The 57,671-nt window shown below is 59.5% G+C and carries 46 protein-coding genes (2 of these 46 cut by a window edge); 26 read left to right on the top strand and 20 right to left on the bottom strand.

Annotation, left to right across the window (positions count from 1 at the left end; all coding sequences use genetic code 11):
* From NG895_RS05030 to NG895_RS05010, 5 genes are all read left to right on the top strand, one after another.
* Window positions 1–871, top strand: the 3' portion of a protein-coding gene (locus NG895_RS05030) for a DUF1559 family PulG-like putative transporter (protein ID WP_252851365.1). 182 nt of this gene lie to the left of the window's left edge; the window shows 871 of its 1,053 coding nt (coding positions 183–1,053); the start codon falls outside the window, past its left edge; it ends in the stop codon at window positions 869–871.
* Between the two features lie 68 nt (window positions 872–939).
* Window positions 940–2,049, top strand: a complete 1,110-nt coding sequence (locus NG895_RS05025) for a LamG domain-containing protein (protein WP_252851364.1) — start codon at window positions 940–942, stop codon at window positions 2,047–2,049.
* 62 nt (window positions 2,050–2,111) lie between these two features.
* The gene (locus tag NG895_RS30530; protein ID WP_252851363.1) at window positions 2,112–3,986 is read left to right on the top strand and encodes a PEP-CTERM sorting domain-containing protein; all 1,875 of its coding nucleotides are present in this window, start codon (window positions 2,112–2,114) and stop codon (window positions 3,984–3,986) included.
* A 475-nt stretch (window positions 3,987–4,461) separates the two neighbouring features.
* Complete coding sequence (locus tag NG895_RS05015) at window positions 4,462–5,052, top strand: thioredoxin family protein (protein ID WP_252851362.1); 591 nt, start codon at window positions 4,462–4,464, stop codon at window positions 5,050–5,052.
* Window positions 5,053–5,149: 97 nt separating this feature from the next.
* Complete coding sequence (locus NG895_RS05010) at window positions 5,150–5,497, top strand: ArsR/SmtB family transcription factor (RefSeq protein WP_252851361.1); 348 nt, start codon at window positions 5,150–5,152, stop codon at window positions 5,495–5,497.
* A 42-nt stretch (window positions 5,498–5,539) separates the two neighbouring features.
* Here the strand turns inward: NG895_RS05010 and NG895_RS05005 are convergent, their stop codons facing one another.
* Window positions 5,540–6,040: a CBS domain-containing protein gene (locus NG895_RS05005; RefSeq protein WP_252851360.1), complete on the bottom strand. Its 501-nt coding sequence runs from the start codon at window positions 6,038–6,040 to the stop codon at window positions 5,540–5,542.
* Between the two features lie 2 nt (window positions 6,041–6,042).
* Complete coding sequence (locus NG895_RS05000) at window positions 6,043–6,510, bottom strand: CBS domain-containing protein (protein WP_252851359.1); 468 nt, start codon at window positions 6,508–6,510, stop codon at window positions 6,043–6,045.
* Between the two features lie 426 nt (window positions 6,511–6,936).
* On the opposite strand from NG895_RS05000, the gene bktB reads away from it, so the two are divergent.
* The 13 genes from bktB to NG895_RS04935 all read left to right on the top strand — a co-directional run bounded on the left by bktB (window position 6,937) and on the right by NG895_RS04935 (window position 21,360).
* Window positions 6,937–8,118 (top strand): beta-ketothiolase BktB, encoded by a 1,182-nt coding sequence (bktB, locus tag NG895_RS04995; protein WP_252851358.1) that lies wholly within the window; start codon window positions 6,937–6,939, stop codon window positions 8,116–8,118.
* Between the two features lie 113 nt (window positions 8,119–8,231).
* A complete protein-coding gene (locus NG895_RS04990) occupies window positions 8,232–8,975 on the top strand; it encodes a 3-oxoacyl-ACP reductase family protein (RefSeq protein ID WP_252851357.1) in 744 nt (247 codons plus the stop codon).
* A 30-nt stretch (window positions 8,976–9,005) separates the two neighbouring features.
* On the top strand, window positions 9,006–9,365 hold the full coding sequence (locus tag NG895_RS04985) for a hypothetical protein (RefSeq protein ID WP_252851356.1): 360 nt from the start codon (window positions 9,006–9,008) through the stop codon (window positions 9,363–9,365).
* Between the two features lie 20 nt (window positions 9,366–9,385).
* Window positions 9,386–10,492 (top strand): alpha/beta fold hydrolase, encoded by a 1,107-nt coding sequence (locus tag NG895_RS04980; RefSeq protein ID WP_252851355.1) that lies wholly within the window; start codon window positions 9,386–9,388, stop codon window positions 10,490–10,492.
* Between the two features lie 39 nt (window positions 10,493–10,531).
* Window positions 10,532–12,031, top strand: coding sequence for an AarF/UbiB family protein (locus tag NG895_RS04975; RefSeq protein WP_252851353.1), 1,500 nt, complete (start codon window positions 10,532–10,534; stop codon window positions 12,029–12,031).
* A 9-nt stretch (window positions 12,032–12,040) separates the two neighbouring features.
* Complete coding sequence (mce, locus tag NG895_RS04970) at window positions 12,041–12,451, top strand: methylmalonyl-CoA epimerase (protein ID WP_252851351.1); 411 nt, start codon at window positions 12,041–12,043, stop codon at window positions 12,449–12,451.
* A complete protein-coding gene (locus NG895_RS04965; protein ID WP_252851350.1) occupies window positions 12,448–14,583 on the top strand; it encodes a methylmalonyl-CoA mutase family protein in 2,136 nt (711 codons plus the stop codon). Before mce ends, NG895_RS04965 begins: the two co-directional genes overlap by 4 nt.
* Window positions 14,580–16,763 (top strand): methylmalonyl-CoA mutase, encoded by a 2,184-nt coding sequence (gene scpA, locus NG895_RS04960; protein WP_252851349.1) that lies wholly within the window; start codon window positions 14,580–14,582, stop codon window positions 16,761–16,763. Before NG895_RS04965 ends, scpA begins: the two co-directional genes overlap by 4 nt.
* Before the next feature lie 34 nt (window positions 16,764–16,797).
* Window positions 16,798–17,808 carry a methylmalonyl Co-A mutase-associated GTPase MeaB gene (meaB, locus tag NG895_RS04955; protein ID WP_252851348.1) on the top strand — a complete coding sequence of 337 codons (1,011 nt, stop codon included), beginning with the start codon at window positions 16,798–16,800 and terminating at the stop codon, window positions 17,806–17,808.
* 112 nt (window positions 17,809–17,920) lie between these two features.
* The gene (locus tag NG895_RS04950) at window positions 17,921–19,474 is read left to right on the top strand and encodes an acyl-CoA carboxylase subunit beta (protein WP_252851347.1); all 1,554 of its coding nucleotides are present in this window, start codon (window positions 17,921–17,923) and stop codon (window positions 19,472–19,474) included.
* Window positions 19,471–19,848, top strand: a complete 378-nt coding sequence (locus NG895_RS04945; RefSeq protein WP_252851346.1) for an OadG family transporter subunit — start codon at window positions 19,471–19,473, stop codon at window positions 19,846–19,848. Before NG895_RS04950 ends, NG895_RS04945 begins: the two co-directional genes overlap by 4 nt.
* On the top strand, window positions 19,845–20,225 hold the full coding sequence (locus NG895_RS04940; RefSeq protein ID WP_252851345.1) for an acyl-CoA carboxylase biotin carboxyl carrier protein subunit: 381 nt from the start codon (window positions 19,845–19,847) through the stop codon (window positions 20,223–20,225). The genes NG895_RS04945 and NG895_RS04940 overlap by 4 nt, the downstream gene beginning before the upstream one ends.
* A gap of 7 nt (window positions 20,226–20,232) precedes the next feature.
* Window positions 20,233–21,360: a sodium ion-translocating decarboxylase subunit beta gene (locus NG895_RS04935; RefSeq protein ID WP_252851344.1), complete on the top strand. Its 1,128-nt coding sequence runs from the start codon at window positions 20,233–20,235 to the stop codon at window positions 21,358–21,360.
* A 9-nt stretch (window positions 21,361–21,369) separates the two neighbouring features.
* Here NG895_RS04935 and NG895_RS04930 read toward each other — a convergent pair whose 3' ends face one another.
* The 8 genes from NG895_RS04930 to NG895_RS04895 all read right to left on the bottom strand — a co-directional run bounded on the left by NG895_RS04930 (window position 21,370) and on the right by NG895_RS04895 (window position 32,696).
* Complete coding sequence (locus tag NG895_RS04930) at window positions 21,370–22,131, bottom strand: enoyl-CoA hydratase-related protein (protein WP_252851343.1); 762 nt, start codon at window positions 22,129–22,131, stop codon at window positions 21,370–21,372.
* Between the two features lie 22 nt (window positions 22,132–22,153).
* Window positions 22,154–24,145 carry an acetyl-CoA carboxylase biotin carboxylase subunit gene (locus NG895_RS04925; protein ID WP_252851342.1) on the bottom strand — a complete coding sequence of 664 codons (1,992 nt, stop codon included), beginning with the start codon at window positions 24,143–24,145 and terminating at the stop codon, window positions 22,154–22,156.
* Window positions 24,146–24,148: 3 nt separating this feature from the next.
* The gene (locus tag NG895_RS04920) at window positions 24,149–25,681 is read right to left on the bottom strand and encodes an acyl-CoA carboxylase subunit beta (RefSeq protein ID WP_252851341.1); all 1,533 of its coding nucleotides are present in this window, start codon (window positions 25,679–25,681) and stop codon (window positions 24,149–24,151) included.
* Window positions 25,682–25,754: 73 nt separating this feature from the next.
* Window positions 25,755–26,858: an alpha/beta fold hydrolase gene (locus NG895_RS04915; protein ID WP_252851340.1), complete on the bottom strand. Its 1,104-nt coding sequence runs from the start codon at window positions 26,856–26,858 to the stop codon at window positions 25,755–25,757.
* A complete protein-coding gene (locus NG895_RS04910; protein WP_252851339.1) occupies window positions 26,855–27,298 on the bottom strand; it encodes a hypothetical protein in 444 nt (147 codons plus the stop codon). Before NG895_RS04910 ends, NG895_RS04915 begins: the two co-directional genes overlap by 4 nt.
* A gap of 186 nt (window positions 27,299–27,484) precedes the next feature.
* The gene (locus NG895_RS04905; RefSeq protein ID WP_252851338.1) at window positions 27,485–28,504 is read right to left on the bottom strand and encodes a dihydroorotate dehydrogenase-like protein; all 1,020 of its coding nucleotides are present in this window, start codon (window positions 28,502–28,504) and stop codon (window positions 27,485–27,487) included.
* Window positions 28,505–28,506: 2 nt separating this feature from the next.
* Complete coding sequence (gene nifJ, locus NG895_RS04900; protein WP_252851337.1) at window positions 28,507–32,088, bottom strand: pyruvate:ferredoxin (flavodoxin) oxidoreductase; 3,582 nt, start codon at window positions 32,086–32,088, stop codon at window positions 28,507–28,509.
* Between the two features lie 176 nt (window positions 32,089–32,264).
* A complete protein-coding gene (locus tag NG895_RS04895) occupies window positions 32,265–32,696 on the bottom strand; it encodes a hypothetical protein (protein ID WP_252851336.1) in 432 nt (143 codons plus the stop codon).
* 219 nt (window positions 32,697–32,915) lie between these two features.
* Between NG895_RS04895 and NG895_RS04890 the strand changes: the two genes are divergently transcribed.
* The gene (locus NG895_RS04890; protein WP_252851335.1) at window positions 32,916–33,416 is read left to right on the top strand and encodes a polyhydroxyalkanoate synthesis regulator DNA-binding domain-containing protein; all 501 of its coding nucleotides are present in this window, start codon (window positions 32,916–32,918) and stop codon (window positions 33,414–33,416) included.
* A 28-nt stretch (window positions 33,417–33,444) separates the two neighbouring features.
* Here NG895_RS04890 and NG895_RS04885 read toward each other — a convergent pair whose 3' ends face one another.
* From NG895_RS04885 to NG895_RS04875, 3 genes are all read right to left on the bottom strand, one after another.
* The gene (locus NG895_RS04885; RefSeq protein ID WP_252851334.1) at window positions 33,445–34,674 is read right to left on the bottom strand and encodes an SDR family NAD(P)-dependent oxidoreductase; all 1,230 of its coding nucleotides are present in this window, start codon (window positions 34,672–34,674) and stop codon (window positions 33,445–33,447) included.
* Window positions 34,675–34,936: 262 nt separating this feature from the next.
* Window positions 34,937–36,367 (bottom strand): NADPH-dependent glutamate synthase, encoded by a 1,431-nt coding sequence (gene gltA / locus NG895_RS04880; RefSeq protein WP_252851333.1) that lies wholly within the window; start codon window positions 36,365–36,367, stop codon window positions 34,937–34,939.
* 36 nt (window positions 36,368–36,403) lie between these two features.
* On the bottom strand, window positions 36,404–37,312 hold the full coding sequence (locus NG895_RS04875; protein WP_252851332.1) for a sulfide/dihydroorotate dehydrogenase-like FAD/NAD-binding protein: 909 nt from the start codon (window positions 37,310–37,312) through the stop codon (window positions 36,404–36,406).
* Between the two features lie 416 nt (window positions 37,313–37,728).
* Between NG895_RS04875 and NG895_RS04870 the strand changes: the two genes are divergently transcribed.
* Window positions 37,729–38,322, top strand: a complete 594-nt coding sequence (locus tag NG895_RS04870; RefSeq protein ID WP_252851331.1) for a DUF4291 domain-containing protein — start codon at window positions 37,729–37,731, stop codon at window positions 38,320–38,322.
* Between the two features lie 26 nt (window positions 38,323–38,348).
* Here the strand turns inward: NG895_RS04870 and NG895_RS04865 are convergent, their stop codons facing one another.
* From NG895_RS04865 to NG895_RS04855, 3 genes are all read right to left on the bottom strand, one after another.
* Window positions 38,349–39,881, bottom strand: coding sequence for a dermokine domain-containing protein (locus tag NG895_RS04865; RefSeq protein WP_252851330.1), 1,533 nt, complete (start codon window positions 39,879–39,881; stop codon window positions 38,349–38,351).
* 30 nt (window positions 39,882–39,911) lie between these two features.
* Window positions 39,912–40,841, bottom strand: a complete 930-nt coding sequence (locus tag NG895_RS04860) for a YybH family protein (protein ID WP_252851329.1) — start codon at window positions 40,839–40,841, stop codon at window positions 39,912–39,914.
* A 309-nt stretch (window positions 40,842–41,150) separates the two neighbouring features.
* The gene (locus NG895_RS04855) at window positions 41,151–41,291 is read right to left on the bottom strand and encodes a DUF952 domain-containing protein (protein WP_252851328.1); all 141 of its coding nucleotides are present in this window, start codon (window positions 41,289–41,291) and stop codon (window positions 41,151–41,153) included.
* Between the two features lie 217 nt (window positions 41,292–41,508).
* Between NG895_RS04855 and NG895_RS04850 the strand changes: the two genes are divergently transcribed.
* On the top strand, window positions 41,509–42,756 hold the full coding sequence (locus NG895_RS04850) for a DcaP family trimeric outer membrane transporter (RefSeq protein ID WP_252851327.1): 1,248 nt from the start codon (window positions 41,509–41,511) through the stop codon (window positions 42,754–42,756).
* 15 nt (window positions 42,757–42,771) lie between these two features.
* On the opposite strand, the gene NG895_RS04845 is transcribed toward NG895_RS04850, so the two are convergent.
* The 3 genes from NG895_RS04845 to NG895_RS04835 all read right to left on the bottom strand — a co-directional run bounded on the left by NG895_RS04845 (window position 42,772) and on the right by NG895_RS04835 (window position 49,591).
* The gene (locus NG895_RS04845) at window positions 42,772–45,102 is read right to left on the bottom strand and encodes an arylsulfatase (protein WP_252851325.1); all 2,331 of its coding nucleotides are present in this window, start codon (window positions 45,100–45,102) and stop codon (window positions 42,772–42,774) included.
* Window positions 45,103–45,195: 93 nt separating this feature from the next.
* Window positions 45,196–47,553, bottom strand: a complete 2,358-nt coding sequence (locus NG895_RS04840) for an arylsulfatase (protein ID WP_252851324.1) — start codon at window positions 47,551–47,553, stop codon at window positions 45,196–45,198.
* A 289-nt stretch (window positions 47,554–47,842) separates the two neighbouring features.
* On the bottom strand, window positions 47,843–49,591 hold the full coding sequence (locus NG895_RS04835; protein ID WP_252851323.1) for an arylsulfatase: 1,749 nt from the start codon (window positions 49,589–49,591) through the stop codon (window positions 47,843–47,845).
* 204 nt (window positions 49,592–49,795) lie between these two features.
* Between NG895_RS04835 and NG895_RS04830 the strand changes: the two genes are divergently transcribed.
* From NG895_RS04830 to NG895_RS04820, 3 genes are all read left to right on the top strand, one after another.
* Complete coding sequence (locus NG895_RS04830) at window positions 49,796–51,940, top strand: GH92 family glycosyl hydrolase (RefSeq protein ID WP_252851322.1); 2,145 nt, start codon at window positions 49,796–49,798, stop codon at window positions 51,938–51,940.
* 147 nt (window positions 51,941–52,087) lie between these two features.
* The gene (locus NG895_RS04825; protein ID WP_252851321.1) at window positions 52,088–53,593 is read left to right on the top strand and encodes a PEP-CTERM sorting domain-containing protein; all 1,506 of its coding nucleotides are present in this window, start codon (window positions 52,088–52,090) and stop codon (window positions 53,591–53,593) included.
* A gap of 117 nt (window positions 53,594–53,710) precedes the next feature.
* On the top strand, window positions 53,711–54,358 hold the full coding sequence (locus tag NG895_RS04820; RefSeq protein WP_252851320.1) for an ECF-type sigma factor: 648 nt from the start codon (window positions 53,711–53,713) through the stop codon (window positions 54,356–54,358).
* Here NG895_RS04820 and NG895_RS04815 read toward each other — a convergent pair.
* Window positions 54,306–55,370 carry a hypothetical protein gene (locus NG895_RS04815; RefSeq protein ID WP_252851319.1) on the bottom strand — a complete coding sequence of 355 codons (1,065 nt, stop codon included), beginning with the start codon at window positions 55,368–55,370 and terminating at the stop codon, window positions 54,306–54,308. The two genes, NG895_RS04820 and NG895_RS04815, sit on opposite strands and share 53 nt — an antisense overlap.
* Window positions 55,371–55,593: 223 nt before the next feature.
* On the opposite strand from NG895_RS04815, the gene NG895_RS04810 reads away from it, so the two are divergent.
* Window positions 55,594–57,159, top strand: coding sequence for a hypothetical protein (locus tag NG895_RS04810; RefSeq protein ID WP_252851318.1), 1,566 nt, complete (start codon window positions 55,594–55,596; stop codon window positions 57,157–57,159).
* Window positions 57,156–57,671, top strand: the 5' portion of a protein-coding gene (locus NG895_RS04805) for a DUF1559 domain-containing protein (protein ID WP_252851317.1). Its footprint extends 399 nt past the window's final position; 516 of the gene's 915 nt are visible here — the first part of the coding sequence; it begins with the start codon at window positions 57,156–57,158; its stop codon lies beyond the right edge, outside the window. Before NG895_RS04810 ends, NG895_RS04805 begins: the two co-directional genes overlap by 4 nt.

Below are 57,671 nucleotides of genomic sequence, written 5' to 3'. Positions count from 1 at the left end.
CAACCATGAGAGCACCGCGGGCGAGTGGCCATCATCAGGATGGCCAGGTCGATGGAGCGCCGACCCGGATCGAGGTACCGGCGCGAAGCAGCCAGGTTCCTGGTTGTACGCCACATTGCCGTACGTGGAGCAGCAGGCGCTCCATGATATGGGAGCAGGTTTGTCCGGTAGTGCCCGCCGGGAAGCACTGCTCGAGCGAGATGCGACGCCGATATCCATCGCCAACTGTCCGTCGCGGCGAAAGGGTGGTCCGTATCCCGCTTCGGTAGGCGACGTGCTGACGGGCGATGGAACCGGCAATGTGTTTGGTTACTCCAACGAACAGGCAACCCGATGCGACTATGCGGCCAATGTAGGGGACATGACCGACTTCGATAGCGATTGCCGGGAGATTATCCCCGCCAACTATATTCGCGATCAATTTCCTGCAGGTTTCCCCCCTTCGCTTAAGCAGTTCAGCGGCGTTTCGTTCTGTGGCAAGGCCATCAAGAACCGCTCGGTGACCGATGGACTATCGAACACCATCGCGTTGGGAGAAAAGTGGATGCCGATCGAAGCGTACGAATCGGGAGAATGGCACGCGGACGATTGGTCGATGTACATCGGTTTTCAAGACGACATGGTGCGTTCGACGTACTACGACGCAGAGAACGTTACCCATACACCACGTCACGACGGCGACAACGGGGGGCTGGCGTCCGACATCCAATGGGAACTGTTCGGCAGCGCCCATCCCGGTGTTTGCCTGTTCTCGATGTGCGATGGTTCAGTGGATGGAGTTTCTTTCGACATCGATGCCGAGACCTTCCGACAGATGGGTGCTCGCAACGACGGCGGCACGACAAAGGAAGCACGAGGCCGCCGTCCCTAACGGCCGAGCGGTGTCGCTTCATCGGTTCTTAAATCAGTGATTTCACCACCAACGAGGAGTTAGCGGAGATGCTACGTTCATTGACGATGTCGGGACTAGCGATGTGCGTAATGGCTTGCACGTCGGCTCGAGCCCAGAACATGGTACACCTGTGGGACTTCGAGCAGTCGCTCGGAAGAACCAACTCGTTCACGGACAGCTCCGGGAACGGCCACACGGGTACCGGCAGCGCCGTAATCGTGGAAGATGGCAAGTTCGGCTACGGCGTGGAGCTACTGCCCGGCGACGAGGTCTTTGCTGGGGATGGCATCGACTATGTCGACTCGACTCCCGGCGACACATTGCTCCCCATCCATGCGGATGACAACTGGTCGATCAATGTTTGGGTCAAGCTGGAAGAGAGCATTCCCTCGCTCAACTACCTGGCTGGTTTCGGCATTCGCGGCGACGGCGCAGACTCTGCGGAAACCTACTTTGCCAGTCGCGCCGTGATGAACATCAGCGAAGGCTTTCGCCTGTGGGGATCGCACATCGATGCGCGGTCGAACACGCCGTTCGCCGACGATGGCATCTGGCACATGTACACGGCCACTTACGATGACGAAAGCACCGCCATCAAGGTGTTTGTCGATGGAGAAGAGAAGGGCGAGTTCCTGCTCAGCAGCAACGAAGATAAAGACTGGGTCGACGCGGCTGCCGAGGTCCACCTGGGTAATCCGGCCCCCGCTTGGGGAGGTGGTGGATTCAACACCGGAGGCAACGAGGAGACCGAAGGTAAGCTCGACGAGTTCTCCATTTGGGATGACGCGCTGAGCATCGAGCAGATCAACGCCCTCTACGATTTCAACGATGTGACGGCGGTTTTTGAACGTGCTGATCTCGACAGAAATGGCGAACTCAATTCCCTGGACTGGGACATCTTTACGGCCAATGGATTCACCGATCTTGCGGGACTCTCGCCGCTCGATGCCGCATTGGCAGGCGATCTGGACCGCGACGGCGACAACGATCGCTACGACTTCTTGCTATTCAAGTCGGATTACATCGCCAGCAACAGCGCGGCCGCGTTCACTTCTTTAACATCCGGCGTCGCGGTACCCGAGCCAGCCTCCTTGGTGCTTGCAGGCCTGCTGGGCACGGCGTTCTTTGCATGCCGCTGCCTGAAGCCGATCTCGTGAGTCATGGACTCCTGACGCTTGGTAATCATACAACTCACCTCGATCATCACTAGGATACTAACGTGACTACCACAAACATGGGCAAGCTTTTTGGCTCGATCTTGATGAGCGGAGCCTATTTTGTCGCTTCCAGTACGGCCGCGTTGGCCATCGACTGGGCTGGCGGCATCGGAGACTACAACGACGCTACTAACTGGGTGGGCGGCGTCGCTCCCGCCGCTGTGGACGAAGTAACGATCGCCAGCGGCGAAGCTACCGTCGGTGTGGACACAACCACCAACCTCAGTCGCTCGGCCACCACGACACTCAGCGGAACCGGTGCGCTGGTTCTGAATGGCCGTTTTCAGAACGGAGCCGATCAAGCCGCCACCTTCAACATTGCCGACAACGCCACTCTCACACAGTCCGGCAATTACTTCATCGTTGCTTACGGCGCGTTCGACAGCACTATCAACCAAACGGGGGGCACCGTCACTTCGACAGTCGATCGTGGCTGGTTCATGAGCGACAATGGCGCCGAAGGCGATGGTACTTACAACGCGTTGGGAGGCGTCTTGAACGTTGAATTGACCTCCACATCGACCAACACCTTGCATAATTTCCAAGCCGGGCGTCGCGGTGAGAGTGACACCTTCTATGTTGGTGGTGGCGATGTCAACTTCACGGCGGCCAGCGATATCCGTCGCATGTACTTCTCGAAGGATTCGGTCCTGCAGATTGATAGTGGCACCTTCGATTCCGATGGCTTCGAGTACTTCGTCGTCGGCTACGGGGCCAGTACGGCCGGTGGCAGTCTATCGGGTAACGCCAGCATGAACGTCACCGGCGGCGTCACCACCATCAACCCGACCACTGCTGGAGCGATGGTTGTTGGCGATGGACAAGACGGAACCGTGAACGTCTCGGGGGGGGATTTGCATGTTGGAGGCGACCTGATTGTCGGTAGCAATGTCGTTTCCGGCGGCGGAGGTAACCTGGGAACGTTCGTGCAGACCGCTGGCAACGTAACGGTGGCGGGAACATTGACGATGGGGATCGGTGCCGAGGGCAACTACTTCATGAATGGTGGAAACCTGCAAATCGGAGAATTGGCACAAGGGGGATACTTCGATTCCTTCCTGGTTTACCAGGGAGGGACCATCACCATGAATGGCAACCACTCGGGACTGCTGAGCGACCCGACTTCGGCCTTGGCAGCACCCACCGGTGCCACGGTCAGTTACGATTCGTCGCTCGATCAAACTATCATTACCGAATCGCCGGGTGTCGAGACGCTTCGCCTGGAAGTCAATACCACCACCGGCGACGTGAAGATCGTCAATCCGAATCCAAGCTACGACTTTGTCGCCGAGTACTATGAGATTGTCAGCGCGGGTGGAGCACTGACGACTTCGAGTTGGGATAGCCTGGCGGATCAGATAGATGCTTCGCAGCCAGAAGGAGATTTCAACGGCGACTACGTCACCGACCTTGCCGACTACACCGTATGGCGCAACTCGCTGGGGGCCCTAGTTGCGGCGGGCGAAGGTGCCGATGGCAATGGCGACGGAGTCGTTGATGACCAGGACCACCTGCTTTGGAAAGACAATTTTGGCGCCGAAGGATCCGCGGCCTCCTGGGCCGAGGCCGGAGGCTCTGGAACTGGCGCGATGGTGGAATACGTGCTGAACGAGAATGGTTACATTTTTGCCGGTGGTGCAGAATTCGATCTGGGCCAGTTATTCAACACCTCAGTGTTCGGCGCGGGTGTCGACGGCGACCTCGAGTTCAACTGGCAAATGCCCAATGGCTACCTGGCAACCGGCGAGGTGGTCTACGTCACCGGTAGCGGTGCACTGGTGCCAGCGACGGTACCCGAACCGAGTACCGCGCTGCTATTGGGCGGACTGCTAGCAACTGCCAGCACACTTGTCGGCCGCCGCACAAATCGCGGCTAAGCCAAATACTACGAGAGACTGAGTGAGAGTGGGTAGGCCGCCTGCTGTGGGCAGCTATTTGACTCTGTTGCACAATTCCTTCCTACGACGGTTGCCAAAACGGGCTTAGCGACTCGCAGGCCTGGCAGTCGCCGCTTGGGCTCAAGCGTGCATCAGCGTCGAATCGGCAGGGGCCTACACCACTCGTTTATGTTGATGCTAGTTGGCGCTGATGCTGCGCGCCTTTCTACCTTCCTCTTCGACTGCCCTCTGAGCACGTTGCTGGCACCGCTGGCAATTGGGGACCGCCCCTCCCTCCCACCCCACCGAATCGCGATCTGTCGAGTCGTGAAAATCAGGTGGAACGGAAAGTCCCAGAACTGCTAAATCTACACCTCGACAGGTGACGATATATTGAGCATCGGCGGTCGCCTTAAAGACGATCACCCCACAAATACGATCTCTACTCCATCCGAGCCTATCGAGAGGATTTACGATGCTAAGAATCTGCCTGACAGCTTTGATTGCTATCGCCGGTGGCGTGGCTGGCGCCCAACAACCGGCGGCCGCCCCCCGATACGCGGCCCCTCCTGTGCCTCGAGCAGCGGCACGCCCTCAGGCACCCGTGCTATTTCGCCACGCCAACATCGATCAGGCCTGGAAAGCGTCGCAGACGAGCGGTCGCCCCATGTTCCTGTACGTGACGTCCGACAACTGCATGTACTGCAAGAAGATGTTGCAGGAGACGCTGGCCCATCCGCAGATTACCGCGGGAGTGGCCGCTTATGCCGAACCCGCTGCGTTCAACGCGTCGCAACTGCCAGAACTGGCGCAGAAGCTGGGCGTGCGGGCGTATCCCACCACGCTCGTCATCTCGCCACAGAATAAGTTGCTGGGAAAAATCGAGGGCTTCGTACCGCCGCAGGAATTGGCCAAACAGTTCTGGCCCGTGCTCGAGCAAGCCGAGCAAGCGCGTCGTACGGCCATCAACGCCGCGGCCGCCCGGGAAAAACCGAACACTCAGGTTGGCCGAGCCACCCCACCGCGGAGCTATCCCACCACACAATCGACGGGAATCCAGCGATAATCGGCGGAAGGAGCGGCGGGGTAGTTGCAAGCGGCCGGCTGGCAAACGACATTGATATGTCGAGAGAAGTCGATCCCTCGCGTCCCGGAACAATACTATGGCTACTAAGAAAACCACGACACGCACCTCGGTCGCGACGAAGAATCGACCTCTGAAAAGGATCGATATGGGCGCCCTGGGCCAGGCCGCCGATTGCCTGAAAACCCTGGCCCATCCCGTGCGGATTCGTATGGTGCAGTTGCTCCTGCACGACCGCTACACCGTGGGCGAGCTGGCCGAAGACTGCGGTGTGCTGGAGAACGTGGCCTCTGAACACCTGCGGTTGATGCAGCGGTGCGGCTTCTTTACCAGCGAACGCGAAGGTCGCCGCGTGTACTATCAGGTTGCCGAGCCACACCTCGAGAGCATTCTCGATTGCATCGAGCGTCGGTTCCAACCGAGCTAGAAAGCTGGATTCGAAAAGGCGAATGCTGGATCTGCGAGCCGCCTACTGCTTCGTTTCAAAATAGGACTGCAGGAATCCCGTCACGCGGTGTGGACTGACGATGCCAACGATCTTGCCATCCGAAGAGCTGACCACCGGCACGTGGCGAAAACCGTGTACCGCCATTACGGTGAGCACCGCGGCAGACGAGTCGCTATCGTACACAAACACCGGACGGCTGGTCATCACATCTCGCACCGGGCGATCCTTCATCTCGTCGTATTCCAGGGCGACCTTATCCAGCGCATCGCGGTCTGAAAAGACTCCCAGCAGCTTCTGCTGCTCTTCCACCAGTAGGCAAGCTACCTGCAAGCCCGCCAGACGCTGAATGGCTTCGCTGATGGGCGTGTTGGGATCGATGCCTGCATAAGGAGTTGACTGGATTGCCGAAACCGGCAGCGTGGCCAGCGCTTCTTCCAGCGGGTCGTCGTATTGCTTCGGATCGTAGTTCTCCAGCGGATCCTGAAATTCGTCCGAGCTGGATTTGGGTAGCTGTGACGACATGCTTAGGCTCCTTCTCTCTCGGCCGGCGGCGGGCTTCCCACGCGTTGCACCATGACCTGTTGGGGGAAGTGTTCGGAAACGTACTCCATCAGGCCCTTCTGCCCCGTTAGCCCCACGACTCGGCCGTCCTTGTCGAGTACGCCAATGAATCGGACGTTCGCCGCCTGCATCGCCCCCAGCACCATGGCAATGGGATCCGACTCGCGGACGCACGGCCACGGGTTGGTCAGATGGTCGCAGACGGGATCGTCGAGGCGCGCGGGGTCTTCGGCCAGCAGCTGCGTGAGTTTGCTTTCGGCAAAGAGTCCAAGCGGCTTCTGTTCGGTGTCCACGACAATCACGCACCCCAGTCGCTTTGCCCGCATCTGCTCGATGGCCGTACGAACGCTGTCAGTTGGCCCACACAGGGGTGGCTGACGCAGCTCGAGCCGGCCGACTGGCTCGGCAGTCATGTTCTGATGAAGTCCCATATCACCTCCCACTACGAGGTTTCGGCGGCACCCCACGCTCCGCGCGCTAGGTGTGCCCAGACGACGAGAGGGCAGAGCAGTGCTAACCGCGTACCGACCGCTGCCGGTTCGCTAGCAATCCCATTGCCCCAACATTCCAAACTACCAACCAGCTCGGGAATGGCAAGCAGCGGGAACCTGAAGGCCCTTACTACCCCGAAGCCGGGCATCCACCACGGGCGCGCAGCAGAACGAAAGTGTGCTGTTATGAACGGCACCAACAGCGCGTTTGTGCGGAACCGCACAATGAGCGGGGGCGCGACGAGGGCCGGGTGTGCAACTAAAGCAACTTTATTCGTCCTCTTTCTGGCACGTGAAATGCTTACGGTAAGCACCATCGCTCTTTCCAATCTTATCCTGACGAAATTACTATCGGGAGGAATTGCTATGGGACGCGAGATTGTCGTTCTCAGCGGAGTTCGGACCGCCATTGGCGGTTACGGCGGTAGCCTCAAAGATACGCCTCCTTCAGAAATGGCTGCAGTGTGTGTGCGCGAAGCAGTCAAGCGATCCGGCATCGATCCACTCGATGTCGGCCATGTTGTCTTCGGCAACATCATTCACACGGACGTGCACGACCACTACCTGGCCCGCGTGGCAGGAGTGAAGGGTGGATTGCCCTACGAAGCCCCCGCTTTAACACTCAACCGACTGTGCGGCAGCGGACTGCAGGCGATCATCACCGCCGCACAGACGATCATGCTGGGCGACGCTGAAGCGGCAGTTGCTGGCGGGGCAGAAAATATGAGCCGGTCTCCCTACTTTTCGCCAGCAATGCGTTTCGGTGCCCGCATGAACGACACCACCATGGTGGATGCGATGGTTGGAGCCCTCTCCGATCCATTCGACGACTGCCATATGGGGGTCACTGCGGAGAACGTCGCCAAGAAGTACGGCATCTCGCGCGAAGATCAGGACGCCCTGGCCGTGGAGAGCCATCGCCGGGCAGGCGAGGCACTTGATCACGGTTACTTCAAGGCTCAGATCGTGCCTATTGAAATCAAGGCCAAACGCGAGACTGTGCCGTTCGAAGTGGACGAAACCGTGCGATACGGCTTGACGGTCGAGAAGTTGTCGCGGCTGCCTACGGTGTTCGATCCCGAGGGCACCGTGACGCCCGGCAATGCGTCCAGTATTAACGACGCCGCCGCGGCCGTGGTGCTGGCCGACAAGGAATACGCCGATTCGCATGGCCTGAAACCGATGGGCCGTTTGGTCGACTACTCCTACGCCGGTGTCGATCCCAAGTACATGGGCATCGGGCCCGTGCCGGCTATTCGCAAACTGCTGGAGAAAACGGGCTTTGGCTACGACGACATCGACGTCTTCGAAGTCAACGAAGCCTTTGCAGCCCAAGCGCTGGCAGTGGCCCGTGAATTGAATCTGCCGATGGATCGGACCAACCCGAATGGCAGTGGCATCTCGCTGGGCCATCCCATCGGAGCCACTGGCGCCATATTGTCCATTAAGGCTCTGTATGAACTGAATCGTACCGGCGGCAAGCGCGCCCTGGTATCGATGTGCATCGGCGGTGGCCAGGGAATCGCGGCCATCTTCGAGCACGCCTAGTAGTCCAAAGCAGCCGTCGACGCTGAGCATCCGCACCGCGTCGGCGGCGACCAGATTGTTTCAGTGCACACGCCTTATAAACAAACACACAGCTAGCGAATAGGAGCCTTGCGATGGGTAGGGTCGACGGAAGAACGGCGCTGGTGACAGGCGCCTCGCGTGGAATCGGACGGGCAATTGCCTTAGAACTTGCTCGAGAAGGCGCAAAAGTTGCAATCAACTATGCCCACAACGAAAACAAAGCCCAAGAAGTAGCAGAAGAGATATCGGCCCTGGGCCGCGAGTGCATGCTTGTGCAAGCAAACATCGGTAACTCGCAGGAAGCCCGAGGCATGGTGCAGAAGGTTGCCGACCAATTCGGACATCTGGATGTTCTGGTCAATAACGCGGGGGTAACTCGCGACAGCTTGTTGCCGAGGATGACCGACGAACAGTGGGTGGAAGTCGTTTCCACGAACCTCAACGGTTGCTTCTTCTGTACCTCCGCGGCCATACCGATCATGACCAACCAAAGTTTCGGCCGCATCGTCAACATAAGTTCGATGAACGGCCAGATTCCCGCCATGGGCCAAGCCAACTATAGCGCCAGCAAGGGAGGCATCATTGCCTTTACCCGCACTGCCGCGGCCGAACTGGTCCGCTCGGGAATCACCGTCAATTGCATTGCACCAGGTTACACCGAGACCGACATGTTTGCCGCGGTACCCGATGTGATCCAAGCCCAGATAAAAGCTAAAATTCCTATGGGGCGCTACGCGCACCCGGAGGAGATCGCGAAGGCCGTCACGTTCCTGGTAGCCGACGGCGACTACGTCACCGGGCAGCAGATCAATGTGAACGGCGGCGCGTTCATGTAATCGTGTGGATCCTGTCGAAAGAGAACGACCATGAGTTCCAACAGCGAAACGTTTAATCCGTTCGATCCCACTGGCATGTTGAAAGACATGCGGGACGCCAGCATGGATGCATGGGCGAAGGTGATGGTCGATGTGGTCAACACCGACGCCTACGCGGATGCCAGTGGGGCGATGCTCGATGCCTGGCTTGTCAGCTCGGGCCCCTTCCGCAAGGCAGTGGAAGACACCATGAAAAACACACTCGCGAGCCTGAATCTTCCGTCTCGCGACGAAGTCACTCGGCTGGCCGAGCGACTCACCAATATCGAAGTACGACTGGACGACATGGACGCCAAGTTGGACGAAGTGCTGTCCGCCTGTCGCAGCTCGATGGACAATTCCGGCAACTAACGAAACGAAGAGGATACGTCATGAACACGACCACCGACGATTCAGCGGTTGGTAACGCTGTGCCGACGTTCTTCGACGTCTGCAACGAGTGGCACAAGGCGATGGAGCGAGTAGAGAAGTTCAATCGCTTTTTGACCACCGACGCCAAGATCGCCCAAACCCCTCGAGAACTTGTCTGGACGCTAAATAAAGCCAAGCTGTACCACTACATTCCGACCGTGCCTGAGTCGCAGCGCAAACAGGTCCCGCTGCTGATGGTATTTGCCATCATGAACCGCCCCCACGTACTCGACCTGCGGCCGGGTCACAGCTTCGTGGAGTACATGCTGGGCAAGGGATACGAGCTGTACCTGCTGGACTGGGGCGCTCCAGGACCGGAGGACAAGAACCTGAAGTTCGACGACTACGCCCTGGACTACCTGCCACGCGTGGTCCGCAAAGTGAAATCGCATTCTGGCTGCGACGAGTTCAGCATGCTGGGCTGGTGCTTGGGTGCATTGATTTCGACGCTGTACGCCTCACTGCGTCCGGACGATGGATTGAAGAACTTGATCCTGCTGACCGCACCGTTGGACTTCTCCGAGCGAACCGAAGGAGCCTTCACTCGATGGACCAAGAGCAACCGTTTCAACCCCAACATTATCGCCCAGAAGCTGGGAAACATTCCCGGCGAGATGATTGACAGCGGAGCCAAGATGCTCAAGCCGGTGGAAAACTACATCGGCAGCTACACGATGCTGTGGGATAACATCGACAATCCTGCAGCCACCGAGGCGTGGCATTCGATGAACACTTGGGTACGCGACATCATCCCCATGTCCGGCGCGGCGTACGAGCAGCTGATTAACGAGTTCTACAAAGAGAACCGCCTGATGGAAGGCACGCTCCAGATCCGCGGCGAGCAGGTGGACCTCAGCAAACTGAAGGCCAGCTTGTTGAACGTGATCGCCGAGTCGGATCACATTACGCCACCGTGCCAATCGGAGAGAGTAATTGACAAGGCGGGAAGTGACGACAAAGAAGTGTTCCGCGTACGCGGCGGACATATCGGCATCATGGCGGGCCGCGGTGCCGAGAAAAATACCTGGCCTCATATTGAAGAGTGGTTAGCCAAACGATCCGAATGAAGATTCGATCCGCCAAGCTACACGTCATCGAGACTTACGATGGTGCAATGGAATTTGATCATCGACGAGGATGCCCTAGCATCCGTGCTGCCCGACGAATATGCCAAACTCGCTCGGCCGGTCGCGGGTGCCCTGGCGGTATTCCTAGAGGGTCTTGCCGACGAGCGCCAGAACGCCATCCTTGCAGCACAGGCGGCACTGCCAGCTGAAGTCGACATCTCCGGGCGGCTGGCAGTGCTTGCCAAAAGCTGTCCCGTGCTGCATAAGCTGGGGCAAATCCTGGCTCGTGATCCAGTGCTCGCGCCCGAACTGAGGGAGGAACTGCAACAACTCGAATCGCTGCCGCCCACAGTCGCGCACGGCACGATCACCAATACACTCAACCGCGAGCTGGGTTCGCTCCCGCAACTAGGTATCGAACTGGTAGAGCCCGCCATTGCCGAGGCCAGCGTAGCCGTGGTGGTGGGCTACACCCAAGCAGTGGAGGACACCACCAGGCGGGGTGTCCTCAAGCTGTTAAAGCCCGGCATCGAAGAGCGCCTGGCCGAAGAACTCGAGCTGGCGGCCCGCGTTGGCGAATACCTGGATCATCGCTGTGAAGAACTCGGCATTCCGTCGCTCGACTATAAAGAAACGTTCGACCAGGTGCGCGACAAACTGCAGTGGGAAGTTCGCCTCGACCGAGAACAACAGAATTTGCTAACGGCCGGCCGGATCTATGCCGGCGAACCTCGGGTGCACATTCCCTCACTGCACGAGTACTGCACTCCCCGAGTGACCGCCATGGAGTGGCTGTCGGGTGCGAAACTGACGGATCACGATCACGAAGACAAAAACACCAGGCGCTCGCTCGCGGCCTTGGCGGTGGAGACGCTGCTTGCCAAGCCCATGTTCTCGCAAGATAGCGATACGCTGTTTCACTGCGATCCCCACGCGGGCAACCTGCTACACACGGACCAGGGGCGGCTCGGGATACTCGACTGGAGCCTGGTGGGTTACTTAACCGAGAAGGAACGAGTCGCCCTGGTCCAGGTCGTGCTAGCGGCGGCGATGCTCAACGCATCGGAAGTGGTGCGGGCGTTGGATGTCGTGGCCACGAGTGTCGGCGATCGGGACAAGCTGCAAGCCGTGGCGGAACGATGGATACAGAAGGTCGGGCGGGGAAGTCTGCCCGGTCTGAACTGGATGGTAGGGATGCTGGACCAGGCCTACCAGGAGGCGGGATTGCGACTGGGTCCAGACCTGTTATTGTTTCGGAAGACGTTGCATACTTTGGATGGCGTCCTGCACGACTTGGGAATCGATGACGACCGACTCGACTCCGTGCTGCTGCAGCATTTTCTGCGACAGTTCATTGCCGAATGGCCGCAGCGATGGATCGCCCTGCCCCACTGGCGGGGTTTTGCAACGCGACTTTCCAATTTCGATCTGGCGAGGTGCTTGATGGAAACGCCACACGCGGCGGCACGGCTCTGGCTAAGTCAGATCAACGACCGGCTGTCCGCCTTTCAGCAATCCGCGGCGCCAGCAACTAAATAGGAGTGAATTGTGGAATCCGTAAAGTCTCTAAATCACGTGGGGATTGCCGTTCGTTCGATCGACGACCAGCGTCCCTTCTATGAAGGCGCCTTGGGTGCTGAATTCGAATGCTATGAAGAAGTACCGACACAAAAAGTGAAAGTTGGTTTCTTCAAAGTGGGTGACGTTCGTCTCGAGTTGCTCGAACCGACCGATCCGTCGAGTCCGGTTGCCAAATTTTTGGAGAGTCGCGGTGAGGGGCTTCACCACTTGGCCTTTACCGTCGATGATATTGAAGCGCGGATTGCGGATCTCAAAGAGTCCGGTTTGCGGATGATTGACGAAACGCCACGCCTCGGTGCTCACAACATGAAGATCGCCTTCGCGCACCCGAAAAGCACCTTTGGTGTACTGACCGAACTTTGCGAACCCGCTTCGTGAACAAGATAGAGGACAACGGTGGAACCATGCTCGACACCGAACTGAATATCAAGAAGGACTTCCCCCCCGTCGCGTACGAAGCGTGGCGCGAGGTGGTGGAAAACGACCTGAAGGGCGCTCCCTTCGAAAAGAAGTTGATCACACGGACCTTTGAAGGGGTCGAACTGCAACCAGTCTACACTTCGCGCGACTGGTCATCCGAGGGAGACCCCAACGGCTTTCCGGGACTGCCGTTCTTCCTCCGTGGTTCGAAGCCGCTGGCGCTTGCCGAAACGGGTTGGGACCTGCGACAGGAATACACGCACCCCGACTTGGCGGCCTCCAATCAGGCGATCTTAGCCGATCTGGAAGGTGGAGTGACGTCGATCCTGCTGCGATTGGATTGTGCCGCACGCGGTGGCCTTGATGCCGATTCCAAGGCGGCCGATGAGCTCTCAGCACGCGACGGCGTGGCCGCCTATCACGTGGACGATCTGGACGCCGTGCTCGCTAAGGTGCAACTGCCACTGGTGGGAGTTGCCTTGGAAGCCGGTGCCGCATTTCTGCCTGCTGCGGCTCAACTGGTGGCCCTCTGGCGTCGCCATGACGTGGAGCCCGACGAAGCACGTGGTGCCTTCAATGCCGATCCGCTGGCTGTGCTGGCTCGGGACGGGCAGCTGCCCACCTCGCCACAGACGGCCCTCGGCCTGATGGCCGATCTGGCCAAGTGGACCAGTGCAAACTACCCCAAGGTCACCGCCGTCCGCGTCGGTACCGCAGCCTACCACCACGCTGGAGCAACCGCCGTACAGGATATCGCCTTCAGCATGGCGACGGGGGTCGAGTACCTGCGAGCGATGACTGCTGCCGGCATGGATGTATCATCGGCCGCACGCCAGATACTGTTCAGCATGAGCGTCGGCACACACCAATTCCTTAGCATCGCCAAACTGCGAGCAGCACGTAGCCTGTGGGCACGCGTGGTCGAAGCCAGTGGTGGCGACGCTGAAGCTGGTGCCATGCGACTGCACACTCGCGTCAGCAAACGAGTGCTCACGGCACGCGACCCGTACGTCAACTTGCTACGCAACACGGTGGCCGTGTTCGCTGGTGGTGTCGGGGGCGCTGAGGTAATTACCTCCGAACCGTACGACGTTGCCGCCGGTCTGCCCGACGCCACCAGCCGACGGATTGCTCGAAATACGCTGCACGTCCTACAGGACGAGTCGCACCTGCATCGAGTGGTCGATCCGGCCGGCGGCAGTTGGTACATGGACTGGCTGACCAACGAACTCGCCACTCAAGCCTGGAGCCAGTTGCAGGAGATCGAACGGCAGGGCGGCATGCTGGCCGCTTTAGAGAGTGGCTGGGTCGCCGATCAGATCGACTCAGCATTTGCTCCGCGGGCCAAGGCCATTGCCAGCCGCAAGGAAGGCATCACCGGCGTAAGCGAGTTCCCCAATTTGACCGAGGAGCCCGTGGTTCGCCAAACGCCCGATCGAGCGGCCTTGCAAGCGAAAGCTACCCAGCGATTGGCTACCGCCCGCTGTGCAGCCGAGGTGGTGAGTGGCGTGGCCGGTAGCAGCGAGAAGATGGCCGCAGCCGTCGAGGCTGCGTCGGCCGGTGCTTCCATCGGCCAGTTGGCTAGCGGACTAGGATTTGGCGAGGGCGACACTACGATCACGCCAATCGCACCGCATCCGTTCGCCGAACCGTTTGAGGCACTTCGCGATGCCAGCGACAAGTGGCTCGCCGAAAAAGGCTCGCGGCCCAAGGTGTTCCTGGCCAACATGGGACCGATTGCCCACCACACGGCACGGGCCACATTCTCGAAGAACTTCTTCGAGGCGGGCGGATTCGAGGCTGTGACCAACAACGGCTTTGCCGATGCGGACGCCGCCGCCAAAGCACTGGCGGAGTCGGGAGCCAAGGTGGCCGTTATCTGTTCATCTGACAAACTGTATCCCGAGTTGGTGCCCGACACGACGGCCAAGCTCAAAGCAGCAGGTGCACGCACGGTGGTGCTGGCCGGCTATCCAGGCGAAAACGAAAACGCTTGGCGAGACGCCGGGGTGGATCAATTCATCTTCATCAAGTGCGACGTTCTCAGCACACTGCGGAATTTGCTTCGCGAGGAAGGAGTATTGCAATGAGTGGCTCAGTTCCTAACTTTGCCGAGGTTCCCTTCGCGGAGAAGCCGGCCACGCCAGGTACCTACGATCGGTGGCACCACGCCGCCGGCCCTGAGGCGGCTGACCTGACGTGGCAAACTCCTGAGCAAATTCCGGTGCAGCCGTTGTATTCGGCCAAAGACCTCGAAGGTCTGGAGCACCTGGACACCATGCCAGGGATGCCGCCTTTCCTGCGTGGACCGTACTCTACGATGTACGCGATGCGTCCCTGGACCATCCGCCAGTACGCTGGTTTCTCGACCGCCAAGGACTCCAATGCGTTCTACCGCCGCAACCTGGCCTCCGGTCAGATGGGCCTGAGCATCGCGTTCGACCTGTCGACCCACCGCGGTTACGACTCCGACCACCCGCGGGTGTCTGGCGACGTCGGCATGGCGGGCGTGGCGATCGACAGCATCTACGATATGCGAATGCTGTTCGATGGCATTCCGCTCGATCGCATGAGCGTGTCGATGACCATGAACGGCGCGGTACTGCCGATCATGGCCTTGTACATCGTAGCCGCGGAAGAGCAGGGTGTTGCACCGGAGAAACTTGCCGGCACGATCCAGAACGACATTCTCAAGGAGTTCATGGTTCGTAACACCTACATCTATCCGCCCGAGTCGTCGATTCGCATCATTGCCGACATCTTCCGCTACACTAGCGAGAAGATGCCGAAGTTCAATAGCATCAGCATCAGTGGCTACCACATGCAGGAAGCTGGTGCGACGGCCGACCTGGAGCTGGCCTACACGCTGGCCGACGGACTGGAATACGTTCGCACAGGACAGAAGGCTGGCCTGGAGGTCGACGCGTTCGCTCCCCGCCTGTCGTTCTTCTGGGCGATTGGCATGAACTACTTCATGGAAGTCGCCAAGATGCGGGCCGGCCGGATGATCTGGGCAAAGCTCATTAAGCAGTTCGATCCCAAGAACGCCAAGAGCATGAGCCTGCGGACGCACAGCCAAACCAGCGGCTGGAGCCTCACCGCCCAGGACGTGTACAACAATGTGATTCGTACCTGTGTGGAAGCGATGGCGGCCACCCATGGCCACACTCAGTCGTTGCACACCAACGCTCTGGACGAAGCCCTGGCGCTGCCAAGCGATTTCTCGGCACGCATTGCCCGCAATACGCAGTTGTTCCTGCAGCAGGAAACCGACACGTGCGACGTGGTCGACCCCTGGGGGGGCAGCTACTACGTCGAGCGGCTTACACGCGACCTAGCCGATCGGGCCTGGCAGCACATTTTGGAAGTCGAGGAACTGGGTGGCATGACCAAGGCCATCCAGGCGGGTATCCCCAAGATGCGCATCGAAGAAGCCGCCGTGCGGACTCAGGCTCGCATCGACTCGGGACAGCAAACCGTGATCGGTGTGAACAAGTATCGCCCGAAGGACGAAGAGCTGCTCAAGGTGCTGCACGTCGACAACACGTCGGTCCGCCAACAGCAGATCGCCAGCATCAAGAAGCTGAAAGAAGAACGCGACTCGGCGAAAGTCGAAGCGACGCTCAACGCGTTGCGACATGCGGCCAAAGATGGCACCGGCAATCTACTGGAACTGGCAGTCGACGCGGCCCGTTCGATGGCCACCGTGGGCGAGATATCCAGTGCCTTGGAAGACGTTTACGGCCGGTACGAAGCACCGGTCCAATCGGTACGAGGAGTATACGGCAACGAAGTGGGTGACAAAGCACACGCTAACGAAGTACGTGAACTGGTCGAATCCTTCGAGAAGCAAGATGGACGCCGACCACGGATCCTGATCGCCAAAATGGGGCAAGACGGTCACGATCGTGGCCAGAAGGTCATCGCCAGCGCGTTCGCCGACCTTGGCTTCGACGTGGACATCGGCCCGCTGTTCCGCACCGCCGGCGAGACCGCTCGCCATGCGGTGGAGAACGACGTGCACATCGTCGGTGTCAGCTCCCTGGCCGCTGGTCACCTGACGCTGGTGCCCGAATTGCGCGACGAACTTGCGAAACTCGATCGCGACGACATCATGATTGTGGTTGGCGGTGTGATACCACCGGAGGACTACGACGCTCTACGCAAAGCAGGTGCGGTGGCCGTATTTGGCCCCGGCACCGTGATCGGCGAAGCGGCGGCGCAGTTGCTCCGTGACCTTGCCGAAAGGCTGGAGCTCAGCCTGTCGTAGCAAGTCGCTTAACCGCTACCGAATTATATCGATTATGGGATCGTCATCACGTCGCCGAGCGCTGACCCTGGAGGATTACTACGCCGGTGTCGTTGCGCGAAACATTGCCGTTTTGCCCCGGGCGTTGACGCTCGTGGAGTCGACTCGGCCCGAACATCAATTGCTCGCCGAGCAGTTGATGACGCGCATCCTGCCACATACAGGGCAGTCGATTCGCGTTGGTATTACCGGCCCGCCGGGCGTTGGCAAGAGCACGTTTATCGAAGCCCTTGGCATGTACCTGGTGGGACTGGGACGCAAGGTGGCGGTGCTGGCGGTCGATCCGTCCAGCGGCGTAAGTGGTGGTAGCATCCTGGGCGACAAGACCAGAATGGCCCACCTGTCGGCCGAGCCGAACGCCTTCATCCGTCCCTCACCGTCGGCAGGTACATTGGGCGGAGTTGCTCGCAAAACGCGCGAGACCATGCTGATTTGCGAGGCGGCCGGCTTCGAGATCGTATTGATCGAAACAGTGGGCGTAGGTCAGTCGGAAACGATGGTGGCGGAGATGACCGACTGCTTCCTGGCATTGATGATGCCGGGAGGAGGCGACGAACTGCAGGGCATCAAGCGTGGCTTGCTGGAACTGGTAGACGTGATTGCGGTGAACAAAGCGGATGGCGTGAATCGCCAGCCCGCCGAGGTTGCCGCTCGACAATTGGAACGCATCTTGCATGCTTTGACGTCGCAAACCGACGAGCCCCCCGCCGTGTTGACCTGCAGTGCCCTGGAGCATACCAGCATCGACGCGGTGTGGAATGCCATCGAGCGACGACAGGAGAAGGCCCAACAGCTGGGTCTGCTCGCCGAACGTCGTTGTCGGCAAAGTGCACGTTGGATGTGGAGTATTGTGGACGAGCAGCTTCGCCATGCTGTCCACTCAAGTACTGCGGTGGCCAAGATACGAAACGACCTGGAATCCAAAGTGCTCGAGGGAGTCTTGGCGCCCGAGGCCGCAGCAAGGAGCATTTTGGAAGCTTGTGGGCTTAAGGTCGGCGAAACTTAGTTTTGTGAAATAGCCAGGCGGCGTCACTACTACGAACGATCGCACGCGAGCTATCGTGCACGATCATAGACGCGTATCCGCGCCCAAGGCGCAGCACGCAGAGGAATAGATAATGGCCATACAAAGAGAACTACTCGAAAACCTGCAGAAGCGCCGCAAGATCGCCAGCGAAGGTGGCGGACAGGATCGCATCGAAAAACGGCACGCCAAGGGCCTGCTGTCCGCCCGAGAACGGCTGTCCATCTTCTACGACACGGACACCTTTCAGGAATGGGGCATGCATGTCGAGCATTCCTGCCATGACTTCGGCATGGAGAAGAAGTCGCTGCCTTGCGATGGTGTTGTCACCGGCATTGGCTGGGTCGACGGGCGACCGATCGCCGCGTACAGCCACGACGCCACGGTGGGCGGTGGTGCTCTCGGGCAACGACACGCCAAGAAAATCTGCGATCTAATGGACTACGCCCTGGAGGGCGGCATGCCGGTAGTCGGCGTTAACGACTCTGGTGGCGCTCGTATCCAGGAAGCGGTCGAATCGCTCTCCGGCTACGGGCAAGTGTTCTACCGCAACGTGCAGCTATCGGGCGCGGTGCCGCAGATCGGCGTGATTGCCGGAAACTGTGCTGGCGGTGCGGCCTACTCCCCCGCGTTGATGGACTTTTTGATCATGACGCGTGAGAACGCGAACATGTTCATTTGCGGCCCCGGCGTCATCAAGGGAGCCACGGGCGTAGAAGCAACCATGGAAGAGATCGGCAGCGCGGCCGCAAACGCCACGCTCAGTGGCAACGTTCACTTCGTTGCCGACAACGATCAGCACGCCATGGAGTTGGTTAGAGAACTGCTGTCCTACCTGCCCCCGAACAATCTGGAAAATCCTCCCCACTTTACGCCGGACAACATCTCGCTGGACGACGATCCTTCGATGAACGACATCGTCCCTGCGGATGCGAAGGATTCGATGGATATGTACGAGGTGATTCAACGCCTGGTTGACCCTGGTCGGTTCCTCGAAGTACACAAAGATTTTGCCCAGAACCTGATCATTGGTTTCGGGCGGATCGATGGTATTGTCGTAGGCATCATCGCCAACCAACCGATGGTAAAGGCAGGCACGCTGGACATTGACGCTTCTGATAAAGGAGCGAGGTTCATTCGATTCTGCAACGCCTTTAACATCCCGCTGATGACTCTGGTCGACGTCCCCGGCTTCCTGCCTGGTGTTGCCCAGGAGCAGGGTGGCATTATCCGCCATGGTGCCAAAATGCTGTTCGCCTACTCGGCGGCCACGGTGCCGAAGATCACCGTGATCACCCGAAAGGCTTACGGCGGTTCGTACCTGGCGATGTGCAGCAGCGATCTGGGGGCCGACATGGTGTTTGCCTGGCCGACAGCCGAGATTGCCGTGATGGGTGCCGAAGGTGCCGTGAACGTGCTGTACCGCCGCGAACTGGATGCGGCCGAAGACCGCGCGGCTCTGCGAGCCAAGTTTGTCGAAGAGTACCGCGACCGCTTCGCCTCGCCTTACATGGCGGCGTCGCACGGCATGATTACCGACGTGATCTCGCCGGCGCAAACCCGAGGGGTTGTGTCGCTCGCCCTGCGAAATACACTCAGAAAACGCGAAACCCGTCCACCCAAGAAGCACGGTTTGATTCCACTATGATGTTCAACAATTGGCTGCTGATAGCGGTCTTCTCTGAAGAACCGACGATGAACGAAGTCCTGCAGTTCATTCTTGTGGGACTGCTGGTTGTGCTGGCGGCACTTGCCTCCCTGGCACTAATGAGCACGGCTGTCGCCTGGATACTGAAGACGATCAGAGAAAGCAAAACTCAACCGAAACCTGCGCCCATCCCCGATGAAGGGTTGCCGGAAGAAACCTTGGCGGTAATTGTCGCGGCCGTGGCGGCTGTCGTCACGCAACCGCATCGCATCGTACATATACGCGGACTGACGCCCGAAGACATGGCTTGGGCTCTGCAGGGTCGCTCACAAATACACGCATCTCATGCACTTAAACCACAGGACCATCGATGAAGAAGCTTCGAATTACCATTGGAGACAAGTCGTACGACGTCTCCGTCGAGGTGCTAAGCGACGACTCAGCCCCCGTGACTAACATTCCCCGTCCGGCGATCACCTCCTCTCCGGTTGTCGCGCCAGCCGCCGCGGCCCCCGCGCGCCCGACCGGTGCCGCAGCTCCTGGTGTCATCATCAGTCCCATGGCGGGTATGGTGAAGGCGATCCAGGTCAAGGAAGGCGACTCGGTGGAGCAAGGCCAGGTGCTGGTGCTACTCGACGCGATGAAGGTCGAAAACCGAATCACCGCCCCAACCGCTGGCAAGGTCTCCAAGATCCTGGTCAAAGAAGGCGATACCGTAAGCGAAGGCCACGTGCTTCTCGAGATGAATTGAAACCAACATGATTGATGCATTCAACCAGTTCACAGCGTTCGATGAAGTTACGTACCAGATGCTCATCATGTGGGTCGTGTGCGGCGTGCTGGTCTACCTGGCGATCGCCAAAGAGTTCGAGCCCATGCTGCTATTGCCCATCGCATTTGGGGCACTGTTGGCCAATCTGCCGACGGCCGGGCTTACGAACACGCCCACCGAGCATGAAGCGGGCGGGTTGTTCTACTACTTGAAGCAGGGCATAGATCTAGAGATCTATCCACCGCTCATCTTTCTAGGTGTCGGGGCGCTGACGGACTTTGGCCCTGTGATTGCTAATCCGCGCACACTACTGCTGGGGGCTGCGGCCCAGGCAGGCGTGCTAATTACGTTCCTTGGAGCGTACTTGATCGGATTCACCCCCGACCAGGCGGCTTCCATCGGCATTATCGGCGGAGCGGATGGTCCGACGTCCATCTTCATTGCCAACAAGCTAGCACCCGCCCTTGTGGGCCCAATTGCTGTAGCGGCCTACTCGTACATGGCTCTCGTGCCACTGATTCAGCCGCCAATCATGCGAGCGCTGACTACATCGCACGAACGCAAGATTCGCATGCAGTCGCTTCGCAAGGTGAGCAAGCTCGAACGGCTGATCTTCGCCTTCGCCACACTCATCATTTGCATTCTGATAGTACCGTCCGCTTCAGCACTGATCAGCATGCTGATGCTCGGAAACATTCTACGCGAGAGTGGAGTGGTCGAACGACTCTCGAAGGCGGCTCAGAACGAGCTGATCAACATCGTCACCATCTTCCTCGGCACCTGCGTCGGCATCACGATGAAAGGTGATGAGTTCCTGCGAGGCAGCACGCTTTCCATCCTGGCGATGGGCATCGTGGCGTTCTGCATCTCCACCGCCAGTGGCCTGCTGATTGCCAAGCTGATGAACTGGTTCTCCCCCAACAATCCCATCAACCCATTGATCGGTGCTGCGGGTGTATCGGCCGTACCGATGGCCGCACGCGTCGCCCAGGTGGAAGGGCAGCGGGCCGATCCGCAAAACTTCCTGTTGATGCACGCCATGGGACCCAACGTGGCCGGCGTGATTGGCACAGCGGTGGTCGCAGGTTACTTCATCGCTCGGCTGGCCAACTGAGCCTCACCGTTATTGAGAGCGTAGCGAGTCGAACACCTTGGCGATGCGTTGCCGGACATCCGGGTCCGCCAGCAGCTGCTCGTTCCGCTGCTGGAGTTCGGCCAGTTGGCCGTCGGCGAGTCCGGTCTGCGCGGCAAGTACATTAAGCTGCTGTTTCGCGTTGGCAATGCCCGCCGGCGAGCAGGCGAGCAGCCTCTCGACGAGGGTTTGCGTGGTCGCTTCCAGCTCTGAGGCCTCGACCACGTGGTTGTAGAGGCCGGCAACATAGGCATCGTGGGCAGTGAGCGTGCTGGCTGTAAACAGCATCTCCTTGGTCTTGTGCAGCCCCATCACGCGTAGCCAGTAGGCGTACAGCTCCGCGGGCAAAGGAATTCCCAGCTTCTTGGAAGTGATAGCCACCTCGGCATTCTGGCTGGCCACCACCATATCGCTATACAACAGCAATAGCATGCCGGCCGCGTAGACGCTGCCTTCGACCATCGCCACGACGGGGATGGGCATCGACTGCAGGTGCCGGCAGACTTTCAGGGTGGTGTTATCTTCCAGCAGATTATCGGGCTCCAACTCCGCCAGATCGTGCCCCGCACACCATACAGGCACTCCCGGGTTTGCTCGCAGGATCACGACCCGAGCTTCTTCTCGCTCGGCTTGTTCCAGGCTGGCAAGCAATCGAGCACCCATTTCGCCATTCAGCGCGTTCCTCTTCTCGTCGCGGTTGAGTGAGAGGGTTACAACCGCCTGTTCATCCTTGCTGTATTTGACGCTCGCCATGACGCCTCGTGAATGGATTGGGTTACTCGAATTCCACAATCGGCTGGTCGACTGCCAGCGTGTCGCCCACCGCAGCCATGGTGTTCTTGATAACTCCGTCCCGCTCGGAACGAAGCACATTTTCCATTTTCATCGCTTCGACGACTGCCATGTCCTGACCGAGTTTCACCTCTACTCCCGGCTCGACGAGCAGCTTTGATAGCAAGCCCGGCATTGGCGACAGCAAGTACTTGGTCACGTCGGGAGGTGTCTTGGGAGCCATCCGCGACAGCAGCTCCGCCGCGCGGGCCGTCAGCACCATCACATCGACCTGCGAACCCCAATGGAACAAGCGGTAGATCATGTTCCGCCGTTCCACTTGCATGCAGACGTAGTTGCCATTGATTGTGCTGCGAAAAATAGGCTGCCCAAACTGCCAGTCGCTCATCACGCGGTAGTGAGCGTTGCCGTAGTACACCTCGTGGCCGCCACCTTCCTCCAGCGGCCGCACTGTTACCGGATGTTGCTCGCCTCCCAGCACCACTACCCAGTCGTCGTGAATCTTGCGTTCGTACCCAGGCATTTGGCCACTGATTTTGGCGGCGCGGTCCATATAGCGACGGTGTATCGTGGCCGCCGCAGTGATTAGCAGGGCCGGATCGTCGTGCACCACGTGAGCGGCGTCGAAGCCATCGGGGTACTCCTGGGCGATGAAGTTGGTGCTGAGCCGACCTTCGCGGAATCGCTTGTGGTCCACTAGCGCCGCCAGGAAGCTGATGTTGTGCGCCACCCCCCGGATGCAGAACTCGTTGAGGGCTTCGCGAAGGTGCGCGATCGCCAAGTCGCGCGTCGGACCATGCGCAATCACCTTGGCGATCATCGGATCGTAGTGCATGGAGACCTCGCCCCCTTCGTACACGCCGGTGTCGACACGCACGGCGTTCGACTCAGCCGGCGGACAGTACCGTACCAGGCGGCCGATCGAAGGAAGAAAGTTGCGGAAGGGATCTTCGGCATACACACGGGCTTCGATGGCCCAGCCATTGAACTTCACGTCGCCCTGCCCAAGTGGCAGCGGCTCGCCAGCAGCGATGCGAATCATCAACTCCACCAAATCGACGCCGGTCACCAACTCGGTCACCGGATGCTCGACCTGCAAACGGGTATTCATCTCCAGGAAGTAAAAATTGCGATCGTTATCGACGATGAACTCCACCGTACCGGCCGATTGATAGTCGACCGCCCGCGCGAGCGCCACGGCCTGACTGCCCATGGCTTCGCGAGTTTCGGGATCGAGGAATGGCGAAGGGGCTTCCTCGATCACTTTTTGATGCCGACGCTGCAGCGAGCATTCGCGTTCGCCCAGATAGATGATATTGCCGTGGGCGTCTGCCAGCACCTGGATCTCGATGTGGCGAGGCTCGTCGATGAACCGCTCGACAAATAGCCGTTTGTCGCCGAAGGCCGTCTGCGCTTCGCCCGATGCCCTGTCGAAGCCCTCGCGGCACTCCTGGTCGTCGGTGGCGATGCGCATGCCTTTGCCGCCGCCGCCCGCGCTTGCTTTGAGCATCACTGGGTAGCCGATCTCGTGAGCAACCTTCACCGCATGATCGGCATCGCGGACCACACCGGTAAAGCCTGGAATCGTGTTCACACCTGCCTCGATGGCAAGATTCTTCGAGGTGATCTTGTCACCCATGCTGGTAATGGCGTGCGGCTTGGGTCCGATAAACGCGATGCCTTCTTCCTCCAGCGCCGTGGCGAAGGCGGCGTTTTCCGACAGGAAGCCATAGCCGGGATGTACCGCCTCGGCCCCGGTTTCTTTACAGGCCTGGACAATGCGATCGATGAGCAGGTAGCTCTCCGCCACCGGCGCAGGGCCGATCAGCACGGCCTCGTCAGCCATCTCAACGTGCAAGGCGTTGCGATCCGCTTCGGAAAAGACGGCAACCGTCTGGATGCCCATACGCTGGGCCGACTTGATGACGCGGCAAGCGATCTCGCCGCGATTGGCAATCAGGATTTTTTTTAACATTGTCTATAGGGGAATGTTCCCATGCTTGCGCCAGGGATTTTCAAGGCGTTTGTCTCGCAGCATCGCCAGCGAGCGGCAAATCCGCTCGCGGGTCAGTCGAGGCGTGATTACGTCGTCGATGTATCCTCGCCGCCCCGCAATAAACGGATTGGCAAACTTCTTACGGTACTCTTCGGTCAGTTCCTCGATCTTCTCTTTGTTACCGCGCTCTTCGCGGAAGATGATTTCCACCGCTCCTTTGGGGCCCATCACCGCAATCTCGGCGCTGGGCCAGGCAAGATTCACATCACCCCGCAGATGCTTCGAAGCCATCACGTCGTAGGCCCCGCCGTACGCTTTGCGGGTGATCAGCGTGATCTTCGGCACGGTGGCCTCGGCGTAGGCGTATAGCAGCTTAGCACCGTGCTTGATGATGCCGCCGTATTCCTGCGCGGTGCCCGGCATGAACCCGGGAACGTCCACCAGCGTGATGATCGGTATGTTGAAGCAATCGCAGAACCGCACAAAGCGGGCGGCCTTGATCGCCGAACGAATGTCCAGACATCCCGCCAGCACCAAGGGCTGGTTGGCCACGATGCCCACGGGGTAACCTTCCATGCGCCCAAAGCCCACCACGATGTTCTTGGCATGCTCGGGCTGAAGTTCGAAAAAGTCGGTGTCGTCAACGATCTTTAGGATCAGTTCCTTCATATCGTACGGCGTGGTGGGGTTGTCCGGCACCAGCGTGTCGAGCGAAGGTTCCGCGCGGCTGGCCGGGTCCGGGGAAGGGCGGTGCGGCGGAGCCACACGGTTGTTGGCCGGCAGGTAGTTGATGAAACGCCGCAGCATGGCAAGTGCTTCGACGTCGTCTTCGAACGCCCGATCGGCCACGCCCGACTTGGTCGAGTGGGTCACCGCGCCCCCCAGTTCTTCGTGAGTCACCTCCTCATGGGTAACCGTCTTTACCACTTCCGGGCCGGTGACGAACATGTACGAACTGTCTTTGACCATAAAGATAAAGTCGGTCATCGCGGGCGAATACACCGCACCGCCGGCGCAGGGCCCCATGATCAGCGAAATCTGCGGTACCACGCCTGACGCCATCACGTTGCGCTGAAACACCTCGGCGTAGCCACCCAACGAGGCCACGCCTTCCTGAATGCGGGCGCCACCCGAGTCGTTGAGGCCGACCACCGGCGCGCCGACTTTCATGGCGTGGTCCATGATCTTGCAGATCTTCTCCGCGTGGGCCTCGGAGAGCGAGCCGCCGAACACGGTAAAGTCCTGGCTGAAGACGAACACCACCCGGCCGCTCACCGTGCCATAACCGGTTACGACTCCATCGCCAGGAATGCTCTCCTGATCCATGCCGAAATCGACGCAGCGATGTTCGACAAACATGTCCCATTCCTCGAACGTGCCGGGGTCCAGCAGCAGTTCAATCCGTTCGCGGGCGGTCAGCTTGCTCTTGGCATGCTGCCGGTCAATACGCTTTTGCCCGCCACCCATCTTGGCGGCGGCACGCTTTTCCTCGAGTTGTCGAACGATGTCTTGCATGTGAGTGATTCGGTTGGTTGTTTCGAATGTCAGGTGGTTGACGAGTTTGGTATGGCGGCGCCGGCGACGGGCGTCAAGTCACCTCCGTCGAGTGCGCCGCGATCCACTCGGATGCTGGCGGCCACAATTCCCGGTGCGAGCGAGCGCTGACCGCCAGTCCGATATGTCCAGCGTCGATCGACAACGACTCGAACTCCGCCGAACGAACATGCTGCTCGAGTGCCTTGCTCGACCGGGGCGACACCAAGTGATCGCGGTCGGCCGTGAGCAGCAGCACCGGGCACTGGATCGAGCCGAGCCGCACCTTCACACCACGGAGTTCAAGTTTACCCTCTGTGAGCTGATTCTGCTGATATAGCAGCTTGACGAAATCGCGGAACGTCTCGCCGGCGATGGGAATGCTATCGTTGGCCCATCGCTCCATGGCCAAGAAGTTCTCCAAACTGGCGTCCGAGTCTATCCGTTCGTGCAGATTCAAGTACTTCTCGATGTAGTTCTGCACGGGCTTCATCAGTTGGAAACACGACTGCAGGAACCAGCCGGGACAGTTGCCGTAGACGTCCACGAATTGATCGACATCGAAATAATCCACTTGCGTCCAGCGGTTCAACAGCCCATCGTCCGCATGAAAATCGATAGGCGGGGCCATTAGTATCAGGTTGCGAACCTGCTGGGGGAACAACGCCGTGTAGATCGTGGCCATGGTCCCACCCATGCAGTAGCCGAGTAGATTGAGTTGCGTAACTTCGGCACGCTGCAGGGTTGCTTCGACCGCCTCGTGCATCGAACCGCAAACGTAGTCGGCCAAGCACCTTCCATGATTGGCGTCGGTTGGAGCAACCCAGTCGATCAACCACACGTCGATCCCCCGTTCCAACAGCCGTTGCACCACACTGCGACCGTTCGGCAGGTCCAAGACATAGGGGCGATTTACCAGGGCAAAGCAAATCAGCACGGGCTCGGCAGACTGGCGAGCCGGCTTGGCCTGATAACGCAGCAGCCGAAAGACGTTGTTCTCCAGTACGACCTCGTATGGTGTCGTCGAAATTCGCGTTGGTGGGCGAACCACGCGAGGAAACTGGAGCAGGTGTTCCCAGAGCCTCAACGTTTGAAGTTGGGAGTCGCCCTGCAGTTCGAGTAGGGCATCCAGGAAAGTTGGCGGCCCTGCGGAGTTCATGGTGGCCCCCCGGAATTGTCGAGCTTCTTCTCCACCGCTTCGAGCCGCTTTTCAATGCGGCTCAATTGCTCGACGAGCATTGCTGACAGCTCGTCGAGGCGGCAACCTACCTGGGCCGCACCGCTGGCTTCCGCCTTGCCCTGCGGCGCAGCAGTGGCCATCTGCCCGAGGGCGTTGCTCTGTCGCTTCAGCTCGATCAGTGTATCAAGATGGCTTTTTAGCAACCCCAGGAACAGAGGGCTGCGAAGATAGGCGTCGATGCTCTTGCTGGCGGCGTCGAGCCACTCGCGGCCTTGCGATTGCTCATCAGCAGCGGGACAGGCTTGCTGTGACACGGCCTCCGCCGCCTCGTTTAGCTGCCGAGTGTACGCCGTCCAGTAATCCATCAAGGGACGGAATAACGGATCGAACGTATTGGAGGAGTCGTCGTGACTGGACACCTTCCACTCCCCATCGGCTGGACCGACCTTGCTGCGCTAGCCCTGCAGGCTGGCCGCGAATGAACCGAAGGGTTCTGCGGGACACCCTGCACACGTCAAGCAAGTCTGTTGGCGGCGACGACTCTAGGTAGCATTAGCATGGCCATAACGTTGCCATCATCGCCCCCAAGTCTAGCTTGACCACAATCAATGCGGCATGAACTCCTCCGGCGTGTAGCTGCGCAAGGCCTTCATGTAATTGGCTCGTTCCAGGGCGCTAGGATCGGGGCAATTGGCCCGACTCATGCTCCCTTGCATCTGCTCGACGGATAGGTACTCCTTCTCTTCCAACCAGGCCTCGAGATCCTTCAGGATGGTGGCTAGGTATTCCGGCCCTTTCAACAACAGTACGCTGGCCATCATCGTCACATCGGCTCCAGCCAGCAGCAGCTTCGCAGCGCCCTGCATACAGTGTACGCCACTGGTAGCAGCTAGCGATACACTGATCTGGTCGCGAATAATCGAGATCCATCGCAATGGCACCCGCGACTCGTAGCGGTTGCTCAGCACCAGATCGGGCTTAATCTCCAGCGTGTCCAAGTCGATATCTGCCTCAAGATAGCGATTGAACAACACGATGCCGCTCGCCCCCGCCTGAACCAGTTTGCGAGCGAAGTTTGGCAGGCTGGTGAAGTTTGACCCAATCTTCACGGCCACCGGAATCGACACCGACTTGCGAACCTCCGAAACGAGCTCGACGTACCTGGCCTCGACTTGCTCGGACGTCATCGACGCGTCGGTCGGAACGAAGTAAATGTTCAACTCCACCGCGTCGGCACCCGCTTCCTGGATCGCCCGCGCGTAGCGGACCCAGCCGCCGCTCGAGGAACCGTTGAGGCTGCCGATCACAGGGATCGACAGGGCCTGCTTGGCTGATTCCAGGTGCTTGAGGTACTCATCCGGTCCCGTGGCATAGTCGGGGTATTCGGGGAAGTGAGTCAGCGACTCGGCAAACGACTCGGTCTGGTAATCGTACAGCTGCGCGATTTCCAGTTCCTCGTGCACGATTTGCTCTTCGAACAGCGAAGGCAGCACGACGCACGATGCGCCAGCGGCTTCCAAACGCCAGAGCATGTCGAGATCGCCGGTCAGCGGTGCACAGGCTGCCACTGCCAGCGGGTTCTTAAGGGTCATTCCCAGGTACTTGGTTTTCAGATCGACAGGCATGGCTAAGCTTCCACCTCCACTTCTACGATTTCGTCCATAACTTCACGCTCCACTCCGGCCATCTGCTCGTAGTAGTGCCATCGATCGTCGATGTCTCCCTGTGCCAGATTAAACAGGTACTCGGCGTGTTCGGGATTCGTGCGGGCCAGCATCGCAAACCGTGCCTCGGACATGGCCAGTTCCTTGAACGGCTTGGTCGGCTTGCGGCTGTCCAGGTGGAACGGCTGCGTACCGGCGTGGGCTTCCCGCGGGTCGTAGCGGAACAGCGGCCAGAAACCAGTTTGCACCACGTCCTTTTGATGTGACATGGAAGTTTCCATGTTGATGCCATGGGCGATGCAGTGGCTGTACGCCAGGATGAGCGACACGCCCGGATACGATTCCGCCTGGCGGAAGGCTTTGAGCGTCTGGTTGGGGTTCGATCCCATCGCTATCTGGGCGACGTACACGTTGCCGTACGACACGGCGAGCATACCCAGGTCTTTCTTGCGGGCTGGCTTGCCACCAGCGGCGAACTTCGCCACGGCTGCCCGCGGGGTAGCCTTCGACATCTGCCCACCGGTGTTGGAGTAGACGCCCGTGTCGAGCACCAGGATGTTGACGTCGCGCCCGGTGGTCAGCACGTGGTCGAGGCCGCCAAAACCGATGTCGTAGGCCCAACCGTCGCCACCGACGATCCAGACACTGCGTTTGACCAGCACGTCCGCAATCGAAGCCAGTTTCATGGCGTCCGGATCGCTGGACTCCTTCAGCCGCAATCGCAACTGTTCAACCCGCTCGCGTTGCTCGGCGATGGCTGCCTCGTCCGCGCACGTGGCGTTGACGATTTCACCTACCAAATCGTCACCCACCGTCGAGGCAAGCTTCTTCAGCAGGTGCTCGGCATAGTCTCGCTTTTGATCGACTGCCAGTCGCAGGCCCAGTCCGAACTCGGCCGTATCTTCGAACAACGAGTTGTTCCAGGTTGGCCCTCGCCCCGCTGAGGTCTGGCTGTAAGGTGTGGTTGGCAGGTTGCCGCCGTAGATGGACGAGCACCCTGTGGCGTTGCCTATCAACACTCGATCACCAAATAGCTGGGTCATCAACTTCAGGTAGGGCGTTTCACCACAACCGCTGCACGCCCCGGAAAACTCAAACAGCGGTTGCAGCAACTGCGAACCTTTCACCGTGTCGATCTTGGCTGCAGTTCGATCAACCTCGGGTAGCCCAAGGAAGTAGTCGAAGTTGGCCCGCTCGCGCTCGAGATGCGGGTCTTTCTCCTCCATATTGATCGCCTTGTGCTTGACGACCTCTTTGCTCTTGGCCGGGCAGACGTCGACGCATACGCCACAGCCCGTGCAGTCGTCCGGCGCCACCTGAATGGTTACCAGATGGTCGGGCAACTCTTTGCCCTTCCAGGGGCGTGACAAGAAATCGGCCGGCGCCGAACCATTGCACGAACTGGCGGGATAGGCCTTGGTGCGAATCGCCGCGTGAGGACACACCAATGCACACAGTCCGCACTGGATGCAGATGTCGGGATCCCAGATGGGAATCTGCTGGGCGATGCTTCGTTTTTCGAAACGCGCCGTGTCGGTTGGGAAGGTGCCGTCGACCGGCAGCGCACTCACTGGCAACAGGTCGCCCAGGCCGGCGATCAACATCGAGGTCACCCGCTGGACGAAATCCGAACCGCCGCTGGCGACCAAAGCTTCGCGATGGGAAGTGCTGGTTGCCTGGCTGGGCACCGTGACTTCGCACAAGGCACTAAGTGCACCGTCTACCGCAGCGTTGTTGCGATCGACTACCGACTGGCCGCGCTTGCCGTAGGTCTTCTGAATGGCCGCCTTGATATGATCAATCGCCTCGTTGCCCGGCAGCAGCTTCGCCAGCGAAAAGAAGCAGGTCTGCATGATCGTGTTGATCCGCGAACCCATCTCCGCTTCACGGGCCACCTTATAGGCGTCGACCACGTAGAATTTCAGGCCTTTGTCGATGATCTGCTGCTGGGCCTCCTGCGGCAGTTTGTCCCAGATCTCGTCCGGCCCGTAGGGACTGTTGAGCAGGAATGTGGCGCCCGGCACCGCGACTTTCAGCACGTCCATCCGAGCCAGGAAGTTGAACTGGTGGCAGGCCACGAAGTTGGCGCGGTCGATCAGATAGGAAGACTCGATCGGCCGCGGGCTGAATCGCAAGTGCGATACCGTTACCGAGCCCGCCTTCTTCGAGTCGTACACGAAGTAGCCTTGGGCAAATTTGTCGGTATTCTCACCGATGATCTTCACCGAGTTCTTACTCGCGCCCACGGTGCCGTCGCTGCCCAGACCGTAGAACACAGCCCGCATGACGTCGTCCGGTTCGGTGGAGAACTCGGGATCCCACTTCAGGCTGAGGTTTGTCACGTCGTCGATGATGCCCACCGTGAAGTGCTTCTTCGGTTCGGCGGCTTTGAGCTCCTCGAACACGCTGGCCGCCATGGCGGGCGTGTACTCTTTGGACGACAGGCCATAGCGCCCGCCAATCAGCGTGGGCACGTCCTGCAGACGGCCACCTTCAGACAGTGCAGTGATGACGTCCTGATAAAGTGGTTCGCCAATCGAGCCCGGCTCCTTGGTGCGGTCGAGCACGGCAATCGCTTTGGCCGATGCGGGAAGTGCTGCGAGGAAGGACGGCACGTCGAACGGCCGATACAAACGAACCTTCAGTACACCGACCTTCTCGCCCGCGTTATTGAGTTTGCTTACGGCCTCTTCGGTCGCACCGACGCCGGAGCCCATCATTACGATCACTCGTTCGGCGTCTTCCGCGCCGGCATAGTCGTACAGTTGATAAGTGCGTCCGGTCAGCTCGGCGAACTTCTGCATCGCCTCGCTGACGATGCCCGGCACGGCCGAGTAGTACGGGTTCACTGCCTCGCGGGCCTGGAAGTATACATCCGGGTTCTGGGCCGAACCGCGTAGAATGGGTTTGTCGGGATTCATCGCCCGATCGCGGTGCGCCTGGATTAGATCCAGATCGGTCATCTCGCACACCACTTCGTTCGGCAGTTGGGAGATCTTGTTCACTTCGTGCGAAGTGCGAAAGCCGTCAAAGAAGTGCAGAAAAGGAATTCGCGATTTTAGTGTCGCCGCCTGAGCGATCATCGCCATGTCGTGCACTTCCTGCACGGAGTTCGACGCCAACAAGGCCCAGCCTGTTTGCCGCACGGCCATCACATCGGCATGATCGCCGAAGATGGATAATGCATGCGTAGCGAGCGACCGCGCAGCGATGTGAAACACCGTGGGGGTCATTTCCCCGGCCACCTTGTACATGGTGGGGATCATGAGCAACAACCCCTGCGAGGCTGTAAAGGTGGTGGAGAGAGCTCCGGCCTGCAGTGCACCATGCACGGCGGCGGCCGCCCCCCCTTCGCTTTGCATCTCGATTACGTCAGGCACGGTGCCGAAGATGTTCTCGCGGCCTCGCGCGGACCAGGCATCGGAGAACTCGCCCATCGGCGAAGCAGGCGTGATTGGGTAGATCGCAATCACTTCGTTGGTCAAGTGGGCAACATGGGCTGCTGCTTCATTTCCATCTACAGTAACAAACTTCGTTGCACTCACAGGACACAACTCCTTATCGCAATAGACTGTTACCACAGTGCAGGCGAATAGCAGGCACTGTGGTATAGGTTACTTCAATTGGTGAATTTTAACACGGGAGGTGCGGAACATAGTGCTCACCCAAGCGGAGGCGGATGGGCTCACGTACGCACCTCCCGCAAATCGGATCACTTTAGTCACTTACCGACTTTTGTGGTCAATTCACTCCACCGGTTAACGGCCTCCTGAAACTCGTTCATCTGAGTCTCCGAGATTTCGCGTACGCAATCAAAGGTCTTGCGGAACATCTTCTCGGTTCGCTGACGAAACTCCTCGGGGTTGGATGCCTCGGAGACGCGCAGCGCTTCTTCCAACGACTCCTGGGCGGCCTGGTACTGCTTATCCAGCGAATCTCGGTGCTTGTGTGCCAGTTCCGAGACGGTGGTCACCCACTGGTGCTGGAAATCGCGGACTTTTTCTACCCAAGCCGCTTGGGGCGTAGGAAAGCCGGGCCATAGTGCCCCCCATTGGCGGAACATCTCTTGTTGCATCTTCAGGTTCGATTCGGCCGCTTTCCGAAAGTTCTTAAAGACGTCTTCAAATACATCGGTTGGCATCGTGGTAGCCATCACGCTACCTCCTTTCACGCTGATTCATGTTTAATCCCAGCATGGCAACCATTGCTCACGCACTAAAACGCTTCGATACACGCATCTTGAGGGCGTCGTCGCCTTTGTGCCGTCCACCTCCTGCACCGCCTTGCTGTTTTCCTTTTCCATCAAGTGCTACAATTGGGTAGCTAAACGCCACAACGATCCGCCCTTCTCCGATCGAAGGCGACCCCTGTGATGTCCGACTCCCGCGTTCATATCAAACGGTATCCCAACCGCCGCTACTACGCGCGACAGCTTAGCAAGTACGTCTCGCTGCAAGAGATCGAGGAGATGATTCAGGGCGGCCAGACGGTCGAAATTCGAGACAGCCAAACCGGCGAAGATCTCACTCGGGTAGTGCTCACGCAGATTATCGCCGAACGCCATCCGGAAAAGATGGAACTGTTCCCCACGGATATGCTCCACTTTATCCTGCGTTCGAACGACGCCATGTCGGGCTTTCTGCGCGATTACTTCCGACATTCGCTCACCTTTCTCGATTACTTGCATCGACACAATCCCAGCCCAACTACGCTCAGCAAGCCGATCCACTGGCTGCAAACGTGGCTGGACACTATTGCACCGACGTCGGGCGACGACCGCCCTGTCCCGTCTTCCAGCGACGAGGCGCTGTTACGCCAGCAACTTCATCAAATGGATGAACGTTTGCGTCGACTGGAAAATCGGGACGACTAACCTCCACTGCTCACTCATCTAGCTTCGCTCAGGCTGGCGGGTGCCAACCCGCATCCGCCCACAGCTCGCCACTGACTGCCGAGTTCGACACCATGAAGCACACGGCGTCAGCAATCTCCTCGGGGCGGATCAGCCGACGAAGCTGAGTGAATGGCAGCACGTACTTCTCCAGGAACTCATCACCCAACGCCCTGGCCATCGGCGTATCCGTGAAGCCGGGATGGATAATCGCACAACGCACGCCGTGGAAGATGGCTTCCTTCATCAGCGTGGCCGCGCCGCCTTCCAGTCCGGCTTTGGCAACGGCGTAGGAGATTTGGCCCTTATTGCCCTGGGACGATACGGATCCCAGGAACACCACGGTGCCTTCCATCTCCTCGGTCGGCTCCCATTTCTTCAATCCGCGACGACGACGATCTTCGGCAACGCGGGCAACCATCTCCATGGCCCAATAGATGGGCGCGATCAGATTCACCTCGGTTACCTTGCGGAAATCCTCGATCGGATAAACCGAAGCCTGGCCGGTCTCCTTATCCACTCGAACGGACAGCGCATCCCGCGTAATTCCGGCGGCAGGCACGCAGATGCGAACCAGGCCGTGGCGCGAGGCCGCGTCGTCGAACACCCGGGCGCGAAACTCCGCGTCGCTGGTGTCACCCACAATGGCATCCGCCACGTCGCGACCGACCTCTTTGTTAATCTGCTTGGCGGTTTCGTTCACCGCATCATTCAAGTCAACCATCACTACCGCCCGTGCACCGCGCTGAGCAAGGTCTTTGGCTACCGAGGCGCCAATACCACTGGCTGCTCCAGTCACCACGGCCACGCGTTGAGCAATATTCATGTCGCCTTTCACACCCATGGTTGGTTGTGCCTTGCTGCCGTTCACTTGGGGTGGCTCGGCCACCGTTTTCTCTTCAATTTTGGCTACCGGTTCGGCAACGGCCGAGGCTGTTGCTGCCGCGCTAGCCTGTTTGGCGCCGGTCCATACGGCCTCGAACGATTTGATCGCCGTGTCGAACTGGCGATCGATCACCTCTTGTTGACTGCGAGCCAGCGTAACGACTGCGTCGGCCCAACCCGCGTGCAGTTGTCGGATGGGAGCCAGCCATGACGGGCTCCCTTGCGAAACCCCGGGCAAGTAGCGGCTCCAACTCTCCAGTACCTGGCTCTGTGTTGCGATGTTCTGATCAGCCGCTGTACGCAGCGTGTTGATCAACTCCGCAAACAGGTTCATCGGTTTCTCCTTGCTGGCCATGTCGATGTCTCCTGCCTGTTGGTGTGGATGTGCGAACGCAGGCCTCCGCCAACTAAAACGTGAGGAGCAAAACTCGTGCCCCGACCGCTATCGACCGCCTTCGACTGGCACAATTTGGCCACCCAATTGCTGCAAGTGCGTAAGTTTTAAGACCTTTCTGAGTTAACAAGTTACGTCAATACGGGGCACCGCTCTGCTGACTTGGCTCGGTCGTACCTGAGCGCTCGCCCAGAACGTACCACCCGGTGTGCCCGATCGCTCACTACCACTCGCCTGTCACCAAGTAGTCGTGAATCGATCGGGCAGCGGTTCGGCCGGCGCCCATGGCCAAAATTACCGTCGCTGCGCCGCTCACAATGTCGCCACCCGCGAACACACCACGTCGGCTTGTCCGCAGCGACTCCTCGTCGGCGACGATGTATCCCCATTGGTTGGTTTCGAGGCCGGGCGTGGTGGATTGCACCAGTGGATTCGCCCCGGTGCCGATGGCGATCACCGCCACGTCGATTGGCATTTCGAACTCGGATCCCTCGATCGGGACAGGTCTCCGCCGGCCCGATTCGTCCGGTTCGCCCAGTTCCATCTTTTGCAGCTTCACTCCGGTCAGATAGCCTTCGTCGTCGCCAACGAATTCGACCGGATTGTGCAAGTTGAGGAACTGCACCCCTTCGTCCATCGCGTGGTGTACTTCTTCCTTTCGGGCCGGCATTTCTTCCTGGCCGCGGCGATAGACGATGAAGGCGTTCTTCGCGCCCAGCCGAAGAGCACTACGTACGGCGTCCATCGCTGTGTTGCCGCCCCCCATCACGGCCACATTTCGATCGCGACATTCGTAGATGGGCGAGTCGGACTGATCGCTGTCGTAGGCCTTCATCAAGTTCACGCGGGTCAGGAACTCGTTGGCCGAGTAAACCCCTCCCAGATGCTCGCCGGGAAGGTTCATGAACTTCGGCAGTCCTGCACCGGTGGCGATGAACACGGCGTCGTAGCCTTCCTCGTCGAACAGCTGATCCATGGTCACGGTCTTTCCGACCACAACGTTCGTCTCGAACTTGACGCCCATCTTTCGCATGTTGTCCACCTCGCCCCGCACGACGTCCTTGGGCAGGCGAAACTCGGGAATGCCATAGACCAACACGCCGCCAATCTCGTGCAACGCTTCGAGCACCGTTACATCGTGGCCTCGGAGCGCGAGGTCTCCGGCACAGCTCAATCCCGCTGGGCCACTGCCAACGATGGCCACCTTCTTTCCCGTATCCGGGGCCCGCTCAGGCAGCCCTACCAGGCCAGTCGAGCGTTCGTAGTCGGCCACGAACCGCTCCAGGTGACCTATGGCCAGTGGGCTGAACCGTTTGGAGAGGATACATGCCCCTTCGCACTGGTTTTCCTGGGGACAGACCCGACCGGTGACGGCCGGCAGGACATTGTCCTCACGAATCTTGGCCGCTGCCTGCAGGTATTCGCCTTCCAATACCAGATCGACGAACTCGCGGACCTGCACGCCCACCGGACAGCCATGCATGCACTTGGGATCCGTGCACTCCAAGCACCGTTGCGCCTCCTTTTCGGCAATGGCAAAACCAAAGCCCTGGTTCACTTCCTCGAAATTGCCGGCCCGCTGCTTGGCATTCTGCTCGGGCATCTCCTGCCGAGGAATCTTCGTCCGCTGTTTGGGGGGAAGTCGTTCAGCCATGATGTTCGCCCGTTTTGTTCCGCCTTGCCTGAAACACTAAGCACCACCCACTCGTGGCCCTACCTCCGGATGCTCTTGCTGCAAATGGCATGCGTGCACTCGGTCGAGTTCGGGCTGCGGCGCCATTTCAAATTCTTCCAGCGACCGTTTCTCTCGTTCGCGATACATCTTGTTTCGCTGCGAGAGGATTTTGAAATCGACTTCGTGCGCATCGAATTCCGGTCCGTCTACGCAAGCGAACTTACTGACTCCGCCTACCGTCACCCGGCAGCCGCCACACATGCCAGTGCCGTCGACCATGATCGGATTCAAACTGACGACAGTCTTGATATCGTAGGGCCGGGTCACATCGGCGATGGCAGCCATCATGGGAATCGGACCAATCGCCAGCACGTGGTCGATTTCTTCCCCCTCGTCGATCAACTGCTGCAACTTCTGCGTGACGAAACCCTGTTGGCCGTAGCTGCCGTCGTCGGTCATCAGGTGCAACTCGTCGGTGGTGGCCGACATTTCTTCTTCCAGAATCAGCAGCTCTCTAGTTCGTGCGCCGACAATGCCAAGCACTCGATTGCCCGCCTGCTTCATGGCCACGGCCGTTGGGTACGCAATCGCGGTGCCGACACCGCCGCCCACAACTACGACGGTGCCGAAGTTCTGGATATCTGAAGGCTCTCCGAGCGGCCCCACCACATCGGGAAGCGTGTCGCCCGCCTCAAGCCGGTTGAGCATCTTGGTGGTCTTACCGACGCCCTGCACGATGATGGTGATGGTGCCGGCCTCGGGGTCCGAGTCGGCAATGGTGAGTGGAATACGCTCGCCGTGCTCGGCTTCGACCCGCACAATCACGAACTGGCCTGCCTTGCGATTGCGAGCAACCCGGGGCGCCTCGATGCGAAACCGTTTGACGTCGGGCGCCAGAAACGTTGCCTCGGCAATGGCAAACATGGAAAAATCAACTGCCTGTTAAGTGGTGACCATCCCGGTCGGCAACCTCCGCCGACGCTGTAGCACTTGCTCCCGGATGAAGAAGTTCCGCCTGCACATGACAGGAGATGCCCCCTGTCATGGCTCAGCGTTCAACCCCACACGGGCGAAGTCGAACGAAGGCTTTGCAAAGGATGTGCCTATCTCCATCGTGGCTCGAATTACTGCAGAAGGGGCAAATCTCCGTGTTCTGAGTCAGAATCGCACGCCGCCCCGCCGCTCGAAGTGTGCACGCACGCCGCGATCTGTGCGTATCCGCCCAGAGATGCCGCTTCGGATAATGTGCTAGCAACGCGGACGAACCGAACCTAGTAACGCTGCCGTGCGTCTGTGCTGGCGAATAAGGAAAGCAACAACTGATTAGAACGCTAGGACCGATGCCAGCCTACCACGAAATCCGCGCTGACTACGATCGCGACACCATCGTCATCTACCAGGCGTACCGTGCCGAGATCGCAGACGCGGCTATCGCAGCTGGCCGGTTTGTGGCGCCCTTCTCTTTCGGGCGGATGACTTGGATCAAACCATCATTCCTGTGGCTGATGGAGCGCAGCAACTGGGGGCGCAAGTCTGGACAGGAACGAACACTAGCAGTTCGCATTACGCGCGAAGGCTGGAACTCCGCGCTAAGCCAGGGGGTGTTAACCTCGTTTCATCCGCAGGTGCACGGCACGCCAAACGCATGGCGAACGACGTTCGAAGGGGCCAAGGTTCACGTCCAATGGGACCCCGAGCGGTCGCTTAACGGAAAGAAACTCGAGCACCGCTCGATCCAAGTGGGACTGAGCCGCCATGTGATAGCGGAGTTTGCCAACGAATGGACGGTCGAGCTGCGCGACCTTACCCAGATGGTTGGCAAGATCCGCCGACTGCGTGACGAAGGACACCGCGATCGGGCGAAACAACTGCTGCCACCAGAGCGCGTTTACAATGTCGATCCGCTCACGGCATCGCAACTCGCGATGCCGTGAGGCAGATTGACTCGCTTGCCACTGCCCTAGTTTTCGCCGTCGTTCTCTTCCGGCAAGCGGACCATCAGCCAGGTTTGCGTCTCGGCGTCACCGTAGTGTACCAGGGCCGTGGTTTCGTCTTGGGTCAGGTTGTAGATAGGCGTTTCCATCACGACATCTGGATTCTTGCCATCGGCAAATCTCCACGCGGCGCGTTGCGACTCGCGATCAACCATGCCCTCGAGCGGGCGGCCTTCGGACGTAGCATCGTTGTAGAACGTGCCCGCAATGACGCCTTCCTTGGTGACGGCCAGCTGAATGAGCATTCCGTTATCCACACCACCTTGTTCGGCAATGGCAAACACGCCCAGCGGCAGCCATTCAACCGAGTCCTCGGCCGGCGGCTCCGTCGGTACGCTTTCGGCGATGGTCAGGGCCTGATCGTAGTACTGCTGCGTGGTGCAGACCTGCTGGTCGTCGATATACACGTAATTATCGCGGTACACGACATTCGTACCGTAGCTGTAGGTAACGGGCTGAGCCCAGTTCCACACAAACCAGCTCCCAACCGCCGGCCACGCGGCGTGTCGCCAGTACCAGTTGTTAGGATAGCGATTCCAGCCGGCGTGCCATCCCCAACCAGGCCGAGTGCTTGGATAGCGACCCCACCAGTTGCGATCGTAGCCTGGACGGTCTCTCCAGCGATCGCGAATGTGATCGTAGTCGGGGCGATTGGGCCGATCTGGTCTATTGGGTCTGTCAGGTCGATCGGGACGATTTGGCCGGTCGCCGACGCCAGGGCGGTTTCCGCCCCCTGGACGGTCGCCAATTTCCGGCCGGTCCGGGCGTCCCGGTCGGATGCCATCTCCGGGCCGATTGCCATCCCCCGGTCGGTTTCCGGGACCAGGTCGATCGCCAGTTCCAGGCCGATTTCCAGATCCCGGACGATCGCCAATGTTGGGGCGGTTGCCAAAATCGGGGCGTTCGAAACTCGGTCGGTCACCGCCGCCTGGACGATTGTCGGTGCCGGGCCGCGTGGCAGGCCGGCTGCCAGGCAGATCGAGAAAGTCCTTCAGGTCGCCCTGCGAAGGCCGACCCGACAGGTTGGGTCGATTGCCGCTGCCGGTATTGGGACGATTGATACTGGGACGATTACCGCTATTGCCACCACCAGTATTCGGGCGGTTAGTACCGCCTCCAAGGTTAGGACGTTCGACGTTGGGTCGATTTGCTCCGCCAGTATTCGGACGGTTCACGTTCGGTCGAGTCGCACCACCGGTGTTGGGCCGATTAGTATTCGGTCGAGTCGCACCGCCCGTGTTGGGCCGACTCACGTTGGGACGGTTGTAGCTAGGGCTAGGGCGACTGACGTTTGGTCGGCTGGCCGAAGGCCGCGCCTTTGGCTTGGGCGCCGCACGGCTCATCGACGGCGTCCGGGCTGCGCCACCACCACCGCGGGACATCGAGGGTGCTCGCCCTCCACCACCTCCACCACGGCCTGCCCCCCGCGAGTAGGCTTCACTGGCGGTGAGCGAGATCGCCATGGCGGCGACTATTAGACATGTAATTGGACGGTTCATTTCCGGCCTCGTCGAGTTAGAAGAGTCGTTTTATTCGGATTCGGAGCGAACGATGGTGATCGGCTCGAAGCTGGGCAGCAGCTCGCCGTCCACCTGACGACCCACGGAACTGAAGCGAACCGTGTTCTCGTCCAGCAACTCGTAAACATTGGTCGACGAGCCACGGCGGCCATCCGGCAGGACATTCAGCGTCGCCACGGTCCAGCGGCCACCACTTGTCGTCCACCGGCCCACACCAAAACCGCCGTCAGAATCAAATAGCCACGAGCGAATCGTGCCCGAATGGGGATCCCAACCTATTACCTGGGTTCCCTCAAAAGAAGCATCCTCCCCCATCTCTACTCGAAATGTCCGTACCAGAAAGTTCTGGTTCGTGGTCCAGCGACAACTGACATCCACCACACCCGTATCATCTGCATTGATCCAGGACCCGATCATCCACTCCAGGTCGCGCAGTTGCTCGTAGTGCGAAGGAGCGGCCGTCTTCTGGGGGCGTTCCGACACGCGATCCATCTTCCAACCAGCAGGTGTCTTGACGTGCACCACCTGGTATTCGGTTTCACTGGGTTCCCCATCCGGCGAGACGACTCGGGCGATTCCTGTTTCGCTGGCCACGCTTGGCGAGATCAACTCGACGTTGGTTTCCACCAGTTCCAGCTTGGCATCGCTCGACTCTGCGAAATAGTCGGTAAAGCTCTTGGCCAGTTGCTCATGACCGGTAAACGTCGTGCCATCGGCGGTCACTAGCTCGCCATCCTCGGTCCAGTGCGCGGCCAGTGCTTTGGCGTCGCCGGTGTTGAACGCCTTGACGTAAGAGTCGATGGCTTTGCGAACATCGGCCGTCGGGTCAGCGGGGGCCTCGGCCTGGGGCTGCTCGATGGCCGGCTCCTGGGCTGTGACGCGCGCCGTCGAAGAAACAGCCACACCGACCGCTAACGCCGTCAGCAGGAAGTATCGCATGATGGTTGCTCCAAAGAGAAAAAGTTTAGCGCGGGAGAAGTCTCATTACGATCCTCGCTCTGCGCTTCCTGCTGATCCGAGTGAGCGGGAACTAGAGTGAATCATAGCACGATACAGTCGACGCACCAGTATTTCCGGTAAATCGGGTTAGAGCAAGAAAACCCCGGCCCTCGCACCCCACGGAAACAAGAAGAAAACCTCGAAAGCGGGCACAATCGGCCATCTGCTGGGTACCCGTCGACCGTCCATTGGTGGTTGTCAACCAAGTTGTCGGCATTAACCCTACGGGCACCGGCACACTTGCGGGGATCAAATGAGAGAGAGATGAATGGCACCTTCGGCTGCGTCGTCGGAAAGTCCACGGAGGGCACCAGCACCACAGAGGTCGACCGGGGTCAGCTTGACAATATCACTCAAGTAACCGCGTCGAACCGACCGAATGATGAGCATGGCGCGCTGTCTTGACGCCGCCTGCTGCTAGCACAACTTCTCTTACTTCTCATCGTTTACCATGTCCCCGCTCCAGCTAGCATTGACTAGTACCGTTCTTTGCGCGCTTGCGTGCTGCGCGGTTACCAGAGCCGACGAAGCGGAGCCGTCTCGCCCCTGGCGTTTACCTCCTCCGAAGGGCAATGTGCCGTTCGACGAGCATCAGTTGACATTGAACATGAAGGTGGACAATCGCCTTACGCCGGTTCAGTACACTGATACCGAAAGCGATAGCGAAGGCGACACCGGCAGCGACTTTCTTGATCTGTCGCTAGCAGCCGATGTGGGGCAGTCGTTTCAGCTCGAGGGCAACGAGCAGGGCGTAGATGCTCGGCTGGATAACAACTTCACGGCATTTCCGGAATTCACCGGTGGCATTGTGGTCGTGGGAGACGACATTGCCATGAAAATTGGCGGGTACATCAAGGCGGATCTGATCAAAGACTTCGACGCAATCGGTTCGACCGACTCGTTCGACACGACAACCATTCCCACCAGTGGCCCCAATTACAAGAATGCACGCTTCCACGCCCGACAATCGAGACTCAGTTTCGATACTCGCTGGCATACGGAGGGCCATACGGTGCGGGCCTTCGTCGAAGGCGACTTCTTCGGCGGCACCCCCACCAGCAGCGATTTTCGGCTACGACACGCCTACGGCCATATCGGCCGATTCACCGCCGGCCAGACATGGACCACGTTCACCGACCCGGCCGCCGTTCCTCAGACACTCGACTTCGAAGGCGCGGTTTCCAACGTCAATCGCCGGCAGGGCCTGATACGCTGGGATCAGCCAGTATGGGACGATTTTCTTTCCCTCGCCGTGGCGCTGGAAGATCCGCAGATCAACGTCGAAGCACCAAGTCTGGTGATGGGGCAGGGACGCACCGAGTTTCCCGACTTCATTACCCGCGCCCGAGTGGAACGCGATTGGGGTGAGCTGCAGGCTGCCTATGTACTGCGGCGGCTGGGATATCAGCCAAACGGCGATCCAGTGATTACGGGCACCGGTTGGGGCCTGAACTTTACCGGCTCGGTGTTCGTTATGGAAGACACCAAGGCGTACTACCAGATTACCTTTGGCAAAGGAATCGGTAGCTACCGTGGCTCGCCCGACGTGGTTGCCACCGGTCCCGATTCGGCCGCCATTGCTGGGTCGTTTGGCTGGATGGTGGGCGTTCACCACCAGTGGAGCGACGCGTGGACTTCCAATGTCACGTTCAGCAAGCTGCACATGGAGGACCTGCCGGGCCAGGATCCCGATAATCTGCTCAGCACCACCTACCTGGCGGTAAACCTGATTGCCAATCCTTACGAGCGCGTGTTCTGCGGCATCGAGTACCTGTACGGCGTGCGCGAGGATGCCAGCGGGGCCGAAGGCGATGCAAACCGCCTGCAAATGTCGTTCGGTTTCTTCCTGCCGTAGGTCCCTATTCGAGGCCTACTTCAGCTGGAAGTCGACTGTCTTGATATTGCCGGTGAACTCAAAGGTTCCCTTATCGGCGTAGGCAGGATCGACCGGGGTGATCGAATCGCGGCCGACCTCGAACGGCTCGAGCCCGTAGCGGAACAAAGTTCGCGTAAGCTTGCCTTCGCCAGCTGGCTTGTCGTTGACGAACAACTTGACGGTCCCGCCGCCCTCCTTCGAGCCGTCGGGAGTGAACTCCATGCCGAGCGTCACGTCGCCGGTCGGAACCTCCGCGGTGCCCGGAATGTCGACGTTCGCAATGTCAAAGCAGGTGTAGCGGAAGTGCGGTTTGTTGTCCTTGATGTACAGCGACCACCCCGCGGAGAAAGCTCCAACGCAGGTAACAACGCCCTCGGCGCCTTCGTCAGGAATCTCGAGTTCGGCTGTCACGCGGTGCGGGCGGGGGAAGGTCTGGGGACCGACCGGATCGGGCATCGCGACGTCGTTGCCGTGATAGGTCCACGAGGTGGGCGGCTCTCCCCCTTCGCGGAGCTTGGGATCGAATCGCTCCGACATCCGTGGATCGAGAGGCAGGACGTCGTACTTTTGCGCCTCGTCCATGAACAGCGCTTGTAGCTCGATGAGTTTATCGGGGTACTTCTCCGCCAGATCGACCGCTTGCGAGAAGTCGTCCTCGATGTTGTAGAGTTCCCAATGGGCATGCTGCAGTTCCTCGACCGAGCGGCCGCCGGTCTGCCATGGCGGCGCAAATGCCGAGCAGGCCATCCAGCCGTCGTGATAGATCGCCCGGTTGCACAACATTTCAAAGTACTGCGTCTCACGTTTTCCTTCGGCATCGGCATCGTCAAACGTGTACAGCATGCTCACCCCCTCAATCGGCTTTTGGGGGATGCCCTGCACCTCGGTCGGCTCGGGAATATTGCATGCTTCGAGAATGGTGGGAACCACATCGATCACGTGATGGAACTGCGAACGCACTTGGCCCTTGGCCTTGATTCCCTTGGGCCAGTGAATCACCATCGGGTTGCGAGTGCCGCCAAAGTGAGAAGCCACCTGCTTGGTCCACTGAAACGGACTGTCCATGGCCCAGGCCCAGCCAACTGGTACGTGTGGCTCGCTGGAAGGACCGCCGATTTCGTCGAGTCGGTTGATGGTGCTCTCGAGCCCCAGTTGAATCCCCAACAGGCTGGCGAGCTCGCTGAACGTTCCTTCGAGGCCACCTTCGGCACTGGCGCCATTGTCGCCCACGATGTAGATCACCAGCGTATTATCAAGCTCGCCAGAGTTCTCCAAGGCATCGATCAAGCGGCCGACATGATGGTCGGTGTGCGTCATAAAATCGGCGTAGTTCTCCATCAGTCGCAGGTAAACTCTCTTCTGGTCATCCGAGCACTTGTCCCAAGCTGGGATCGAATCGGGCCGGGGAGTCAGCTTCGTGCCTGCGGGGATGACCCCCATATCGAGTTGCCGCTGGTGAACGATCTCCCGCTCGCGGTCCCAGCCATGGTCGAACTCGCCCTTATGCTTGCCCTGCCACTCACGCGGGACGTGATGCGGCGCGTGCACCGCGCCTGTGCTGAAATAGCAGAACCAAGGCTTGTCGCGATCCGCGGCGCGGACGTTGCCAATCCACGCAATCGCCTCGTCCGAGATGTCTTCGGTCAAGTGGTATCCCTCCTCCGGAGACTTCGGGGGGGAGACCAGCGTCGTGTCGCGATACAAGGTTGGGTAGAACTGGTGAGCCTCGCCCTGGTTGAAGCCATAAAAGTAATCGAAACCTAAACCAGTGGGCCAACGATCGAACGGGCCGGCAGGGCTGATATCGGGCTCGGGCGTGTTGTGCCACTTGCCGAACATGCTCGTGGCATAGCCGTTATCGCGGAGCACCTGCGGGATGAGCGCCGTGCTGCGGGGAATGATGCCGGTATAGCCGGGGAACCCGGTACCCATCTCGATGATCACACCAGTGCCGACGCTGTGATGATTCCGCCCCGCCAACAGGGCCGCTCGCGTGGGACTGCAAAGCGCGGTAGTGTGGAAGCGGTTATACGTCAGCCCGTTATTGGCCAGCTTCTGCAAGTTGGGCGTCTCGACCGAACCGCCGAACGGCGAGCACATGCCGAACCCCACATCGTCCAGCAAGATAACCAGTACGTTGGGAGAGCCCTTCGGTGCCTCGATCTTCTCGGGATAGTCGGGCTTAGACTTCTCGAACGTCTCTTCGACGGTGCCTTTAAATTCAGGATCGGGTTGAGGAAGCTTCTCTTGCGCCCTAGCAGGCAATACAGAGAAAAACAGCACAGATGCAACGGAGCCAGCTACGACCCACCGAGGTGCGAACATAATTATCCTCCATTTAGCAAGTAGGTTACACTCCAATATCCTTTGTCTGGAACTTATCTAAGCGTAGCGCCCAGGGCCTGTAGCTCTCTCCACTTACTCCAGTTCAATCGTCACCGACTTGAGTCCACCCGTAAAGTCGAAAGGCATATCGTAGCCCTCCATCACCGGCGTGCCGGTATCGAAGCCGATGTCAAACGTTTCGTCCAGCGTCACCCGGTTGGGGATGCTCTTCTCCACGCGGCCCTTACCGATCTCTTTGTCGTTGGCGTACAGCGTCACTTCGGCGCCGGCGTACGGCTTGTCGGCATCCGTTTTATACACCGCCTTTAGCGACACCTTGCCACTGGGCAAGCGTTCGTCCGACTCGATGGTGGTGCGATCGATGCCTGCCAGGTTGTAGTGGTAGACGAGCTTGCCATCCTTCACCATCAAACCGAAGCCGGCAAATCGCCCACCCTGCGTGACAAGCATCCCCTCGGCGCCCTGCTCGGGAATCTCGACCTCGGCCGAAAGAGTGTGGCTCTTGTGCTTCAGGTCGGGCGCGGCGCCCTCAGGTAGACGCAAAAGGTTCGGGTACACAAACTTCGAGCGACCCTGCGTCAAGCTGGGGCGGTTGTCCACGTTCAGCCGCACGGTCTTGCGATCGTCCAGCGGCAGCACGTTATACTTGGCCGCTTCGGCGAAGAATAGTTTCACCATTTCTTGCAGCTTCTCCGGCTCTTGCTCTGCGAGATCGTTGGCCTGCGAGAAGTCCTCTTCAATGTTGTACAGCTCCCACGGCATATTCAGCAGGTCCATCGGCTCATTCTCACTCAGCCAAGGAGCACCGCGGACCGCGCTGGCCATCCAACCGTCGTGATAAATGCCCTGATTGCCCATCATCTCGAAATACTGCGTCGTGCGGCGCCCCGGGGCCCCGGCGTCGTCGAAGGTATAGACCATGCTGACGCCTTCGATCGGTTTTTGAGCCACACCATTGAACTCGACTGGTGACTCGACGCCAACGATCTCGAGAATCGTCGGTGCGATATCGATCACGTGATGGAACTGATCTCGCATCTCGCCCCGGGCCTCGATACCGGCAGGCCAGGAAATGGCCAAGCCGTTGCGGGTGCCACCAAAGTGGCTGGCGATCTGTTTGGTCCATTGGTAGGGCGTGTCCATCGCGTGGGCCCACGCGGCTGGGAAGTGATTGTAGTGCTTGTCGCTGCCAAGAGTGTCGAACGCCTTGAGCTTCATGTCCATCGACTCGGGCAGTGCGTTAAAGAACGTCATTTCGTTCAATAGGCCATTCAGTCCGCCTTCGGCGCTCGAACCGTTGTCGCCGGCCATATAGATGATGATGGTGTTGTCGAGCTCGCCCATCTCATCCACGGCGTCGATCAACCGACCCACTTCGTGATCGGTGTGGGCGGTGAAGCCGGCAAACACCTCCATCATGCGGGCGAACACCTTTCGCTCCTCCTCGGGCAGCGAATCCCACGCCGGTAAGGAGTCGGGCCGTGGAGTGAGCTTTGCTTTCTGCGGAATGATGCCCATCTTCTTCTGGCGGGCGAATGTCTCTTCGCGGTACTTGTCCCAACCACCATCGAACTGGCCTTTGAACTTGTCGATCCACTCCTTCGGCACTTGATGGGGAGCATGCGTGGCACCGGTGGAGAAGTACACGAAGAACGGCCGCTGCGGGGCCACGGCTTTGGCGGCCCGGATGGTGCGAATGGCGTGGTCGGCAATGTCGGTCGTAAAGTGATAGGGCGAGCCATCTTCGTTGGTCTTGGGTGGCTCGATGCGTTTTTTGTTCTCTACCAGGGCGGGATGCCATTGATCGGTATCGCCACCGACAAAGCCGTAGAAATAGTCGAAGCCGAGCCCATCGGCCCAGCGGTCGAACGGCCCCACCAGACTGGTCTCCCAGTCGGGCACGTTGTGATTCTTGCCGAACCAGGCATTGCAGTAGCCGTACTCACGTAGTACTTCGGCAAACGTGGCGGCCGACGCAGGAATCACACCCGAGTAGCCGGGGAAGCCGGTGCCGGCCTCGCCAATGACGCCGCTCGCCACCGAGTGATGATTGCGTCCCGTCAGCAAGGCTGCGCGGGTGGGCGAGCAAAGTGCCGTGGTGTGAAACCGGGTGTAGCGAAGGCCATTGTTCGCAACGCGGTCCATGTTAGGGGTGGGGATGCCGCCGCCGAAAGTGCCCATCTGCCCGTAGCCGCAGTCGTCGATCAGGACTAGCAGGATATTGGGAGCCTTTTCGATACCGTAGTTGGCTGGAATCTGCAACTTCGGTTTCACGGCCTCCGAGTCTTTGTACGTCAGACCAATCTTGCCCTTGAAGGGTTCTTCGGGCCTGGGCAGAAGTTCCTCGCCATCCGAACGGGGCGCAAGGGTCGCAAACGACAAGCAAGCAATGGCAAAAAATCGGGTGATGAAACGATGCTGTTGTGACATGCCAGTACCTCAATGTTCAAATAGTCAGTAACGCGCGCATCAAAGTCCGCTACTTAGACAGTGCCGCCTTGCGTTCTCCAGGAAGGACAATACTGTCAATGAAGTGAAAAGCGAGCGAGTTCCGGTTTCGAGATAAGCATCCTGCGGGACGTTGGCCGAACGACGTCAGCGGTGCCGGCGGGCAGTCTCTCCGATGGTGAGTATACCACTCAGCGTTCCAGATGAAAGGAAAACCTGAGTCATTGCCTCTAGGTTTAACCCAAGATTCATCCGAATCGATCCCTTGTGATCATTTCTCAATCAGGCGCAAGTGATATGGCCCCTTGGCTTTCGGATCCTGGGTGTGCTCGCAGCGTGCCGCGAATTCGCCGGCTGGATACAAGACTTCGCGAAAGAAAACAACCTTGGCGGGAGCTTCCACGTGTTGGTGCACCACTTGGTCCCCCAAGGCAAGCGTCAGGTCGCCCTGCACGGGTTTCAGAAACACGGCCTCCACGTCCATCACGCCGGGCGCTTCGGCCTGGAGTAGCCAATCGCCCTGGCTGCCCCACCCCTCGTCGACGGGTTGCCAATCTTGCCAGGTGAGTGTGGCCACCTTCTGCTTGTGGCTGCCAATCACCATTCGCGGTGGCTCGTAGTTGTCGGGCCGAGTCGAAGAGACATCCGCGAACCATTGCCGGTAGCGATTTCGCAATTGTTCGAACACTTCAGGTTGCTCGTCGCCAAGGTTGTTCGACTCACGCGGATCGCTGGCCAGATTGTACAACTGAAAGGGAGCGTCTTCCTTTGGATAGAATCGTCCAAAGCCGCTAGGGCGAACGAGCTTCCACTGCTGACCGACTACCGCCATGTTGTGTCCCTCCACCGGGTGCGCCCCACGGTGGCTCTGGATCACCACGCTCCGCTCGGGCCAGTCGGCCTGCTGCTCGACCAGCAGCGGTACCACGCTTCTGCCGTCCAAGTTCAGATCGGTTGGCGGCGTGGCGTCTGCGATCTCCAGCAGCGTCGGTAGCACGTCGATGTGCGCTGCCACCCGGTCGTCGCGGTGCCCCGGTCGCACTTGGCCGGGCCATTCGACAATAAAGGGGCTAAGGATCCCTCCCTCGAGCACCTCGCCTTTGGTGCCCCGCCGTTCGCCGACGTAGCGTGCCTCCTGAGGGCCGTTGTCGCTCATGAAGATCACAACCGTGTTTTCTGCCAGCCCCATCTCTTTGAGCTCCGCGCGAAGCTTGCCCACGTTCTCGTCGATGTTTTCGATCATGGCAAACGTGCGAGCCGTTCGGTCGACCTGTTTCGCATCGCCATACACTACCTGCGATACCTCTTTCTTCTTGTACTTTTCGTACAATTCGACTGGCACGTCGTGATAAGGACCATGTGGCGCGTTAGTCGAGATATAAGCGAAGAATGGTCTTTCGTCGGCTACACTCTGCTGGATGAACTCGAGTGCCTCGCCGAAGAACACATCGGTGCAGTAACCATCGGCAACGAACTTCTCGCCATTTCGCCACAGCGTTGGATTTGTGTAGACGCCGCGGTTGTCGGGTGGGTCGGTCGGTTGGCAGAGTCCACCGCCATGGAACACAACCGTCTGCTCGAACCCCTGATCCTGGGGCCGCAAGGGATAGGCGTCGCCCAGGTGCCACTTGCCGAAGATGCCCGTCGCGTAGCCCGCCGTGCGGAGCAACTCTGCCACGGTGACTTCCTCGGTGTCCATCATCGAGTGCCCACGATAGGTGTCGATCACGCGCGTACGATAGTTGTACCTGCCAGTCATCAAGCTGGCCCGCGTCGGGGAGCAGACGGGTGAGACGTAGAATCGTGTGAGCTCGCCACCAGCGTCGAGCATGTCGTCGATATGGGGTGTTTCGATCACCGGATTGCCGTGGCAGGCGAGATCTCCCCAGCCGAGGTCGTCGGTCAGAATGAGCACGATGTTGGGAGGTGTGGCGCCGGACGACTTGCCATAAACCGCAGGAGGACCAACCGCCAGCAGTAGCGTGATCGCCAGCCTGACCATCCAATGCGTGCTAGACACGATCGAAATCGATTGATGTCGCGCAGTCAAAGCTCACCTCGTCAGTTGGGGTAGGGGCTTTCCAGTGGTTTTTATACCACAGTGGGTGCCAGCGTGCTGGCAGAGTAAGATATTGGAGTTGAGCCGGCGCAGGCGGCTGAGAAGATTCAGCGCCCGCGAAATCCCCGCCAGGCATTATCCAAAGCCACAAACCGAGGAAACCTGTTGAAGCCGCATAGCTCGCTATTCGTTGTCGCTCTCGCTTGCCTGAGTCTTTCGGCTACCAAAGCCGACGAGAAGCTGGTGGACCACGTGAATCCCTTCCTCGGTACCGCTCCCCTGACCGACGAGGCCACAATTGGGTACGACCCCCCTTGGCGGGTTTGGGCCGGATTGACCTTTCCTGGCGCCAGCCTGCCAAATGCCATGGTGCAATTGAGCCCGATCACCGAGTTCGGCAGCGGTGCCGGCTACGAGTATGAAGACGACAAGATCCTCGCCTTCACCCATACCAACAAGGGGCATTGGAATCTGTGTCATATCCCGCTGCTGCCAGTTACTGGTGAGGTGGATGCCGACGACTTTGCCTCCGCGTACAGCCACGAGCACGAATCGGCCAGCCCCGGTTACTACCAGGTAAAACTTGCCCGGTACGACATCAACGCCGAACTGACCACCACGCTGCGGTGCGGTCTGCATCGCTACTCGTTCCCTGCCGGTACGGAGAAGAAGCTCGTCGCCGACTTGGCGAGGTCCAACGAGCGTGTTCGCGATTCGCTGATCGAACGGGACGGCGACTCCGCGTTTCGAGGTTTTCAGCGCGCGGGCGAGAAGGTGTACTTCTACGCCCGAGCGAATCACAAGATTGCGAGCATCGATACCGTTCAAGGGCGCGAGCATTCGGTGCGGGTGCTGACCTTCGAGCCGTCTCGCAAGCCGCTGGAGATACGGATCGGCTTGTCGTTCGTCAGCGTCGACAACGCTAAGGAGAACCTGGAGACCGAACTGGCGAGCCAGAGCTTTGCCCGCGTCAAGCGAAAGGCCTCCGATACTTGGGAGCAACAGCTGTCGAAGATTCGCGTCACCGGCGGCACCGATCGGCAGGTCGAGCTGTTTTACTCCTGTCTGTACCGCTGCTTCCTCTGGCCCGCCCTGCGGAGCGACGTGAATGGGCAGTTCACCGACGACCGGGGCAACGTCGTCAACAAGGGCTTCCGATACTACACGCTGCCTTCGCTGTGGGATACTTATCGCAACAAGTTGGTGCTGCTGGGGCTGTTGTCGCCCGACGTGGCTGCGGACGTGATTCAATCGATGGTCGACCGGGGCGAGATCAGCGGTTTTTTGCCTACGTTCTTCCACGGCGACCATGCTGCTCCCTTCATCACGGGAATGTACCTGCGCGGCATTCGCAACTTCGACGTCCAGGCGGCCTACAAGCTGATGCTGCGTAGCGCCACCGAAGAGAACCGGCGGGCGCGTCCTTATCTGACCGAATACATGCGTAACGGTTACATATCGACGCGCCGCACCCGCCATCCGCACGTCGAAACTCGGGCCAAGGCCGGCGTCACCAAGACGCTGGAATACGCCTACGACGACTATGCCGTGGCGCTGCTAGCTCGCGAGTTAGGCGACGAAGAGACCTATCACACGATGATGGAGCGATCGAAGAACTATGCCAATCTGTTCGACGAGTCGACCGGACTGATGCGGGGACGCCTGCGCAGCGGCGAGTGGGTCGAACCGTTCGACGCCCAGCAGCCTTATTATGAGTACATGTACCGCGAAGCGAATGCCTGGCAGTCGTCGTTCTTCGCACCGCACGACACCGAAGGGCTGGTGGCCCTCTATCCCAGCCACGAGGCGTTCGAGAAGCAACTCGACCAGCTGTTCTCGCTACCCTGGAACCCGCAGCACATCGCCCGCAACGTCAGCAGCTTCATCGGCCAGTACTGCCACGGCAATCAGCCCGACCACGGTTACGCTTACCTGTACTACTGGATTGGCAAGCCCGAGAAATCGCAAAAACTGCTGAACACCATCATGGACCGCTTCTACGGCATGGAGGGTGGCAACACATTGTGCGGCATGGACGACACAGGCGAGATGTCGGCCTGGTACGTGTTTAACGCGATAGGACTCTATCCTTACTCGCCTGCCGATCCCGCCTACATCGTGACGGTGCCGATCTTCGACGAGGTGAAGCTGCGACTGGGGGACACCACCGTTGAAATCGTCAAGCGCGGCTTCGGGACACGGATCGAGCGCATCCGCTACGGCATGCGGACCATCGATGGTTACTTCGTCCCTCATGCCGATCTTGCTAGCGGCCAAACGCTCTCCATCGAGACTCGCCCAGCCGACTGAGCTGAGCTATCAAGGCGGGAGACCGTAATGCCAGAAAACCTGGCGGTCCCCCCGACCGGTTGTTGATCTCCCTGTTGCAAGCAATGCACTTCGCCTCGTTTTTCGGCAGTTCTGCCAGGCGAAGGGCTCAACCAAGGGAGATCGTCGATGCAACGCTTACTGGTTTACGGGACGCTTTTCACTCTGCTTCTCTCGCCATCGGCCCAGGCCGCGGTGCCTTATGTACCGGTGCCGGTGTTTGGCAAGCCGCTCACGGGGCCCAACGTCATGCGGCCCGACGAGGTGTACGGCAAGGAATACTCCAACGACCGCGATTTTTCGGTGATCGGCCCGACCGGCGATCCACAGCAGATCGTCAACTGGGATGGCAGCGGCGGAGTGATGGACGGGCTCGACTACTCGTTCACGCAACAGCAGAACGAGTTCGACCTGCAACTCGACGCCATGGCCAACTCGCGGGATGGGCTCTTTCGCCAGGTGGTTCGCGACGATGCTCACCTCGTCTACTCGCACGACGACGAAATCGTCATGTATCCTGCTGGCCCCGGAGGCCCCATGAACCTGTTTCGCATGCCGAGTGTCGGCCCGGTAACGCTTGCCAATGGACAGCAAATTGGCGGTGCCGGCGAGTTGAGCGTCGAACTGGCGGGAGCTCATGTAGGGGCATCGATTCACGAGCTGTGGGCAAAGGCTGGCGAAATCAATCGCATGCCTCCCCCCTCCGAGGAGTTCTCCAACGATGTCGACGGCGTGGAGATGTGGGGTCCCGAGCCACCCAAGCAAGAAGATGACGGTCAGGTGTTCTTAGGCGACGCCGACAAATACTCGCTGGAACTCGATTTTCAAACGGGCGCGTCCATCTGGAACGCGTCGGGAACACCCTATATGTCGCACGCGATGATCGTCTCGGCGGTGGAATCGCTACTGGGGCCGATCCCGGGACACGCCATGCTACCCCACCAGAACCAGGAAAGTCGCAATGCCATCGATATCGATGCCCTGATGGTGTACGACACGGCCGGTGAAATCGATGTGTTCGATCTGGAGCCACAGCCTCCGCATAACGAGGACCTGCGGGATCAGCTTGGACAGGGCATCCGCGACGACGAACCCCGCGACACCATTGTCTTCAGCATTCGGCAGATTGTGGACGACGTCGATCCCGACGGTTACTACGCCACGGGCAGCGAGCTGTTTGTGCTCGACAGCATCAAGGGCGTCAGCTTCCTGGAGCACGGCGGGCACGTGTGGGACCAGGGTTATGCCCTGCAGGAGTTGCAGTTCAAGCTCGAAGACCAGGAGGATGGCTACAGCGTGCTCGACATTAACGCCCTGGAGGCCATCGGGCAGGAGCAAGAGATTCCTGTCGGCCCTTGCCCTGGCGACTTCAACGCCGATGGCACCGTCGATCTCGCGGACTACAACGTGTGGCGCAACAACCTGGGGTCGACCGACGAGACGAGCATCTCCATGAACGGCTATCTGAATGGTGTGGTCGACTCCGCTGACTACGGTCTATGGAAGAGCAACTTCGGGCACGTCTGCCCGATGCCGATCATGGCGGCTAGTCCCACCTCGGTGCCGGAGCCTGGCTCGATGCTGCTCATGGCGGCGGCCACTCTGGCCGGACTGGCCCGGATGAAACGCCGCTGAGTATCGCACGCGTGTGGGAAGGGGGAGAACCGGGCCGCCGCGTGACCCTCAACACGCGGCGGCCTGCTGTTGGTGGACCGAAAGTGCCCCACCACCCCATAATGGAGACGCAAAACCATGCCCACTCTGCGAGTTCCATCGATGCACGAAGCTAGCGAAGTCTCCGTCACTCAGTGGATTGCCGACCTGCGAGTTGGCGAGCAAACCATCGCACAGCAAGAACTGTGGACCCGCTACTTCAAGCGTTTGCAAGCACTCGCCAGGGCCAAGTTGGGCGATCTGCCTCGGGCGGTGGAGGACGAGGAAGACGTGGCCGTCAGTGCACTGGGCAGTTTCTTCGTGCGGGTTCGCCAGGGGCAGTTTCCCGACCTGACCGACCGCAACGGGCTGTGGCCGCTCTTGGCGAAGATCACGGCCCGCAAAGCGATCAATCTGCACAAACGCCAAACGGCCGCCAAGCGAGGTGGAGGTCGGCAGGCGAATTCGGGGTCAGCAGGCACCGACAGCCAGCAAGCCCCGCTGGAATTCGTGGACGAGCAGATCACGCCCGCCTCGCTGGTGGAGCTCAGCGAACAGTGCAATCTGCTGATGGCGGAACTGCCCGACGAGGTGCTGCGACAGATTGCGGAGCTGAAGCTGGCGGGCCACTCGACTCAGGAGATCGCTCAGCAATTGGAACTTTCGCCCCGCACGGTGGAACGCAAGACGGGACTCATCCGTCGCTACTGGACGGCGTGGCTCCAGAAAGTCGAACAAGGGAAGTGATCGTCAGCAACAACCAGGCCGCGGTTCTCGGCTCCGGCACTGCTTGACTGTGCGAGATAGCCGCGGGGGCAGTCGCCAGGTGGTTGCGCCACACGGTGTAATCGGCGATATCGACATCGCCATCTCCATTGCCGTCAGCGTCGTATGTCTTGGATCCGAACTGCACCTTCCAAACCGCGAAGTCGAGCTCGTCGACCGTGCCGTCCGCGTTGTAGTCGCCAGGGCCAGCCAGCGACAGTACCGCGTCGCGGTCGTCTTCGACGAAGGTCACTTCGCGATCGATCGAAGGATCATAGGCCGCAGGTGCCAGCCCCAGCGTATCGACCCCAAACTCAACCTGCATGGCGCTGGACGACTCGCCCACGTGGCTCATGCCATTCACTCCCACCTGCAGAGAAAACTCGATGGTTCCGCTACTTGCCGTGGGGGTAAGCGAGAACGAGGCAAACAACCAAGCGGGGCTGCCATCTGTAGTGGTTCCGCAATACGTATCGAGCGAGTCGCATGTGCCGCCGAAGCCATCGCCATCTGTCGCCGGTACAGAATACCCCTGCAGCCCGAGCAATCCCTGAAGAAATGGGGCAGGTGGATAATCGTATAGACCGGGACTGGTGCCCGGTGCCTCGCTGAGTCCGGTGCTGGAGTCGTTCACATCGGCGAATCGAGGATTGCCCGAGGTTAGCGTCGGGTTGTGAACTTCGATGTTAGTCGAATCGATGCTGAACGTGGTCTGAGGCGAGAGCACATTCAGCGAGACGTTCTGTAGTTCGAGAAACGGGTTGGTCGAAGCGTTCCACTCGCCCGCCGCGGTCGTGCGGGGCTGGGCCCAAATATACAGTCGGCGGGCGACGCCCGAGGCGGCCACCGCTCGTGCCACGCCCGGCGTGCCGGGGTCTTCGCCATCGGTCGAAATCCAGAACCGTGCGGGCGCAGCCGCAGCCCAGCCGCCCGATAGCCCATTGGCCAGCAAACTAAGCAGTAAAATTGCCCGCAATGAAGGTGAATTACGCATAGCACCAGGGAGGGGGGCAGTAACCACACAGCAGATGGCAAGCTCGCTGGGCGACCTACCGCGCCGAGTGTAAACACAATCTGCAAGAAAGTACAGAAATTGTGGCGGACCAGCAGTGCTTTTCTTGATTAGCCTGGCAGGACGGTTAGGATCAACGAGATGCGTCCTGCTCCGGCTCCCCCCTACTAACGAAGAGCACCACCCCCTACAAAGCGTGAGTGGAATGACCGCCGCTACACCCAGCCCGATCTTCCCACTCCGCGCACAGCCATGTGCGATGCGGTGGGCAGCGGTCTGCGGCATCGTGTGGCTGGTGCTTGCGAGTGGGGCTGCTGCTCAGCAGGTGTTCCAGTTGCCCAATCTCGAGCTCTCGCCCAACGACACGCTGCCGGTTCGCATTGCCGGCCCCAATTTGCCGGGGGTCGACTACGACCTGTACCAGATCGCCGGCAACGCCATGCTGGAAGGCAGCGTCGAGCTGCAACTGATCAACGGGTATCAACCGGCCGTGGGCGACACCATCCAGTTTCTCGAAGCACAAACCATCGAACAACGGTTTCGATCCATCTTCTTTCCCGTCGCCCCACCGGAAGATGTGGCGGTCCAGCTACGGCGCGACGATCAATTGGTGAGTGCGGAGTTCGTTAGCCCGCGGTTCGACAACAACTACACGGGACAGATTCCCACGAGCCTTTGGCAAAACCCTGAGAACTGGACCCAGGGCGAGGTGCCCAACTCGACCAACAGCCTGATGCTCACGAACGACAGTCCTTTCGCGACGCGGCGACTGCGAGTGATTGGCGGTCCCAACGAAGGCTTCCAACCTGCGACAGCTCATGAACTCGTCATCCAAGGCGGACTGCTCCCCATGATCGTCGAGGTCTCCGACAGCGGACATCTCAGTTCGACGATCCGCACCAAGATCGATGAGGAAGGACGGCTCGAGCTGGTGAATCAGGGCTCGCTGTTCACGGGCGAGTTGCTGGTTGGCTCCAAAGGAACCGTGCTGATGGACAATGGTCGCATCCAAACTGGCAAAAACAGCGCCTTGGTGGCCGGCACGCTCATCGGCACGGGGCAGGTGATCGGTGGCGTCGAGTTGCTTCCCGGCGGATTGCTCGAGATTCAAGAACCTGCCGGCTCCAGGGGCGGCGTACTGACCATTGAAGGCGACTACACCCAATCGCCCGGCGCCCGCCTGTCGCTCGATTTGCCTTCAGACAATCAAGGCGAGTACGAGCAACTGCTGATCGAAGGAACCGCCTCGTTCGGTGGTGTGCTGCAGGTCGATCTAACCGGCTTCGAAACCTTCGGCGTCGGCACGCGGATCGAACAAGTGGTCCACGCCCAGGATGTTGGCCAGGGCATGGCTTTTCGCAACCTGGAAGTCATCGGTCTGCCGCCCGGCACCTACGCTGGCGTCGAGTACGGGTTTGGTTCTTACTACGCCTCGATCGTTGGTCATGCGGTGGGCGATATGGACGGCGACGACGATTTCGACCAACTCGACGTCGATCTGTTCGTGCTAGCACTACGCGATCGTGAAGCTTACGAGTTGACGCCACTCGATGGCGGGGGGATCATTGGTATCTCGGCCGACATTACTGGCGACACCGACTACGACGGCGATCTCGATTTCGACGACATCGACGAAATGATCGCCCTGATGGAAGGCTCCGCTGCAATCTACGCCCAACAGGTGTTGCTGGGCATCACGGTTCCCGAACCTGGTTCACTCTCCTTGCTGGCCCTGGCGTGCCTGGTGGTGGCCCGCTGGCGGAAAACATGACCCGCAAACGCGCTGCTTTCACGCTGGTCGAACTGCTGGTGGTCATTACGATCATCTCGGTTCTTATTGCGCTGTTGCTGCCCGCGGTGCAAATGGCTCGCGAAGCGGCCCGCCGCTCGCAATGCCAGAACAACCTCAAACAAATCGGCCTGGCGATGCACGAGTACCACAATGCTCGCGGAGCGCTGCCGCCGGGCATGATGATGCACGCCAAGCGAAACCTGCCCAGCGTTTCCTGGCGGGTACTCCTGCTGCCCTATTCGGAACAGCAAGCTCTGTACGACGACATCGGTGTGGTCGAAGACCCCAGCGACAACTTCTACGGCGGAGCACAAAACCGCCTGCCGGGAACCTACCAGCAGGTGCTGTATCTGTGCCCCTCTGCTCCTCGCCCCGAAGGCGAGTTCAAAGCGGCTCACTATGCCGGCGTGGCCGGTGAGGTAAACGCCGCCGACACCTGGGACCTGGAGGACACTCGCTGTGGCGATGTCCGTCGCAATGGTCTGCTGTTC

This window comes from Aeoliella straminimaris (genome assembly GCF_024054565.1).
GTDB classification, from domain to species: Bacteria; Planctomycetota; Planctomycetia; order Pirellulales; family Lacipirellulaceae; genus Aeoliella; species Aeoliella straminimaris.
This window is presented reverse-complemented; position numbering and strand designations above follow the sequence as displayed.

Excerpts from the sequence above, each read along its gene's own strand:
- NG895_RS05025 (WP_252851364.1), top strand. The coding sequence starts at position 940 with ATGCTACGTTCATTGACGATGTCGGGACTAGCGATGTGCGTAATGGCT.
- NG895_RS05015 (WP_252851362.1), top strand. The coding sequence starts at position 4,462 with ATGCTAAGAATCTGCCTGACAGCTTTGATTGCTATCGCCGGTGGCGTG.
- NG895_RS05010 (WP_252851361.1), top strand. The coding sequence starts at position 5,150 with ATGGCTACTAAGAAAACCACGACACGCACCTCGGTCGCGACGAAGAAT.
- NG895_RS05005 (WP_252851360.1), bottom strand. The coding sequence starts at position 6,040 with ATGTCGTCACAGCTACCCAAATCCAGCTCGGACGAATTTCAGGATCCG.
- NG895_RS05000 (WP_252851359.1), bottom strand. The coding sequence starts at position 6,510 with ATGGGACTTCATCAGAACATGACTGCCGAGCCAGTCGGCCGGCTCGAG.
- bktB (WP_252851358.1), top strand. The coding sequence starts at position 6,937 with ATGGGACGCGAGATTGTCGTTCTCAGCGGAGTTCGGACCGCCATTGGC.
- NG895_RS04990 (WP_252851357.1), top strand. The coding sequence starts at position 8,232 with ATGGGTAGGGTCGACGGAAGAACGGCGCTGGTGACAGGCGCCTCGCGT.
- NG895_RS04985 (WP_252851356.1), top strand. The coding sequence starts at position 9,006 with ATGAGTTCCAACAGCGAAACGTTTAATCCGTTCGATCCCACTGGCATG.
- NG895_RS04980 (WP_252851355.1), top strand. The coding sequence starts at position 9,386 with ATGAACACGACCACCGACGATTCAGCGGTTGGTAACGCTGTGCCGACG.
- NG895_RS04975 (WP_252851353.1), top strand. The coding sequence starts at position 10,532 with ATGGTGCAATGGAATTTGATCATCGACGAGGATGCCCTAGCATCCGTG.
- scpA (WP_252851349.1), top strand. The coding sequence starts at position 14,580 with ATGAGTGGCTCAGTTCCTAACTTTGCCGAGGTTCCCTTCGCGGAGAAG.
- meaB (WP_252851348.1), top strand. The coding sequence starts at position 16,798 with ATGGGATCGTCATCACGTCGCCGAGCGCTGACCCTGGAGGATTACTAC.
- NG895_RS04950 (WP_252851347.1), top strand. The coding sequence starts at position 17,921 with ATGGCCATACAAAGAGAACTACTCGAAAACCTGCAGAAGCGCCGCAAG.
- NG895_RS04945 (WP_252851346.1), top strand. The coding sequence starts at position 19,471 with ATGATGTTCAACAATTGGCTGCTGATAGCGGTCTTCTCTGAAGAACCG.
- NG895_RS04940 (WP_252851345.1), top strand. The coding sequence starts at position 19,845 with ATGAAGAAGCTTCGAATTACCATTGGAGACAAGTCGTACGACGTCTCC.
- NG895_RS04935 (WP_252851344.1), top strand. The coding sequence starts at position 20,233 with ATGATTGATGCATTCAACCAGTTCACAGCGTTCGATGAAGTTACGTAC.
- NG895_RS04930 (WP_252851343.1), bottom strand. The coding sequence starts at position 22,131 with ATGGCGAGCGTCAAATACAGCAAGGATGAACAGGCGGTTGTAACCCTC.
- NG895_RS04925 (WP_252851342.1), bottom strand. The coding sequence starts at position 24,145 with ATGTTAAAAAAAATCCTGATTGCCAATCGCGGCGAGATCGCTTGCCGC.
- NG895_RS04920 (WP_252851341.1), bottom strand. The coding sequence starts at position 25,681 with ATGCAAGACATCGTTCGACAACTCGAGGAAAAGCGTGCCGCCGCCAAG.
- NG895_RS04915 (WP_252851340.1), bottom strand. The coding sequence starts at position 26,858 with ATGAACTCCGCAGGGCCGCCAACTTTCCTGGATGCCCTACTCGAACTG.
- NG895_RS04905 (WP_252851338.1), bottom strand. The coding sequence starts at position 28,504 with ATGCCTGTCGATCTGAAAACCAAGTACCTGGGAATGACCCTTAAGAAC.
- NG895_RS04895 (WP_252851336.1), bottom strand. The coding sequence starts at position 32,696 with ATGGCTACCACGATGCCAACCGATGTATTTGAAGACGTCTTTAAGAAC.
- NG895_RS04890 (WP_252851335.1), top strand. The coding sequence starts at position 32,916 with ATGTCCGACTCCCGCGTTCATATCAAACGGTATCCCAACCGCCGCTAC.
- NG895_RS04885 (WP_252851334.1), bottom strand. The coding sequence starts at position 34,674 with ATGGCCAGCAAGGAGAAACCGATGAACCTGTTTGCGGAGTTGATCAAC.
- gltA (WP_252851333.1), bottom strand. The coding sequence starts at position 36,367 with ATGGCTGAACGACTTCCCCCCAAACAGCGGACGAAGATTCCTCGGCAG.
- NG895_RS04875 (WP_252851332.1), bottom strand. The coding sequence starts at position 37,312 with ATGTTTGCCATTGCCGAGGCAACGTTTCTGGCGCCCGACGTCAAACGG.
- NG895_RS04870 (WP_252851331.1), top strand. The coding sequence starts at position 37,729 with ATGCCAGCCTACCACGAAATCCGCGCTGACTACGATCGCGACACCATC.
- NG895_RS04865 (WP_252851330.1), bottom strand. The coding sequence starts at position 39,881 with ATGAACCGTCCAATTACATGTCTAATAGTCGCCGCCATGGCGATCTCG.
- NG895_RS04860 (WP_252851329.1), bottom strand. The coding sequence starts at position 40,841 with ATGCGATACTTCCTGCTGACGGCGTTAGCGGTCGGTGTGGCTGTTTCT.
- NG895_RS04855 (WP_252851328.1), bottom strand. The coding sequence starts at position 41,291 with ATGCTCATCATTCGGTCGGTTCGACGCGGTTACTTGAGTGATATTGTC.
- NG895_RS04850 (WP_252851327.1), top strand. The coding sequence starts at position 41,509 with ATGAAGGTGGACAATCGCCTTACGCCGGTTCAGTACACTGATACCGAA.
- NG895_RS04845 (WP_252851325.1), bottom strand. The coding sequence starts at position 45,102 with ATGTTCGCACCTCGGTGGGTCGTAGCTGGCTCCGTTGCATCTGTGCTG.
- NG895_RS04840 (WP_252851324.1), bottom strand. The coding sequence starts at position 47,553 with ATGTCACAACAGCATCGTTTCATCACCCGATTTTTTGCCATTGCTTGC.
- NG895_RS04825 (WP_252851321.1), top strand. The coding sequence starts at position 52,088 with ATGCAACGCTTACTGGTTTACGGGACGCTTTTCACTCTGCTTCTCTCG.
- NG895_RS04820 (WP_252851320.1), top strand. The coding sequence starts at position 53,711 with ATGCCCACTCTGCGAGTTCCATCGATGCACGAAGCTAGCGAAGTCTCC.
- NG895_RS04815 (WP_252851319.1), bottom strand. The coding sequence starts at position 55,370 with ATGCGTAATTCACCTTCATTGCGGGCAATTTTACTGCTTAGTTTGCTG.
- NG895_RS04810 (WP_252851318.1), top strand. The coding sequence starts at position 55,594 with ATGACCGCCGCTACACCCAGCCCGATCTTCCCACTCCGCGCACAGCCA.